We start from the raw sequence: 57,671 nt of genomic DNA, 5'->3' as shown, positions 1-57,671 counted from the left end.
TCATCATCACCAGGAGCAAGTCCATTTCCTTCTCGGTCTACAACACCTTTTTGTACAAGATCAGGAATACTTCCGTTTTGCGTAGCTACCTTTAATTCAGATAATGTAGTAGACCAAATTGGAACCTCATTTTTATCCAAATTCCACAAGAAATCAACACGGATATGATCACCAAAATCAGCATTTCCATTATCTCCTTTAGCATCGATTACACTGTAATCTGTCAGAAGTTTCACATCTCCTATTGCTAAGGTTCCTTTGTTTACTAATTGAAAACCACGCTCCATTTCATCACCTGGTTTAATATTGTCGACATTAATAACAACTTCAGGATTAACACTCAAATCTAAAGTACCCGCTGCAAACGTGTTTTGTGATACTTCCTTATCACTAAAATACGCATATGTCCCCCCGCCAATTAAAGATAAACCAAGCCCTGCAGTTACAACACCCATACCAAGTTTTTTCTTAATACTCATTTCACAAGTCCCCCTATTTTTAAAGTTCAAACTCCAAACCTTATTTCCATCCCACAAACAATAATAATTAAGCAACTACCTTGTCCCACAACGAAAGCGAACTAACTTTAAGCTAGTTACTTCATGTACCCAAACGACTATTACTTTTAAAATAACCGGTAATGTTACCGTAAATCATTACCGGTTATTTGTTAGCCAATCTCATTTAATTTTATATTCATTGTCTTATTGCTTTATTTACTCTAGAAGTTTGTCCACTTATTTTTTTGGCTCTAATCCAATGGAACGTAAGATTTTATCTAACGTCACTGGCCCTACATTTTCTTTCGGTTTCTGATTTTCTTTGGCATCTGGACCCTTTTTCAAGAAATTCTTCTCAATAAAACGAATATCTGTTTCATTTACAACACCATCTTGATTGACATCTCCATCTTTTACAGCCACTTTTCCTTTTTCATATGAAAGAGCTGCTATTCTAGCATCTTGAATATCTACCATTTTATCGCCGTTTACATCACCTGCAAGGCTGTCATCCATATCAGCTCTAAAGTTTTGTCCCACTAATTCTCCATCCTGCATTTTACCTATTTTTGTAGTTAATTTACTATTTAAATGACCTGGCATTTCTACGAAAATATTATATTCTGTATCACTTACTGGAACACTATGAATTTCAAATTGCCCATTATCATCAACCGTTCCTGTATATTTCTTTCCATCCTTACCAACTGCATACACTTTTGCTCCTAGTTTTGTGTAGTCATTCTTACCTAAATACCCCTCTTCAGTTAAGAAAGCTTCTGGTCCAATATATCCTGTAACCATTGCATGTTTCGAAATAATAGAAAAGGATTTATCTTTAAACACAGGAATCTCAACGCCTTCTGATGCACCTGTTTTTGTATAAGAGAATTTATCTACTCCAAATGCTGTTAAATTATTAAAATACTCGTCACTCGTCATCTCGAATGTAACATCTACAAATGGTGCGTCTCCATCTAGACCTTTAAATTCTGTTCCTTCTAAAGATGCACCAACTTTCACCTTGTTTTCCCAGTTTCCTTCTTCATTTATCACTGGATCTTCTAATTTAATATTTAATCCATGTTGTTTTGCATATTCTGCAAGTGCTGGATTTGGTTTAACATCTACAAATTTAAACAACTGTTTACTATAAGGAATCTCAAATGTACCTGACATAAGTTGTTTCACATTATTAAGATTTAAAGTTAATGTAATTTTTTCTCCTAGTTTAACTTTATCCTTGTCATAGCTTGGGACAGCGTATTCCGTTCCCTCTTTAACAAAGACATAATCTTTAAATCCATTTGCCATATTTGATGCAGTTGCAAGATCATATCCAAATAACCTTAAATTAAGCGGTTCATTGATTTCCTCTGGAAGTACACCAAATTTAAAATCACCATTGGCTTGAATTGTATTCAACCAACCTGACGGAAAAGCAGAGTTTTGGTAATATACAATTTCATTAGTTTTTTGGTCATACTGAAGGCCTTTTGCCTTTAATACATCTATCGTAGAATCATAAATGTTACCATGTACCCATAATGCACGCTGACCATCTTCTTCTTTGAACATAGATTCATTTACCTCATGAACGCCAGGTTTTACATCGGTAAATTTCATTTCAGGTTTGATATTATCAATAATTACGCTATCTCCTTTTGTATAAGGTTTCCCTTCTTTGTCATATCCAATGAAATCAAGTTGGTAATCTCCATCAGGCAACGTAACTCGCTTGTCTCCAATTGGATGATTTGGATCTCCTGTAAACGGGAATACATAGCCACCCATACCATCGAACATGATATATTCAATATTTGGTGTTAGACTGCTAGCATTAATTGTCCCCACAATTCCTAATGCCTTTCCTGTTTTTCGATCCTTCACCACTGCATCGATAGTTTCAAGTGGACTGTTCAATTTAAATGTCAGCGGTGAACTCGGCCTTTCCATAAATGGATGGAAGTTAGATGTATCTGTTGCCATTGCATCTCTCAGCAAATCTACAGATTCAATTCCTTTTTCTGTGAATTTAACTGCAAATGGCACTTGATATACTTCTTTTTCATTTTTTTTATTTGAAATATGAATATATCCCTCATATCTACCAAATTCAGCGTTTTCTGGAATGATAATTTCAGGGCTAATTTCCCCTGATGTACTAGGAGCTACTTTAATAGAATCTTGTACGTTCAGCTTCACACCATTCTTCGCTGCATCTTGCACACCTACACTTGTTGGTGAAAACTCTACTTCTAATTTAAACTCTTTCTCGTCTGTTTTATTGCTGTTCTTAATTAAGACTTTTCGACTATCTTTAATAGGTCCATTTCCCAATTGGTTTTTATACCCGAATGCAATAGACCCTGTTTTTTCTTCAATTTCTACTTCTTCATCATTTACAACGTTTGATGTTTTATCGATAACCTCGATAGCTGTATCTGCATGAACTGCACGATACGCATCAATTCGGCCTGATCCTACCTCAAATACAGAGCGTGCCTCTTTTAAGTCAACTGCAGTATTCATAAGCGCTTCTTTTACTTCAAACGGACTATAGTTTGGATGTTCTTGTAAAATGAGTGCCGCCACCCCCGCTGTATGAGGAGTTGCCATAGATGTACCTGACATACGTCCATACGCTACCGGATAATTTTCTCCATCCTTTGGATCATTAATATATTCAGGAACAGTTGAGAAAATAGAAACACCTGGCGCTACAATATCCGGCTTAATATCATCTGTTTTACTTGCAGGACCGCGAGAGCTGAAATCAGCTAAGTGATCTCCTTCTGTTTTTGTGTTACTCAGTTCTCCAAATGTTAAAGAGACATCTCCTTGGACAGCTTTTGCTTGCAATTTCTCACCATCTGCCTTTGTTAAGCGGAACGATGGAATAGATGAAGTACTTTCCCCAAGGTAACTTGTAATTTCACCATCTACATTGTTATATACAATTACCGCCTTTGCACCTGCTTCCTTAGCATTTTTAATTTTTTCATCGAATGTAATCTCACCGCGCTGGATGAGTGCTAACTTTCCTTGTACATCTTTCCCTTTAAAATCATCTATTTTCCCAAGACCTGTATATACAACAGATAATGATTGACCTTTCAAATCTTCAATCTTATCAGTAAAGCTTTTTCCAAGTAGCATCATTTTATCCACATGTAAATCAGCTGCATCGGCGGAAAATGTCGGGATAGTCATCGCAGCGTCACTTGCTCCAACTGTAATTGGAAGTGCTGCTGCACTAGGTGATCCAAGGGTACCTTCTTCTGGACCACTATTACCTGCCGCTACTACTGTAACAACACCAGCTAACATCGCATTGTTTACTGCAATAGAAGTAGGATATAAAGGATCATTAATAGACGCACCTAATGATAAATTGATAACGTCCATATCGTCTTTCACTGCTTTATCAATCGCAGCAAGAATACCGCTTGTTTGTCCACTTCCATATGGACCTAATACACGATATGAATATAAATCTACATCCGGAGCGACTCCCGTAACTGCATAATCCACACTATTCTTTTTGTCTGCAGCAATTGTCCCAGCTACATGAGTACCGTGGGATGTATAGTATGCACTTCCATCATAAATTTCAGGATATCCTCCAGAATTTTGCCAATCCTTATACGTTGTCTCCATTGGATCAGCATCATTATTAACAAAATCCCATCCTTTTATTGAGTTCGGATCTATTTTGCTTGCATCTTCACCTTGCTTTGCACGATACCCTTTATAAGCATCTTTTAAATCAGGGTGGTTATAATCAATACCTGTGTCCAGTACACCTACCTTAATTCCTTTTCCTGTTATTTTTTCATCATGTAGCTTGTCCACACCAATTTGTGGTACACTATCTGCCATTTTGGGTTCGGCAGCCGTCTTAGCTGTTTCTTTCGGTAAATCAATTTTGACCTCACTATCTTCCCATACGCGCTTAACAATACCAGTGCGAACTAAGTCTTCAATCATATTCGCAGGTAACGAAATCGCTACACCATTAAAAGCATTCTTATATTCTCTTGTTATTTTGGCAGATTTAAAATTCGTCCCTTTATCTTTATTCTTTTGAAGCTGCTCAAACTCTGATTTAAATTCTTTATGAGATGCTTCTACCTTTTGTTCCGCAGTTGAAAGGGCTATTTTTTTCCCCTTAGCTGCTTGTTTTAACATCTCGATTTTGCTAGGTGCTTGCTTAAACTCTACAATCACATTCACATTATCAGGACTTGCTGTATTGATGCCTGGTGAAATAACAAAACCTGGTTTTGTATTTAACGTTTTTAAGGCATTACGTTGTTCCTTTGTAAGACCTTTCAATATAGCATTTGCATCATCAATCCCAGTTAAAGTAGTTGTATTTACCTCTTCGGCCAATACGTTATATGGAATTCCTTGAGACATTAACATACCAACAGTTAGCGTTCCGATAAGTATTTTTCCGAATTTCCCCTTCTTCATAGCGCATCTCCTTATTATTAAAATTATTTTTTCTAAAATAAATCCTCTGATCTCCTATTTAGCATTGGCAATTCTATCAACCTTGAATCTATTTAAAACAATCGAGAATCTCCAACACTACTAATCTTCTTTCTATAAAAGCCCCCATAAATTGTTTCCAACTACAACGATTTACAACATGAATTATTAGTAGCGTTAAGCAATAATTCTATTTTTATTATTTCACATTTTGATTTTTCTGAATATTGAACAAAAGGAGTAATTTTTTTCTAATGATTCTATGCCCAAATAGTACAAAAGAACTACCTTGCCCTTTATTCTTTGTAATATAGAATAAAGAAACACGATAGTTCTTTTAAACATCTCTTATTTAATCCAACGGAACCAATTGATTTCGAACAGCATAAATCACCGCTTGCGATCGACTTTTTACATTTAGTTTTTTAAAAATTTTATTGATGTGAATTTTAACTGTTTTATCACTAATATATAGAGCTTCAGCAATTTCTTTATTACTAAGTCCTTTTACTAATTCAAAAAGAATTTCCTTTTCACGTTCCGTCAGTTCATTTTCATTTGATTCTAATTTCATTTTTTGCTGATGATATGTAATTAATTTTTTAGTCATACGCGGATGAATAACTGAATCGCCTCGATATAACATTCGAATTGCTGCTATTACCTGCTCCGATGATGAATCCTTCAATAAATAACCATCAGCACCAGCCTGAAGTGCATCCATTAAATACTCATCATGTTCATACATTGTAAACACAAGCACTCGGCAATTTGGATAATTTTTTTTTACTAACTCTGTGGCTTCAATCCCATTTTTCCCTGGAAGATTAATATCCATCAAAATACAATCTGGTCTGCATTCTTCTACTTTTCCCAATACTCCGTCCCCAGAGCTAGCTTCTCCAACCACTTTCATATCAGATTCATCCTCTAGTATGCTCCGAATTGCGTCTCGTAAAAAAGCATGATCATCCACTACTAATATTTTAATCATTTTACGCACCCCTTGTTTGTGAATCTGGAATTAATAGTGTAATTTCTGTCCCTTTCCCTACAGAACTATCAATCTGTAAAGTAGCCCCTAATTGTTCAGCTTGTTCATTCATATGTAATATACCATAATGTGGCTCATTCTTCGTTTTAACCATAGACTCAAATAGTGAAAAGCCGACTCCATTATCCTTAACCCTTAAAAGCACGTGCTCACTTTGATAGCTAAGTAAAACATCAGTCTTTTCTGCTTGTGCATGTTTTACAATGTTTTGCAAACTCTCTTGTAATGTATCAAAAATAACTCTTTCTTTTGAAAAGCTGAGTGCACGTGCATGACCTCTTTCATGATATGTAATATCTAGTTCATATTCTTGTTTTAAAGATTTTATTTTACTTGCTATCGCCTGCTTAAGCCCTAATTGTTGTGTCGGATATGGTTTTAAAGCATAAATAGAATAACGAACTTCTCCTAGGCTTCCTCTTAAATCTTTTATACTTTTCTCTACTATTTGCTGCATATCTATTGGTTTATCACGGTATTTTTTCTGCGCGGATTCTAGTTGGTATATCACCCCGGCCAATGTTTGTGCAATACCATCGTGAATTTCGCGTGCGATTCTATTTCTTTCTTCTAAAATCATTCTTTTTTCCTGTTCAGAAATCAATATTCTTGTTTTAACTACGTTAGCTAATTGGTTAGAAAACGTAGCTAACGACTGTACATCTTCCGGAAAAAAACCCGCAGTTCTACTTTTCCCTGCAACAAACATTCCGACTAGTTCATCATTTACAATAAGAGGAAAATATACAAGCGAGCGTATGACGCTATCAAATATTTCATCTCCAGGAGCCGTACCAGTTTTCCAATCATGAAACACAAGATTTTTAGAGATTCCCTCAAACGCCTTGGATATTTCTGAATGATCAGAAATATCCAGACGAACTTTCCCATCTTTCAATAGAAGATTCCAGTTCCCATCATCTTTTGTCCATATTACATATGCTTGTATGCCAAAAAAGCCTTTAAGTGCTTGTTTAATATGTTTTAGGTTCCCTCCGGTTAGTCCACGACTAATTTCTGTCGTAATAAGAAACAGCTCATATAATCGTTCCTTCTCCATCCTTATCCGTACAGAAAAAGAGCTAATAACTGAAATTGCTACAAGTGGAAAAAAGAAAAACAGTACTGTAATCTCGTTTATTTCCACACTATATGTACTAATTAATACATGCATCAGGGCCGCATAAGAGAAACCAAAAGTTTCGCAAAGAAATACCGTTACAGTTTTTTTATACCACTGATAGATTGAATATGGCTGCGGAAGAATTATCATTAACAAATCGTAAAAGCGGTTGTTGAAGAAGCCAAAAAACACGCAAAATAACAACAAAGATATTAAATTTTCATATAGAACTGACATATCTATCTTGTTAATTAATAAAGACATACATTTATTTGAAAACCATTCGGCCAAGATCAAACTAAGCGCATGCTGAGTACTATTAAATAACATTCTTTGTATCGGTGAACGACGATGCAGGTGAATAATTAGCGTTACGAGTACAATAGCAATAATAGTCATATGGATTCCAAACTGCCAACTCATAGCGTAAATTATCGGAAAGGTAAGCGAGCTAGTTCCTCTCCAAAATCGTACAGGAAAATACTCTGCAATCCCCATAAATATTAATAACAATATTAATATCGTTGGATAAGAAGGGATTTTAATATCAAGTAAAGATATGGTTATAGTAATCAAGCCAAGAAAAGAAATAAAATAAAGATAAGAACTAGCAATCTTTTCTCTCATAAAGATAGAATTTACATCCTTCAAAACAACCCCTTCTTTCTTTATAAAACTTCATTTTCTCTATTATCCAACAAAAAACCGGCACTGGCAAAATGGAAAAACCTCCACTAGCCAATCACCGGCTGTGTACTACACCTAAAAAGGCAAGACACAATATTAGTATAAATCGATTCTCATAAATTTCCTATTCATCAAACGATGTAATTATGCATACCGCTAGGCTTATCCTCTATAGTACAAAAGATATATATTAATATCGCTAATCTAATATACGCTTTCTTTCCATCCCCTATATCCTATTTTTTTTAGTATAAAAGATGACGTAACGTAACCTTCAAGCTACTTTTTTCAAATAATCCAAGCATAATTTTCTCACAAACAACAAAAATTAACAGAAACAATTTCAATGTAAAGGAGATGGAAATTATGGCCGAACAGAAAAATTCACAACAAGATAATAAAAAAAAGCATATGTTTCCATCACTTCCGGAAAATATTAATTACATTGAAAATAAGCTCTGTCATTCAGATGATATAAAAAAATTAGATGTCCCTTTCCAAAATGGAAAAGGAACAATTATATATATCGAATCTTTAGCAGACCCAAATTTAATTCATCAATTAGCTCTTGAACCATTATTAACTCGATCGGATCTGTCTTTAGATAAAGCTTTTGCCACATTAAATATGAAAAAAGAAACAAATTTAAATTATGGTGTGCAGCTTTTATTACAAGGTAAATCTTTATATTTTCATGAACACGTCGACAGTTTTTGTATTTTCGAAACAGCTCTATCTTTAAAGAGAGATATAACAGAACCTGATAATGAAGGGATTGTCCGTGGACCGCATACTGGTTTAGTAGAAGATTTAGCAACCAATTTAGCTTCTATTCGTAAACTCATAAAAAGTCCACATGTCGTCGTTAAATATTTCACACTCGGTGAAGAAATGCATACGAAAGTGGCAATTGCTTATATGCAAAACATAGCTAATGACGATCTAGTTACAGAAGTAAAAAGAAGGTTAGAAACGATTAAGACAGATGCACTTATGCCTCCAGGATATATACAAGAATTTATAGAGGATACGTCTTTCTCACCCTTTCCGCAACAATTAAATACAGAGCGTCCAGATAGAGTCGCAGCAAATTTAATGGAAGGACGAGTTGCTATTTTATCTGATGGAGATCCAACTGCACTTATCGTTCCTGTTACGTTATTTGCTTTCTATCAATCACCAGATGATTATAATAACCGCTGGATTGTCGGTTCTTTCATCCGAATGATTCGCTTAGTCAGTTTCTTGATTGCCTTTCTCTTGCCCGCTATATATATCGCAACAGTTGCTTTTCATCCTGATGTGTTGCCGCTCGAACTTGTTTATACGATTAAAGCTTCATTAGAAAAAGTGCCACTTCCTCCTATTTTTGAAGCTCTCTTAATGGAATTAATCTTTGAATTATTACGGGAAGCTGGTATTCGCTTGCCAAGCCGAGTTGGACAAACAATCGGTATTGTAGGTGGTTTAGTAATTGGTGATGCAATTGTAAAAGCCGGTCTCGTTTCTTATACAATGATTATCGTTGTAGCTTTAACTGCAATCTCATCTTTTCTTGTTCCATCAAATGATATGAGTTCCGCAGTTCGGATTCTTCGTTTTCCGTTAATGCTCCTTGCTGCCATATTCGGCTATGTAGGAATATCATTCGGTCTCATTATAACTTTCGTTCATTTATGCCAGTTACATTCATTTCATACCCCCTATCTTTCTCCTGTTGCTCCGATGCGGATAAAAGATATGAAAGACTCTTTTGTACGACTACCAATTTGGTCGTTTTGGGAACGACCACATGATTCAAAACCGAAAAAAATGCAACGACAACATGTAACGAGAGAGGATGAGAACGGTGACAAACACGCAAAGTAAAATTTCACTTGTTCAATTTACCTTTTTCGTTATTCAATGCCAAATCGGAGTTGGTATACTTTCTCTACCAAACCGTCTTCACCCAATAGCGAAAGGTGGCGGATGGATTTCTGCTCTCATCGCTGGTCTTGCAATTCAACTTATTATTTTACTTATGTGGCTTTTCTTAAAACGATTTCCTGATGCAGATATGTATGAAAGTGTTTGTATGCTATTTGGGAATAAGTTTGGAAAACTATTAGGTTTTGCTTATGTTTTTTATTTTACCCTTATCGGTATGACGGTTATGTTAAATGCTTGTAATGTCATTAAAGTTTGGATATTACAAGCAACTCCTTGGTATGCCACCCTCATGCTATTTACAATAGCTTGTTGTTACATAGCTTATAATACGTTCAAAGTCATCGTACGGTTTTACGTCATGGCTTCTATTCTCATTTTACCAATGGCTCTTTTAATTGCCCTAGGGCTTACACGAGCTGATTTTTCTTACATTTTTCCAATTACAGAAGCCGGATGGTGGAATATTATTCAAGCATCAAAAGAAACCATTACAGCTATGTATGGTTTTGAGATTATTCTTATCGCTTTCCCAAAAGTAAACGGGAGTTCTGTGGCAAAACTGAAAGCAATTTCTATCGCTAATGGATTTGTAACTCTTTTTTATACTTTTACTGTTTGGATTTGCTTTATCGTATTTAGTCCAAAACAAGTTGAACTTATTCCAGAGCCAGTTGCTTACTTATTGCGTTCTCTGCATATTGGGATTATAGACCGAACCGATTTACTATTCATCCCAATATGGATGATAACTGTTGTAGCTTCTATTGCTAGTTATTACTGTGCTGCTTCTATAGGAATTGGACATATCTTCAATCTGGCTAATCATAAAAAGGCTGTTCCAATCGTTGGTATTATTGCTTTTAGTGTAGCCCTATTTATAGATACACCTGAAGAATTAAAAGTAATTGCAACTTTTACTGATAAGTTCACGTATATTTTCATAGTTGTCCTCCCTCTTTTATTTCTACTTTATTCAGTAATAAGGAATAAGAAAGGAGAACAGTATGTTCCAAAAAAGAGTTAAATTACTTTTTATATTATGTACTAGTGCATTCCTTTCTGGCTGTTGGGATCAAGAACCATTAAGAGAAGCGAGATTAGCTTATAGCATTGGATATGATATTACGGAAGAAAATAAACTTCAGCAAACGCTTGAACTCGTAAAAAGTTCCAGCGGAGAGCAATCTTCATTCGAGAATGAAATACATTCAGCAAACGGGCATAACATAAGGGATACAAGCGATGCCCTAAAAAAAAATGTGACTGGGAATATTCGCTATTTTAAATATGGTGTTCAATTACTAGGAACCAAAATTCTAAAAAAAGGTATACTCCCCTATTTAGATGTCAGCTTTCGGGACCCAACAAACCCAACTGCTTTAGTAAAACTTATTGCAGTAGATGGTGAAACATCCGAGATACTAGAAAAAAAGAAGGTAGGAAATTTACTAATTGGAGATTTTCTAAAGAAAAAAGTGAAAAGCTTAGAAGATATGAGTGTATTTCCAAAAGAAACTTTAGAAACAGCTGCTACAAAAATGTTAGATCCCGGTAAAGACTTTACCCTCCCTTCTATAAAAATAAAAGGAAAAGAAGTAATTACAAACGGGTTAGCTTTATTTAACAATGATAAATTAACTGGGCATTTACCTTTGAAACAATCTGTTTTATTCGTATTATTAACCGGAAAAATGGGAACAAGTGCCCGTATAACCCAAAAACTTACTAGCGATGAATCAGAGAAGACATCTGATTATTTAACAATGGAAGTTAGTAATCGAAAGTTAAAGCGAGACTTAAAAATAACAACAGATAGAAAAGGAAATGTATATGCTCACATTAAGCTTCAACTAAAAGTTATAGCCCTTGAGGCTCCAAGAGATAATATTTACAAAATGGAAGAAAGAAAAAAATTAAATGAAAAATTATCTAAACAACTTACAAAAGAAGCAAAACAAATAACGAACAGGTTACAAAAAGCAAATTGTGATGCTTTCGGTATAGGTAGAAATCTTATCGCTTATCATCCAGAGTTATGGAAGAAAAAGAATTGGAATAAAGATTATGCAAAGGTAAAATTTAAACCGGAAGTAGAAGTAAAGATTTTATATAGTGGCGTCTTAAAATAAAAAGGTTGGACGCCCGCCGGCATCCAACCTTTTATTTCATATAACGATATACAATTGACTCATACGGTCTTAAGTTAAGATTGGTAATATCTTTACTTGAATCTTTGTAATTTGATAATAATACTTCTTGTTTCATACCATCTAATTGAACATGAACTGGTACAGAATACGTTATTTCTTCTCCATAGAAGTTATTTATAACAAGTAATACTTCATTATTTACAGTACGTGTATACGCCCAAATGCTAGGATGATTTCCATCTAAAATAGCATATTTCCCTTCTGTAATTACATCATACGTTTTTCTAAGTTCTATTAACTTTTTATAATGATAAAATACAGACTCTTTATCTTCTAATGCTTTTTCTACGTTTATTTCTGTAAAGTTTTCAGCCACTGAAATCCAAGGTGTACTTGTTGTAAAACCACTGTTCATCTCTTCATTCCACTGCATCGGAGTACGGGAATTATCACGAGATTTTTGTTTTAAAATCCCGATAATATCTTCTTTTGATAATCCTTCTTCCAGCTTTATATCATATATATTTAACGATTCCACATCGCGATATTGCTCGATGGACTCGAATTTAGGATTCGTCATACCGATTTCTTCGCCTTGATAAATGTAAGGTGTGCCCTGCAACATATGCATAGCTGTCGCTAGCATTTTCGCAGATTCATTTCGGTACTTCTCATCATCACCAAACCGTGAAACGATACGAGGCTGGTCATGATTACACCAGAATAACGCATTCCATCCTCCGCCCTTTTGCATTTCAATTTGCCAATTAGACATAATTTCTTTTAATTTAATGAAATCAAAATCAGCTTTCGTCCACTTATCACCATTCGGATAATCTACTTTTAAATGATGGAAACTAAACGTCATGCTTAGTTCATTGCGCTCAGGATTCGAATATTTAATACAATTATCAATTGTCGTAGATGACATTTCTCCAACTGTAATTACATCTTTCCCTTCAAAAACATTTTGGCTCATCTCTTGTAAATATTCATGGACGCGTGGACCATCTGTGTAATATTTACGCCCATCACTTGTAGCAGTGGTGCCTTCATCACTTAAAAATCTTTGATCTTTTGAAATTAAGTTAATAACATCAAGGCGGAATCCTTTTACACCTTTCTCCAACCAAAAGCGCATCATATCGTACACTTCTTCACGAAGCTTTTCATTTTCCCAGTTTAAATCAGCTTGCGTCTCATCAAATAGATGTAAAAAATATTGCCCTGTTTTCTCATCATATTTCCAAGCAGATCCTCCAAATTTAGACTGCCAATTATTCTTTTCATCACGCCAAATATAATAATTTCGATACGGACTATTCTTATCTTCTTTTGCTTCTTTAAACCACTTATGCTCCGTTGAACTATGATTTACAACGATATCAAGCATGATTTCAATGTCACGTACTTTCGCTTCTTTTAAAAGCTCTTCAAACTCTTCCATCGTCCCGTAAGATGGATCAATGCTGTAATAATCACTTACATCGTATCCATTGTCATTTTGTGGTGATCGGTATATCGGTGTTAACCAAATATAATCCACTCCAAGTTCCTTTAAATAATCTAATTTCTCTGTAACTCCCTTTATATCACCGGTTTCTTTATTATAGTAACTATTAAAGCTCTTCGGATAAATTTGATAGACTACACTTTTATGCCAATCTTTCATGCTTAATTTCCTCCTACTTCTGTTTTACTCGTTTCGCAAATAACCATGTTAATGTAAATGGAATTACTACTGCGATTATCATCCCTACAATAAACATTGGAATCGATTTCGGAATGATAGAAATAAATGCTGGCAATCCGCCAATTCCGATTGCTGGTGCTAATACACCATTTAATGTAATAAATATCGCTGCTATAGCAGACCCAATAATCGCTGCATAGAACGGGAATTTATTTCTTAAATTCACACCGAACATCGCTGGCTCTGTAATACCGAAGTACGCTGAGATTGCTGATGTTGATGCCATACTTTTATCATTTTGATTTTTAGAAATCCAGAACATCGCTAGTGCCGCACTACCTTGTGCAATGTTAGAAAGAGCAATCATCGGCCAAATAAATGTACCGCCGTGCTGTGCAATTAGCTGTAAATCAATTGCAATAAACATATGATGCATTCCTGTAATTACGAGCGGTGCATATAATGCTCCAAATAATACTGCTCCAAGTACTGGTACCGTTTCATATACGCCAACTAATCCAGCCGTTAATAAATCGCCAATATGACGTGTAACTGGACCGATAATTCCTAACGCTAACACACCCGTTACAACGATTGTTGTAATTGGTACAACTAATAATTGAATTGCGTTTGGCACATGTTTCTTTAAGAAGATTTCAACTTTACTTAATACGAATGCTGCTACTAAAATGGGTAAAATTTGACCTTGATACCCTACCTTTTCAATTTGGAATAGCCCTAAAATATCGAAGTACTCAATCTTTTGTCCCTCTAAACCAGTCGCTGCTTTTCCATAATCCCACGCGTTTAATAAGGCCGGATGCACAAGCATTAATCCCATAACAATCCCTAGTATTGGACTACCACCAAAGCGCTTCGTTGCTGACCAACCAACAAGTGCCGGTAAGAATACGAATGCTGTATTGGCCATCATATTAATTAAATCCCAAAGCCCACCTAAGTTCGGATATACTTCTAATAAATTTTTCCCATCAAAAAATAAGTCCTTTGCCCCTAACAGGTTATTAATCCCCATTAGTAAACCTGCCGTAATAATTGCTGGCAAAATCGGCATAAATACATCTGAAAATACTTTTACAAACTTTTGAACTGGATTTAATTTTTTATCCCCTGAACCTTTTACGTCAGCTACTGTCGATTCTTCCATACCTGCAAGCGTTATCAATTCAGCGTATACTCGATCGACATCACCTGGACCAATTACAATTTGAAATACCCCAGCGTTATGAAACGCTCCCTTTACCAATGAAACAGACTGTAATTTATCATTATCTATTTTATTTTCATCTTTTAAAGCGATACGTAGCCTCGTTACACAGTGCGCAGCTTGTTCAATATTGTCTTTCCCACCAATATACTGCAACACTTCTTTTGCTGTTTTACGATAGTCTTTCCCCATATTCCCGTCCCTCTTTTCTTTTTTTGATACCGTTTACACTTACATATTAACTCGTATATATAAGTTAGTCAACACTCATATATATAAGTTGGTGATTTTTTATAAATAAAGAGATGGAACGATTATTTCGCTCCATCTCTTTATTTTCTTCGCGCCACATCCGAAAAGTGAAAAATATCTAAACGGTGACGTGATTCCGTATATTCGAACTGACTCCCATCGTATAAATAAGTAAAGTTTTTTACAACGACAACATAGTCTGTTCCATTTAAATCCAAATACTTTCGGTCATCCTCTGTACATGGTTGCACTTCAATTACCCGCTGTGAATAGCTAATATGTAGCCCTAATTCTTTCTCAATATATTTATAAATCGATGCAGTTGCAATTTCTCTCGTTAATCCTGGAATATATTCCGATACAAAATGGTTTATATCTAAAATTACTTTTTCTCCATCAATATTTCGTACACGTTTAATATGATTTATTTCCGTTTTTTCTTTCACGTTTAATAACTTTGCTACATCTTGTGTCGCTTTCATTTTCTCTATTTCCACGACTTCTGTAATACAATGACGTCCTAGACGTTCATTTTCTTCTTGGAAACTTACAATACCACCAAAGTTAAATTCAATGTTTTTGCGCTTTAATACAAAAACACCTTTTCCATGTATTTTTTGAACATATCCACGCTCTTGCAATAAATCTACAGCTTTTCTTACAGTACCCCTACTTGCCTCATACTGCTTCATTAATTCCGTTTCTGATGGGATTTTACATCCTTCTTTTAATTGTTTATTATCAATAGACTTGCTGATTTCTGTATAAATTTGTTCATACTTACTCATCATCTACAATAGCCCCTTGTCACCTTCTAGTTCTATATGTATTATACCACGCTATACTCTTCTGCCAATCTCTCACTTATTTTCCAGTACAAGAAAACTATAGGTAAATTTTTAGTCTCTAAAACGTATTTTTATAAATTTTTCTTTTCTTTCAAAAAAACATGTAGTATACTAACTTCAAAATCAGAGGAGAAAGGGAGCAAAGAACTATGCTTACTTATACAACAATTGTAGTTACATTTGCACAAAAACATCATCATCATACTTAACCCTTGAAACCTAGCGGAAAAATTACGCGTAGGTACAAGGGTTATTCCCGTTGTACCTACGCTTTGGCAAAGAGCCATGTAGGTATTTTTTATCTACATGGCTCTTTTTTTATTGCCAAAAATGCTAGTAAAAAATGATGTTTAAGCAAAACTTACTACAAAGGAGTTAACAAAAATGGAAACGAAAAAATGGGGATTATGGATTTTAACAGCTTTTGTTATCGGGAATATGGTTGGCGGTGGCGTATTTATGCTCCCAGCAAATTTAGCACACGTATCAGGTCCAATGGGATCTACACTGGCATGGAGTATTACAGGACTTGGTGTATTTATGATTGCACTCGTATTTGGAAATTTAGCAATTCGTAAACCAGAATTAAAAGCAGGACCACAAAGTTACGCCCAAGCAATGTTTACTTCTCAAAAGACAGGTAAAGTTGCAGGATATAGTATGGCTTGGGGATACTGGGCTGCTAACTGGGCTGCTACAGCATCTGTTATTATTTCCTTTGCTGGATATTTATCAACATTTTTTCCAGTTTTACAAAGTAAGCAAATTCTCTTTTCAATAAATGGATTTTCACTAGAACTAGGAAAAGGGTTAACTTTTCTAGTATGTAGCCTTATGTTATGGGGAATTCAATATATTCTTTCTCAAAATATTGATCGAGCTGGAAATATGAATCTTCTTGCTACCATTGCAAAAATTATCGGATTTACAATGTTTATTGTGATTACATTATTCATTTTCAACGCCTCTAATTTCGGAGACGGTCAAACATTTATGAATGAAGCTGGACAACCTATTTCGTTGGGTGGACAAATAAATTCCGCTGCTATTGCAACACTTTGGGCGTTTATCGGTATTGAGTCAGCAGTTATGCTCTCTAACCGTGCAAAATCTCAGCACGATGTTAAGAAAGCTACGATTTTCGGATTAATCATCGCTCTTCTTATTTACATGGCAATTACTCTACTAACAATGGGCGCTCTTCCACAAGACGCTTTAAAAGAGTCTCAAAAACCATTAGTAGATGCATTAAATTTAGCAATTGGTACTAAAGGTGCTTATATAATGGCCTTACTTGCACTCGTATCTTTATTCGGCTCTACTGTAGGATGGATCGTTGTTAGCTCAGAAGTACCTTACCAGGCTGCTAAAAATGGACTTTTCCCTAAGTTTTTCAGTAAAACAAATAAAAAAGGTAGTCCTTCAAAATCATTATTTATTACAAATGTGATGACGCAAATTTTCTTATTCTCAACGATTTCTGGTACTGTTTCAGAAGCATATAATTTCGCTATTGTTGTAGCGACATTAGCATATTTAATCCCGTACCTTGTTTCTACCTTGTATCAGTTAAAATTAGTTATTACGGGGGAAACGTATGATATAATGCCGGGATCTCGAATAAAAGATGGAATCATTACTGCATTAGCATTTTTATATTCCATATGGGTTATTAAAACGGGAACTGCTGATTTAAAAACATTCTTCTTAGGCATTGGTTTGTTTGTATTAGGTCTTATTCTTTATCCAGTTTTAATGAAAGATTCACAAAAAAAACAATAAAAAAGAGAAGCTTTTCGCTTCTCTTTTTTTATTAAAAATCAGTTAATAACTTTTCTTTTAGTTCCCCTATATCTAACGGTTTCGCATAATAAAAACCTTGTACAAAGTCGCAACTCATTGATTTTAATAAACTTTCTTGTTCTACCGTTTCTACCCCTTCAGCAACCACTAATAAATTTAAACTATGGGCGATTTCAATAACCGATTTTACAATCGTTCGCTCTGGTTGTGCATGATCATAATGAAACTCACGAATAAAATTACGATCAATTTTCACAATATCAAGTGGTAGTTGTTTTAAATAATATAATGAGGAATACCCTGTTCCGAAATCGTCTAAAGCGATTAAAATTCCCATACTTCTTAATTCTTGTAATGTAGCGATAATATAATCAAAATGGCGAACAGCAATACTTTCCGTTATTTCTAAAATTAAACGATTCGGAGGAAAACCAGTTCTCCTTAAGATGCTACGTACAGACAAAATAAAACGCTTCTGCATTAATTGTTGTATGGATAAATTCACAGATAACCTTAATCCTTCTTGGTAATCCGGTAATGTTTTAAACAGGCGACACGATTTTTCTAATACCCAATCTCCTAATTTTATAATAAGTCCAGATTCTTCAGCTATTGGAATAAATTCGCTTGGTGAAATAGGCCCTTCTTCTGTCATACAGCGCACTAAAGCCTCAATGCCAGTATATTTCTTCGTTTTCAAATCAATGATAGGTTGTAATGCCACATCTAATTCTTCATCACGAATTGCCTTTTGCAAAGCAAACTCGATTTTCATTCTACGATTTATTTTTGCACGTAACTCATCTGTAAAGAAACACGCCGCATTTCTTCCCTGTTCTTTCGCACTATACATAGCTAAATCCGAATTTTTCAATAGTGTTTCCACGTCTTGTCCATCTTGTGGATATGAACAAAGTCCTAGACTAGCTGAAATGTATACTTCATGACCTTCAAGCATAAATGGTGCCTGAAAACATGACAATACCGATGTCGCTAACTGCCGCATCTCATCTTGTGTATGTTCTTTTGTTAACAGCACAAATTCGTCGCCACCTAGCCTAGCCAGAACATCTTTCTCTCCTAACACATAATGCAACCGTGAAGCAACTTCGCTTAAAAGTAAATCTCCTATCATATGACCTAACGTATCATTCACTAATTTAAAACGATCTAAATCAAAGTAAATCATGCCAAACTCTATTTTTTCTGCAATCATCTTATTTACAGTCGTAATTAACTGTAAACGGTTCGGTAAACTTGTTAACGCATCATGATAAGCAAGTTCCCTATAACGACTTTCGCTTAATCGTAATCTTTGTTCTGCTTCTTTCCTACTACTTATATCATTTCGAATTGCAATAAATTGATAAGGTTCTCCCTTTTCATTTAAAAATGGAACAATTGTTGTTTTAACCCAATAATACGTACCATCTTTTGCTTGATTTCGAATTTCCCCCGTCCAGACTTTTCCACTCAAAATACGCTTCCATAGGATTTGAAAAAATGCTTTCGGATGATATCCAGAATTTAAAATGCGGTGATCTTTTCCTATTAGCTCTTCTCTTTTATATTTTGAGATTTTACAAAATTTATCATTCACATATGTAATAAGACCATTTCGGTCTGTAATAGCAACAATTGAAGACTCATCTAATGCTAATTTTAAATCTTGCAATGAAGAGTCATATAATGCATGACCTCTTTGTTCTAGCATGCGCACCTCTCCTTGCTTCCTATCTGACTAAAACACAACTCGTTTCTCTTCATAGAAATAGAGATATTTCATTTTCTAACAATACGCCTTTACATAAAATGAAACTTTAATCAGTGGGGGGGGTTGTCCATCCCCCACTGATTATTAGCCTTCACCAATCGGGCTTTTATCTCCCACCTAACTTCCTCACATTCACCGAATTTTGAGGTGGGAGTCTTACTGCCCGTTAATGCGGGATAAATCACAATTTTTTTCTAAATAGGCCGATTAAAATAACATAATATTATTTATAAAAAAAAGCAATATGGTGCTGTTTTAATTATAGTAGAAGCTTCTCATCTCTCTACTTATCTAAGCTTATTATACAGTATTCTCTTACATTCTTTGAATTTGTAAAGTGACAATTTCATCACTATTAGCCTCTGCTCCCTACTAATACGACCTCACACCTAACCTCTTTTATTTCATTAAATGTTAAGATGTAAATCTAACTGCCGATACATAATGAAATAGAGATTAATATACAAAATGCAACGATTCACGAATAATAATATAAAGTGAAACTTTAATCAGTGGGGGTTTTGTTCATCCCAACTGATCACCAATCGGGCTTTTACGGGTAGCAGGGCTTCCACCTAACTTCTTTGTTCCAGCTGAATTTTGAGGTGGGGGTTTTACTGCCCACAAATAGCGGGATAAAGCCAAAATTTGCATTTAACATATTGAATCATAATAACAAAATATTAACATATTTTCACCTTGTTTTTGGAAATATTTTATAAATAAATTATTAAACTAAAAAAGAGGATATCCTCTTTTTTAGTTTAATACTGATATGGTATTTGCTGATAACCCGGGTATGGCATTGGATATGGTGCTGGGTATGTTACTGGGTACGGTGCTGGATAGTAGCCTCCACCTGCCGCACCCGTTAATGCGCCAGCTGTAAGCCCACCTAACATGCCTCCAGCAAAACTTCCTGGGAAAAATCCTCCGCCCCACGAGCCACCACCCCAGCCCCATCCACCACCGTGATGATGATGATGATGATGATCATAATGATTGTGTCCTCCATGGTGATTATGCCCTCCCCCACCATGATGATTACGATAATATCCTCCGTGATTTAGCATATAGTTCATTTCTCTTCCTCTCCTTTTCAATTTCCCTACTTTAATATGTGTTGTATGAATAGTAAGGATACTGTTAATAATCCGTATAGTATGGATAGCAATATCCGCCATAACCAAACGCAGGACTAAGTAAAGCCCCTTCCAGGAAAGAATCCTCCTCCTAAAAATGGAGAATGTACAAACCCACCAAATGGAAGATCGTACATTTTATTCATCCCCTTTTCTATATAAAAATGTAATAATATACTGTATGTAGGACAAATGCGGAAAGCATGGGGAAAATGTCTATATTTTGTAAAAAAAACAAAACACTTTATAATAAGAATGTCAGATTACACCTTTTATATAAGAAGTCTATATTTAAGAAAGATTTGAGGAATTTTATAGAAATGAAGAAACCTATCGTTCAATTATTATTAATATTTACAATCGTATCTATCGTTCTTTTCCTATTAAATACATCGGTTATTTCGTTATATACGTTTGTTGGTGCTCTATGGTCCATCACAATCGTAGGAATTTCATTCGTTATTTTTATCGAAAATAGATCACCCCAAAGTACCTTAGCGTGGTTTTTAGTATTAGCACTTCTTCCTGTTATAGGTGTACTTTTATACTCTATTTTCGGGCGTAGCCGTTGGAGAAGAAAAAAACATCTTCATCGTTCAGAAGAACAAAGAAAGTTATTCCGCGAAATATTAGAAGGAAGACGACTAGAATTATCACTCACAGTCCCATTACATGAACGTTCTATACATTTAACAGAAGTCCTACAAAAATTCGGAGGCGGGCCTGCCGCAGATAGAACGACAACAAAACTTTTAACAAACGGTGATCAAACCTTTTCAGAAATTTTGAACGCAATCGAGAATGCAAAACATCACATACATATTCAATACTATATTTATAAATCTGATGAGATTGGTACAAAAGTACGAGATGCTTTAATACAAAAAGCAAAAGATGGTGTTATTGTACGCTTCCTTTATGATGGACTCGGAAGTAATACGTTAAGACGACGATTTTTACAACCTATGAAAAAAGCTGGAATTGAAATTGTCGAATTTGACCCTATTTTTTCAGCTTGGTTACTCGAGACAGTTAATTATCGTAATCACCGTAAAATCGTCATTGTAGATGGAGAAATTGGTTTTACCGGAGGGCTCAACGTCGGTGATGAATATCTTGGTCGCTCAAAAAAATTCCCTGTTTGGCGTGATAGTCATTTAAAAATAGAAGGAAAAGCATTGTATAAATTACAAGCCATCTTTCTAGAAGATTGGCTTTATGCGTCTAGTGGATTGAATACTTATTCTTGGGATCAATTTATGAATAGACACTACTTCCCAGGAAAAGAAATTCCGGATGCAGAAGGTGCGGTGCAAATTGTAGCAAGTGGACCAAGCTCAGATGATAAAAGTATTCGTAATACATTACTAGCTGTTATGGGCTCAGCCAAAAAATCTATTTGGATCGCTACACCATACTTTATTCCGGATCAAGAAACTTTAACATTATTACGCTTAAGTGCAATATCTGGCATAGATGTACGCATTTTATATCCTGGTAAGAGTGATAGTATTATTAGCGATCAAGCATCTCAATCCTATTTCACTCCACTTTTAAAAGCTGGTGCTTCTATTTACAGTTATAAAGATGGATTTATGCACGCAAAGATTGTACTCGTTGACGATAAAATTGCAACAATCGGAACAGCAAATATGGATGTACGTAGCTTTGAATTGAATTATGAAATTATTAGCGTTCTATATGAATCAGAAACCGTTCATGATATTAAACGCGATTTTGAAGAAGACTTTAAACACTCCACTGAAATTAAATGGAACTCGTTCCAAAAAAGAAGTATCAAAAAACGAATATTAGAGTCCTTTATGCGACTCATTTCTCCTTTACTATAAGCAATCAATGTGATATTGATTGCTTTTTCTTTTATATTTCCCCCTTCTCCTTTTCTTTGCATACCATATTAAAACAAGTTATCATAAGATGTATTACTTTATGAAAATAATGTTAGGTGGGAAATACATGTTAGAACAATTTCATATACATTCTGATTTAAAACAGCAGCTTTCTACAATTCATGAAAAGAATAAACAAGAAGCTGGTGAAAATGCACATTTAATTGGCAAGAAAATATATAAAGCATCTGATAATAGCATTATTGAAGATGCCATTACAGCACTTTTACTTGGTAAAAACATTCTATTAAAAGGGCCAACTGGTAGTGGTAAAACAGTACTAGCGGAAACTCTTTCTTCTTTATTCCAAAAACCAATGCATAGCATTAACTGTTCTGTCGACTTAGATGTAGAAGGTATTTTAGGATACAACACATTACAAACAAAAGACGGCGCATCTGAAGTTACGTTCGTTAACGGTCCTCTTATGAAGGCAATGAAAAACGGTCATTTCCTTTATATTGATGAAATCAATATGGCAAAACCTGAAACGTTACCACTTCTTCATGGTGCGTTAGATTACCGTAAAATGATTACAAACCCATTTACACAAGAAGTTGTATACGGTGATGACGAATATCGCGTAATTGCTGCGATTAACGAAGGTTATGTTGGGACAAGTGAACTAAACGAAGCGTTAAAAAACCGTTTCGTTATTATTGAAGTTCCTTACATTCAAGGTGATACATTAAAAGAACTATTACTATCTGAATCAAAATTAAATGATGTTGCAACAATTGAAAAGTTCGTTGCATTCGCAAGCGATCTTATGCCTTTAGCTCGTGATGGGCGCGTAAGTGAAGAAGCAGCTAGTATTCGTGGCATTATCGATGCATGTGATTTAGGTGTATATATTCCTGTTATGCGTGCAATTGAACGTAGTATTATCGCAAAATTAAACGATGAAACAGAACAAATGACTGTCCGTGAATTAGCAGAAAGTTATTTCTTTGAGGGATAATTCATGAGACAAATTTTTAGTGACAAAAAAATTGATGCGTCGCTGTTTCTACAAATGGAAAACTTAATGTATGCTCTTCTAAAAGAAGACGATGCCTATCTTGAGTATGGCTATAAAGCATACTACGACGAAATTGAAAAAAAGGTTGTCATTAGTCACTTTTGGGATGATCGAAAAGAAGAGGATACAGTAATCGGATTAAAAAGCGAAGTGTTCTTAAAGGCACTTGGTAATAAACATTACTCGGACATGACTTTAATTCGTTCTTATGCGATTGAGTTACAAGAATCGCCGCTAAAAAAGTTTTTAACACAATTATTTGTTCTATTAGAAGATTTACGTGTTGAGGAAATCGTCAAAAATTTACGTCCTGGCACAAAACATATTTTTAAACGCCGAAAAGAAATGTATCGCAATTACTTTGGCTCACAAAATGAAATAAATCGTGTTCGTAACTATCACGGTGATCGTCTATTTTGTCTATGCTATCTTTCATTAACGAGTGATAAATATGAAATGTTTAATAATGAATATTTCGAGCAAATTGAATCAATTTTGCATGAAACATTCCAAGCTCGTAATACGGAAGATATTATGTATATTGTTGAGAAAATTCGCTATCGTTTAGAAGGACTTCTTGAAAGTGATATGCTTAATAATTATTTCGGACATGCACCGCTTTATTTATCTGTGATTGCAGATGAGAAAGACAGTCGCGCTGAAAAATTAGCAAATGATGATACGCAGCTCCTAGATGACGATGATAACAAAAACAAAATGGATGAAAGCTTCTCGACATGGCACCGTGAAAATAAAAACAATGAAAACGAGAACTTTTTACGCTTTGATTTAGAAAGCGGAACAAAAACAAATATGATGGGTGATACTGCTCGTGAATCAGAAGATGGTGACCAAGCACTTGGTTCTGTACAAGGTACTTCCCAAAAAAGTACACAATCTAACTTTGATGGTGCTGATACAGAGGAAGCAAGAGCGTCTCATGCTTCTAGCCAAAACGACGGTGCATACGGCAAGTATAATGTGGGAGCTTCTCATACATTTAAAGAAGCTCGCAAATCGAATCCTGATGAGAAAAAAGATTACCAAGCTATCAAATCAGTCGTTAATAAAGATGTAAAAGAATTAAAGAAAATTATCGAAAAAACAATTGAAAACAAAACGAATGCAAACAGTGATAAATATTACGGAAGGCTTCGTAAGAAATTCCTTCGTATTTATACTGAAAAGCAGCCGCGTATGTTTTATAAAAAAGGACAAGAATCACAAGAGCTCGACGTTGCATTCCAACTATTAGTGGACTGCTCTGGTTCTATGTATAACAAAATGGAAGAAACGAAGAAGAGTGTGGTCCTATTCCATGAAGCTTTAAAATCTTTAAAAATCCCGCACGCTATTAGTGGATTTTGGGAAGATGCTTCTAGTGCTAAACCTGAAGATAAACCGAACGTTATCCATGAAGTTGTTACGTATAAAAACTCAACGTTACCAAACGTCGGTCCAGAAATTATGCAACTTCGCGAAGAAGAAGATAACCGCGACGGGTATATTATTCGTATCGTTTCCGAAAAGCTTGCGAAAAGACCAGAAAAACATAAATTCTTACTTGTCTTTACAGACGGTGAACCTTCTGCACTAGACTATCAACAAGACGGAATTTTAGATACGCACGAAGCAGTCAAACTTGCTCGTAAAAGTGGTATGGAAGTAATCGGCATCTTTATCGAAGAAGGCGAAGCGAAAGAAGCGACTTATCAACTAATGAAAAACATTTATAACCATCACTTCTTAGTTGCAAATCATGCTGAAGATTTACGCCTGAAGATTAAACCATTGTTGAAGAAACTATTACTGAAGACGATTGAATAGAAAAACAGGAGCCCCGAGGCTCCTGTTTTTCTTCGTTAACTTACTTTGTTTCTGGTTGAAACTTGTATGGAATGGAAACTTCTAATAATAATTCGAACCCTCCATCGTAGTATGGGAATCGCTCATTCGCGATTTTTCTATCTACCCACTCGATTGCGGAAATTTCTCCTTCATCTTCTGCACGAAGTTCACCTTTTACTACATTTGCTCGGAATGTAAAAAATAATGCATGATGTCCTTTCTCTTCAAAAAACTTCTCATTTAATGCGACAAGTCCACTGAGTGCGGCAGTTAAACCTGTCTCTTCTTTCACTTCTCTTACTAGTGCTTCCTCTAGTATTTCACCTTTTTCAACAGCCCCGCCTGGCAATGACCAAACGTTTTGTTCTATATTATGTACCATTAATATTTTATCTTTTTCGCTATCGTGTATTAATGCATATACAACATCAACTCTTTGCATGTTGCTTTTCTCCCTTCCTAAAATAATTAAGAGCCAATTCCTAAGAATCGGCTCTTCCTATTAATTCATTACTAACTCAGATGCGAGCTTTTTTTTTAACTTAGCCAGCATATCAGTTGTCATTCTGTCTAAATCATATTCTGCTTTAAAGCCCCACTCTTTCATTGCTGCTGTTGCATCAATAGAGTTCGGCCAGCTATCAGCGATTGTTTGACGAGCTGGATCTACTGCGTAATCCATTGTAAAGTTCGGAATGTGTTTACGGATTGATGCTGCAATTTGCTCTGGTTCAAAGCTCATTGCTGTAATGTTAAACGCATTTCTATGAACTAGTTTATTTGGATCAGCTTCCATTAATGAGATGATTGCTTGTAAAGCATCTGGCATATACATCATGTCCATGTATGTTCCTTCTGCAATGTATGAGGTGTATGTACCTTTTTTAATCGCCTCATAATAAATTTCAACTGCATAGTCAGTTGTTCCGCCTCCTGGAGGAGCTACGTAAGAAATTAAGCCTGGGAAACGTACACCGCGCGTATCAACGCCAAACTTTTGATGATAATAATCACATAGTAATTCTCCTGCTACTTTGTTTACCCCATACATCGTAGTAGGACGCTGAATTGTATCTTGTGGTGTATTATCTTTTGGCGTTGATGGACCAAATGCACCGATAGAACTTGGCGTGAAAAACTTACAGTTTAATTCACGTGCTGCTTCTAATGCATTTACAAGTCCGCCCATATTTAAATTCCAAGCAAATAACGGATTTTTTTCTGCAGTTGCTGAAAGTAAAGCCGCTAAATGAATAATTGTATCTACTTCATTACGCTTTGCAATATCATGTAATTTTTGTCCATCCGTTACATCTAACGTTTCAAATGGACCAGACGTTACTACTTCACTGTCTGTTTCACGAATATCTGTTGCAATAACATTTGATGCGCCGTATACATCACGAAGTTTCATTACTAGTTCAGAACCAATTTGCCCTAAAGAACCGGTTACTAGAATTTTTTTCATTTTTCCCACTCCCCATTTGCAAGCTATTCAAAAGATGTCGTTACTTAAATGATACCCATTTCTTTCCCTACTTTTTCATACTTACGAATTGCTTCATCTAGCATTTCTTTCGTATGAGCTGCTGTAGGCATATTACGAACGCGTCCCATTCCTTTTGCTACGGTTGGGAATACGATAGATTTTGCGTAAACGCCTTCTTCATTTAGACGTTTACTAAATTCTTGTGTTAATACTTCATCACCAATAATACAAGGTGTAATTGGTGTTTCACTTTCTCCAATGTTAAAGCCAAGTTCTTTTAACCCTTGTTTTAAATAGCGACCATTTTCCCATAAACGATCGTGTAACTCTGTGCTTTCCATTAGAATTTCAATTGATCTCATACAAGCAGCTGCATCAGCTGGTGTTAAAGCTGTTGAGAATAAGAATGGACGTGAACGCACTTTTAACCAATCGATTAAGTTTTGTTTCCCAGCTACATATCCACCAATTACCCCAATTGCTTTTGATAATGTACCAATTTGAAAATCAACTTTATCAGAAAGGCCGAAATGTTTTACAGTACCTGCACCTTTGCCAAGTACACCTGAACCGTGTGCATCATCTACATATGTCATTAAATCCAGCTCTTCTGCAATTTCAACAATCTCTGGTAATTTTGCAATATCTCCATCCATTGAGAAAACACCGTCTGTAATAACCATTAATTTATTATAAAGACCTGATTCTTTTGCCTCGATTGCTTTTTTGCGTAAATCTTCCATATCAGAATGCTTATAAACGATGATTTTCGCTCTTGATAGACGACTACCATCAATAATAGATGCATGGTTTAATTCATCTGAAAGAATCGCATCATTTTTATCCATAACAGCTGAAATCGCTGCCATATTACAGTTAAATCCTGATTGATAAGCAATTGCTGCTTCTGTATGTTTAAACTTTGCAATTGTTTCTTCTAATTTAATATGCAAATCTAAAGTACCGTTAATTGTACGAACAGCTCCTGCTCCAACACCGTACTTATGAATTGCACCAATTGCTGCTTCTTGTAAGCGATTATCAGTCGCTAATCCAAGGTAGTTGTTTGAAGATAAGTTAATATATTCTTTTCCGCCAATTGTAATAATCGGTCCATTTGGACTTTCAAGCGGATCAATTACGTTATAAAGCCCCTTTGATTTTAAATCCTCTAAATTTTCTTCTAAAAAGTTTGCAAGTGTTTTACTAGACATCGTGAAGCCTCCCATCGTTCATGTAAGCGGATTATTATCTTAATAGTTCTAATAATCCCTCTACTAGCTTAACACGTTTTCAGAATTTATTATAGAAAAATAGTTTAAAGAAACCGCTTACAATTTTAAATTATAAATGATTCATTACAAGAAATCTATCATTTACTTTTCATATTTGATAGAATTAAAAAAATATTTAGGAGGCTTTTAAAATGGCATTTACTGAATCTGATGTATATAATAACGAATCGTTTTTAGAGCAATATATGCAGCGAAGATATCGAGAAAATAGTCCAAACGAATCCCTTGAAAAACCAGCATTCTTTCAGCTCATTGGCAATGTAACAGGAAAACAAATCCTCGATTTAGGTTGTGGTGATGCTAAATTCGGCGAAAAATTATTAGAACATGGATGCCACTCTTACACTGGTATTGAAGGCTCCGAGCTTATGTATGAAAAAGCTAAAAAACAACTAGAAAATAAAAATGGCACCGTTCATTTTTTAAACCTCAAAGACTACACATACCCTCCTTCTACTTTTGATTTAGTAACATCTAGACTCGCCTTACATTATATTGAACACCTTGATATCATTTTTCAAAATGTGTTTCAAACTTTAAAAACAAACGGAACCTTCACCTTTAGCGTTCAACATCCCGTTATTACCTCTTCATTTGAAAGCTTGCAAACGAGTGGTAAAAGAACTAGTTGGCTCGTCGATGATTATTTCGAAACAGGAAAACGAGTTGAGCCATGGATTGATCAAGAAGTTATTAAATATCACCGGACTACGGAAGAATATTTTACATTATTACAACAAGCCGGATTTACGATTACAAGCTTAAAAGAAGCTACACCAAATCGAAACTGTTTTCAAGATGAAGAAGAATATGAACGACGTTTACGTATTCCCCTTTTTCTATTATTTTCTTGCCGAAAATAAAGTGAAACTTTAATCAGTGGGGGATGTTCATCCCCCACTGATTATTAGCCCGCACCAATCGGGCTTTTACGGGCAGTTGATCCCCCAACCAGCTTCTTTGCTTTCGCTGGATTTTGAGATGGGGATCTTACTGCCCGTTAATGCGGGGTAAAAAAGACGATGAATCCTCATCGTCTTTTTTCGTTATCTCATCGCCTGAACAGCCTCTTTAAGTACACGTCTTCCTCTTCCATGCGGGATACAGAGCGGTGTCCCAAATAACGGATCAGCGCTTATTTGACACTCCATACGGAATACATCCCGAACTAACTTCTGGTCAATAACTTCTTCTGGTTTACCTTGCGCATATATTTGTTTATCTTGAATAGCTACAATGTTGTCTGCATAACGACATGCCAAATTTAAATCGTGCAATACCATAACAATCGTTCTTTGCTCTGTTTCATTTAATTCGAATAATAAATCTAACACTTCAATTTGGTGCGTCATATCTAAATATGTAGTCGGCTCATCAAGCAAAATAATATCTGTATCTTGTGCAAGGGTCATTGCAATCCAAGCACGTTGACGTTGTCCACCTGAAAGGGCATGAACATCACGCTCAGCAAATTCTGTCATACCCGTTGCAGCAAGCGCTTTTTGTACCATTTCCTCATCTTTTTCGGACCATTGCTTCAGCCATGTTTGATATGGATAACGTCCTTGCTTTACAAGTTGCAATACTGTAAGTCCTTCTGGAGCTTGTGGCCCTTGCGGTAAAATTGCCATTTGGCGAGCAATTTGCTTCGTTTGCATACTTTGAATTGCTTGATTATCTAACAAAATGTCACCGGTTGTTGGCTTTAATAATCTAGCTAGTGAACGTAATAAAGTTGATTTCCCACAACCGTTAGAACCGATGAAGATTGTAATTTCCCCTTTTGGAATTTCTAAATTCAGCTCATCAATAATAATCGTTTCACCATACGACAGCGTCAAGCGTTTCGTCTCCAATGCTTTTTGCATATTCATCTCCCTTTATGAATTCCGACTTTTATAAAGTAAATAAATAAAATAAGGTGCACCAATTGCTGATGTAAATACCCCTGCTGGAATTTCAAGTGGTGCGAAAACTGTACGCCCAATTAAATCTGCAGCGAGTACTAGAATTGCACCGATAATCGCCGCAACTGGGAGCAATGCACCGTAGAAAGAACCAACTAATCTTCGCGAAATATGAGGTGCCATTAAACCAACAAATCCAATTCCTCCTGCAAAGGCAACTGCCCCGCCAATTAAAGCTGTACTAAGTAACAACATAAATACACGCGACTTCGTTAAAGGAACACCAAGTCCCACTGCTATATCATCCCCTAGCTCTTGTGCATTTAAATGTCTCGCAGCGATAAATGATATTGTCGTTAAAATGAGAACCCACGGCGCAAGTACCATAACATTTTGCCACGAAGAGCCATAAACAGTACCTGTGATCCATACATTCGCTTGACTTGCTTGATAAATTGGTGCTAACAACATAAATAAAGTTGTTGCTGCTTTCGTTAATGCCCAAAATCCAACACCAATTAAAACAAGACTAATCGGTGATAATCCATCATTTTTCCAGGCAAATAAATATACAAAAAACGCTACAATTGTTGCCCCAGCAAAAGCTGCTAGCGGCATATAATGAATGCTTACTGTTAACGCATTGTTTTTATCACTAAATATAGCTAAAAAGAGTACAACTGCAACACTTGCCCCGCCCGTAATTCCGATGATATCAGGAGAAGCAAGTGGGTTTCGAACGAGCCCTTGTAAAATACAGCCCGCTACCGCAAGCGCAATTCCTACGAGGATAGCAATTAAAATACGCGGCATACGAAATTTATTTACAACCATATTTGACATCGCATCACCATTTCCGGTAATCGCTTGCCATACGTCATAAGGAGCAATTTTCATATCCCCCATACCTGCACTCGCAAAAAATAATCCTATTAAAACAACTAGTAAACTCAATAAGACGAGACAAGCTCGTTTATACATTAAAAACGAGAGCTCGCCTTTTCCAATACGAAACGGAATATACTTCTTCATTTGCTAAGCCCTCTCTTACGTGCAATATAAATAAAGAATGGGGCCCCGATAAATGCTGTCATAACCCCTACTGGTACTTCTTGTGGCATAATGACATATCTTGCTGCTATATCAGCCAAGATTAATAGTATTGCACCTAACAATCCGCTATAAGGTACTCTCCATCTGTGATCTACCCCAACAAGAGCTCTTGCGAAATGAGGAGTAACGATGCCAATAAATCCAATTGGACCAGCAACCGCAACTGAACCACCAGACAACAGTACAATAATAAGTAACACGAATGATTTCATTAAAATCGTTCGTTGCCCGAGCCCCTTTGCGACATCTTCCCCCATCATTAATGTATTTACTTTCCCTGCCATCATAAAAGATGCAATCCAGCCTATTAATAAATACGGGAATACTGATTGTAAAATCTCTAACTTTCTTCCTTGCACAGATCCGGCAAGCCAAAATAACACTTCTTCAAATGCTTTTTCATTTAATACAAGTAACCCTTGTGTTAATGATGAAAATAAAGCGCTTATCGCTACACCTGCTAATGTTAACTTAAGAGGCGTTGTCCCTTCTTTTCCTAAAGAACTAGAGGCAAATACAAGTACTGCTGCAACTGCCGCTCCTAAAAAGGCAATCCATGTGAAAGCTGATAATGATGTCACGGAAAAGAGTACAATTGCTACAACTATAAAGAACGCAGCGCCTGAATTTAATCCAATAAAATCTGGAGAAGCAAGCGGATTCTTTGTTAAAGTTTGCATTAAACAACCTGCAATGGCTAAACTAGCACCAACACTTGCTGCAATTAACGCCCTTGGTAGACGCACATTTTGAATAATAATATGCTCATTTGAACCATTAAAATGGAAAAAAGCATCTAAAGCTAATTTCCAGCTCGTATTTGTATATCCGAAAATAATGCTTCCCCAAATACAAATAACGACTGCAATGATTCCAACAAGTAATCCAATCCATTTTGCTTGATTTGTTTTTAATAACATGCAGCGTTTCCCCTTCAATGTATAATGATACGTTGTAAGTGTATTTCAACTTAATTCTCATTGTCAACGATAATGAGAACTATTTTCAGTAATATATATTGACAATCCAAAGATAAAGGCTTAACATCATGCTTGCTATTGAAAAATATTCTCAACATGTAGGGGGTACATAATGAATTTCATGCAAAAGAAATCGTTTACAGTATTTGTATTTTTACTAGCTTTTTCACTTCTTTTAAGTGCTTGTGGAAAATCAAATAACAAAGAAGAATCAACAAAAGAAGATAATAAAAAAGAAATGATTACGGTTGAGCACGCAATGGGTAAAACAGAAGTTCCTGCCAATCCAAAACGTGTAGTTATTTTAACTAATGAAGGAACTGAAGCTTTACTCGAATTAGGTGTAAAACCAATTGGGGCTGTAAAGTCTTGGACTGGTGATCCGTGGTATCCACATATTAAGGATAAAATGAAAGATGTAAAAGTTGTTGGCGATGAAGGACAAGTTAACGTTGAAACTATCGCTTCTTTAAAACCAGACTTAATTATCGGTAACAAAATGCGCCACGAAAAAGTGTATGAGCAATTAAAAGCTATTGCACCTACTGTTTTCTCGGAAACATTACGTGGTGAATGGAAAGATAACTTCAAATTTTATGCAAAAGCTTTAAATAAGGAAAAAGAAGGTCAAAAAGTTTTAGCTGATTACGGAAAACGTATGGAAGATTTAAAAGGAAAACTTGGTGATACAGTAAATCAAGAAATTTCTATGGTACGCTTTATGCCTGGTGATGTTCGTATTTATCATGGCGATACATTCTCTGGTGTTATTTTAAAAGAACTTGGATTTAAACGTCCTGGAGATCAAAACAAAGATGATTTCGCAGAACGTAACGTATCTAAAGAGCGTATTTCGGCAATGGATGGCGATGTATTATTCTACTTCACATTCGATAAAGGCAATGAGAAAAAAGGTTCTGAACTAGAAAAAGAATATATAAACGATCCTCTCTTTAAAAACTTAAATGCAGTAAAGAGCGGAAAAGCATACAAAGTTGACGACGTTATTTGGAATACAGCTGGTGGTGTAATGGCCGCTAACTTACTACTAGATGATATTGAAAAACGCTTTGTTAAATAATTTTATTGTAACCAGCTCCCTCTTTTATGGAGCTGTTTTTTTCATTTCACTGAAGTGTCACATTATTTCATTTTGTATTTTTATTACCGATATGTTATATTGTAAAAGTAAATATAGTTTATTTTCCCTATATCAGAATAAATATTTTAATCTAAATTTTCTGATTTATCACTATTTTACTTTATTTTAGAATTCAATTACTACATTTGAAAACGCTTATTATCTTGTTTTCAGGGAAAAATACAATAACGGTTGAAGAAAAATAGATTTTTTCAGAAATTTTCTTGCTATTTCCATATAATTCTATTGACTTCTAAATATTTTGTGAATTAAAATAATTACATAAATATCCGTTATACAGGATTAGGGGGAAACAAACATGGATGCAGCTTTAAAATTAGACAAAGCTGGAGAGCAACAATCACCAAAAAAACATCCACCAGGATTATATTTGTTGTTCTTTACAGAAGCATGGGAAAGATTTAGTTATTACGGAATGCGTGGCTTATTAGTTCTTTATTTAACAACGAGCTTAGTAAGTGGCGGTTTAGGATTTGATAAAGCAGTTGCAGTTCAAATTTACGGTATTTTCACAATGCTTGTATATTTCACACCGATTATTGGTGGCTGGTTAACTGACCATTTCATTACGAAACGACATGCCATTACCATCGGCGGTATCATTATGGCGATTGGTAACTTCGTACTATTTTCAATGAACACGAAAACTGGACTATTTTTAGGATTAGGATTATTAGTTATCGGTAACGGATTCTTCAAACCAAATATCTCGACTTTACTAGGTCAATTATATAGCGACAACGATTCTCGTCGTGATAGTGCCTTCACTATCTTCTACATGGGAATTAACTTAGGAGCTCTTATCGCTCCATTCATTTGTGGTTACTTCACAGATTATAGATACGGTTTCTTAACAGCTTGTATCGGTATGATTATTGGACAGATTGCCTTTAATTTCTTAGCACCTCGTTACTTAGGGTCTATCGGAACAACTGTTGTCGGTAAAAAATCTAAAGAACAAAATGCAAAACCTATTGAGAAAAAGCCTTTAACAACACAAGAGAAAAAGCGTACAACTGCAATTTTAATTTTAACTTGTTTCGTTGTATTCTTCTGGGCAGGATTTGAACAAGCTGGTAGTTCTTTAACACTTTACACAGATAAGTTCGTGGATCGTACAATTGGTGGATTTACAATTCCAACACCTTGGTTCCAATCTGTAAACCCACTATTCATTATCTTACTAGCATTACCAGTTTCTGCATTATGGATTAAACTTTCAAAAACAAAAAATGGTGATTTAAAAATCCCTACAAAAATGGCTTTTGGTATGATTTTACTAGGAATCGGGTACTTAGTTTTAACTTTAGCTGTTCTAAAAACTGGTAGCGATGAAGGTAACATTACAATGAAAGCAAACTTACTATTCATTGTATTCACTTACATGTTCCACACAATCGGTGAATTATTCTTATCACCAATCGGATTATCTATGGTAAGTGCAATCGCACCTCTTAAATTAGCATCTTTATTAATGGGTGTATGGTTAGCTGGTACTGGCTTTGCAAACTTATTAGCAGGACAATTAGCTGCTTTCACTCAGTCTTTAGGATATTTAGAAGTATTCGCAAGCATCGGTGTTATCGTAATCGTGCTAGGATTAGTACTTCTTATGTTCTCTAAGAAAATTGCACATATGATGGAATAGTAAATAAAAAAGACGCTTCTACAATTAGAAGCGTCTTTTCTATTACATCTCTTCTAAAGCCGTGACATCCACGTGAACGCTCTCTCCTGGGTTGGATACGTCATACACTTGAGCACTACCCTTCTGCTCATCACAGCTCTCAATCCATACGGGGACTCCCTCGTATGTAACATCAATTCTACTTGAAGAAGATAATATCTGTTTCACACGTTTTACATCCATTATATTATTCCTCCTTTGGCTTACAACACTCCTTTCTATCTTTTCATATCCCTTCAGAATATATTCCGTCAATTTAGCACTTCAACCGATAGTTTGTTTCTTTCTAACACGCTAATATATACGCTCTCAAATCTTCCTATTATTAGATCCTTTCCAAATAAAAAAAGACGTATATTTCACACGTCTTCTTTCCATAATATTCAAAAATTAAGAAAATAATGTTTTTACTACTTCACTTACTTTATCGTTATGAATTTGATAGTACACTTCTAACCCGCGTCTCTCAAAGCGTACTACTTTATTTTGTTTTAATTTCGTTAAATGCTGCGAAACAGTTGATTGCGGAATTTCTAATACCTCTTGTAATTGTGTTACATTACATGTTCCACGCTGCATCAGTTCCATTACTAAACGTAGACGAAGTGGATGAGCTAATGCTCTTAACATCTGTACGTCTTCTTCTGAAATACGACAGTCAAATTGGTTTTGGTTCATAAAATTCCCCTCATTTTCATTTTTTATTTTCTCTTTATTTATTTATATATCTGTTCTTATATTTCCTGTTACGACATAACTTTATCAACCTATAATGCTGAGAAAATTTTCCGACTTTTATCAGCACACAGTTCAAGAAAAAATCCCACCTGATTTTGAATATTATACTATATGATACAATAAAAAAGCAAAACAAAGGGCTAGCAATACTTTGCTTACAAACGTTGTTTTATCAGGCTTTTTGTTATATTTTCACCTTACTGAAATGTACAGTAATGATATTGTAAAATATCGTCCATAATTGATAACCTATCGTAAAGTAATTTGACCATATTTAACCACTTTGTTACGATAAAAAGGAAATTTAAGTAAGGAGGATGATGTAATATTAAAAAATGGTTTATTTTTGCGTTAATTAGCATTGCGGTTGGCTGGACCATTATCAATCACTTCCTATACAAAAAAGAAGATATAGCTTCAAAATCAAACACCCCCATTGGAACTGAAGTTGGCAATGTTGCCCGCAATTTCCTTCTAGAAACAACCACTGGTCAAGAAGTTCGTCTTACAGACTATAAAGGAAAAAAAGTAATATTGAATTTTTGGGCAAGCTGGTGTGGTCCATGCAAAATAGAAATGCCTGATATGGAAAAGTTTTATCACGATACTAAAGATATGGGGATTGAAATTGTTGCTGTAAATGCGACAGCTACTGAAAAAGACCCGAATAATGTAAAACAATTTCTTGAAGAAAACAAATATACCTTCCCCGTCCTATTAGATCAGAAAGGCCAGGCAAGTGCCACATATCAAATCATCAGCATTCCAACATCTTTTGTCATCGATACAAACGGTGTCATTCAATATAAGCATGTAGGACCAATGACATATGAAAAAATGAAAGAATATGTAAATAATTTATAGAAGCGTAATCAAATCAATTTGATTACGCTTTTTGTCTACTTTATGAACAAAATGTTACTTTTAATACTATTATGGAATAATTATACTTTTTCACGTTGACAATAGTGTTGAAGGAGAATATACTAAGCATGTAAGTTGATTGTGAATAGTTTCACAAATAATGTGAATTTCTTCACATATAATAGATAGGAGTTGTCATTATTATGAGTACTTGGACACAAATTTATGACCCATTAAACAATATTTGGTTATCTGCACTAATCGCAGCACTCCCAATTTTTTGCTTCATTATTTGTTTAGTGGGATTCAAAATGAAAGGTTACATGGCTGGGCTTTATAGTGTGATCGTCGCTATTATTCTTGCTATATTTGTTTATAAAATGCCCGCAACTGTAGCTGTAGCATCTGCCGGATTCGGTGTTTTATCTGGATTTTATCCAATTTGTACTATCGTTATCGCAGCTATCTTCCTTTACAAATTAACTGTTAAAACAGAACAATTCAATGTCATTCGTGATAGCATTTCAAGTATTACAAATGATCAGCGTTTACAAGTATTATTAATCGCTTATTCTTTCGGTGCTTTCTTAGAAGGCGCAGCTGGTTTCGGTGTTCCAGTTGCTATTACAGCTGCATTACTTGTAGGTATGGGCTTTAATCCATTAAAAGCAGCAGGTATTTGCTTAGTAGCTAATATCGCTGGTGGTGCTATGGGTGCTATGGGTATTCCAGTTACAGTACCTGCACAATTAACTGGGCTAGATGCATTAACTGTCGGTCGTCAAGCTGTTTACATTTTGCCATTCATTAGCATTATTTTACCGTTCTTACTTGTTTCAATGGTAGATGGATTTAAAGGTATTAAAGAAACTTGGCAAGGTATTCTTGTAAGTGGTGTTTCTTTCGCAATTACTCAGTTCCTTGTGACTTACTTCTTAGGCGCTGAACTTACTAATATTTTCGCAGCAGTCGTAAGTATGGTCGCTCTGGCATTATTCTTACGTGTTTGGCAACCAAAATCTTCTGCTAAAGAAGAAAAACAAGAAGAAAAAAAATCTCATACATTCAATCAAATTTTATATGCTTGGTCCCCATTCGTATTCTTAACTGCATTCGTAACAATCTTTAATTTAAAACCAATTAAAGCTTTATTTGCTCCGGATGGTCCATTGGCAAACTTAGTATTTAACATTCAATTCCCTGGTCTTCATAATATGGTTATGAAAACTGCACCAATTACAAAGGCTGATACACCTTTCGCAGCGATTTTCAAACTAGATGTATTCTCTTCTACAACTACTGCGATTGTATTAGCAATCATCGTTTCACTTATCGTCTACCGTGTAAACGGCAAAATGATTAAAGAATTAATGATCGAAACAATAAAAGAACTAAAAGTTCCAGTATATACAATTTGTAGCGTTATCGCTTTAGCTTACGTAGAAAACTACTCTGGTATGTCATCTACACTTGGACTTGCATTCTCTTCTACAGGAAATGCATTCCCAGTTCTTTCTCCAATCTTAGGATGGATTGGCGTATTCATTACAGGTTCAGTCGTATCAAGTGGTTCATTATTCGCACCACTTCAAGCAGTAACTGCCGATCAGTTAAACATCGTACCATCTACTCTCGTTTCATTAAACGTAGTTGGTGGTACAATCGCAAAAATGGTTTCACCACAATCTGTAGCAGTTGCTTGTGCAGCAGTTGGACTAGTTGGTCAAGAATCTGCTCTATTTAAAATAGTAATGAAATATAGTTTAATCTTCTTAGCTATTATTAGCTTACTTCAACTTAACTCTGTATTTAATATCTTCTAAAAAAAAGCACCGATCCAAATGGATCGGTGCTTTTTACATTACATTTTTTTAGTCTTTAATAAAGAAGCACCAGCAATTTCAGGATGCGTCATTTCGTATGGATCCAAAATAATATCAAGCTCTTCTGCTGTAAGTACACCATGTTCTAAACATAGCTCCCTAACAGATTTTCCTGTCGCAATTGCTTCACGTGCAATGCGAGAAGCTGCTTCATAACCAATATGAGGATTCACTGCTGTAATAACTCCAACACTTTTTTCAACATATTGCTTAAGCAACTCTTCATTCGCTGTAATTCCCTTTATACAGTATTCACGGAATACACGGAAACCGTTATTCATAATACTGATGGATTGAATTAAATTAAATACTAATACCGGCTCCATTACATTTAACTCTAATTGTCCAGCTTCTGACGCTAAGCAAATTGTATGGTCATTTCCAATTACTTGGAAAGCAACTTGGTTAATTACTTCTGCCATAACTGGATTTACTTTCCCCGGCATAATAGATGAACCTGGTTGACGAGCTGGTAATTGAATTTCCGCCAACCCAACACGTGGACCAGACGCCATAATACGAAGGTCATTTGCAATTTTAGACATATTCATCATACATACTTTTAGTGCTGCAGATACTTCTGTATATGCATCTGTGTTTTGCGTCGCATCAACTAAGTGCTCTGCACCAACAAGAGGGAAACCACTAAAAATTCGTAAATGCTTCACAACTTGTTCTATATAAGTAGGGTTTGCATTTAATCCCGTACCGACAGCTGTCGCACCCATATTAACTTCGTATAAATGTTGACGAGACTGTTTAATTCTTTTTATATCACGCTCTAGCACTCTGCTATATGCTTCAAATTCTTGCCCAAGGCGAATTGGAACTGCATCTTGCAAATGCGTACGCCCCATTTTAATAACGTGATCAAACTCTTTTGCTTTATCATGAAAAGCAGAGTGAAGTTCTTCCATTGTAACAAGAAGTTCTTCCAGCATCATAAGAGTTGCTATATGAATCCCAGTTGGGAACGCATCATTTGTTGATTGGGCCATGTTCACATGAGTGTTTGGGCTAATTTTCGCATATTCACCTTTTTCGTATCCCATACGTTCCAAGGCTCTATTTGCAATTACTTCATTAGTATTCATATTAATTGAAGTACCTGCTCCACCTTGAATCGGGTCTACGATAAATTGATCATGGAACTTTCCATCAACAATCTCTTGTGCCGCTTCTGCAATTTCTTGTCCGATATCTTTAGCTAAGTAACCTGTATCTATATTCGCAAGCGCTGCCGCTTTTTTTACAATTGCCATTGCCGTAATGAGTGACGGATGAATGCGGTATCCTGTAATAGGAAAGTTTTCTACGGCACGTAATGTTTGTACACCATAATAAGCTACACTCGGTACTTCCTTTTCACCTAAAAAATCTTTTTCTATACGTATATCCTTCGTTGCTATCATTTTTCATCACCTATACTTTTCATTCTAAATCCTTATCTAAAGAATTCGCCCTATAAAATACGAGTATCATTAAATGAATTCTTCAGTATCCACTTTCACTATATAGCACCTTTTTTGAAAGCGCAAACATTTATTTTTCTATATATACTTTTTATTAAAGTTTATATAATAGAAAATCCATTCATTCTTCTACTTTCTTTATTTCAACTCGCTTAATTTGATGCATATCCTTTTCAAGAACTTTAAAAGAAAAGCCGTGTTTTTCAATAATATCTCCTTCAGCAACGATTTGCTTTTGTACCATAATCCAGCCACCAATTGTATCTACATCATCAGCGATTAAGTGTATGCCAAATAAATCATTTACTTCACTAATAAGCACTTTTCCCTCTACGATTTTATACCCTTCACTTATATGCTCTATAGGCGGGTGTTCATCTTCATCGTATTCATCTCGGATTTCTCCAACAATTTCTTCTAAAATATCTTCTAGTGTAACGATCCCCGCTGTACCACCATATTCATCATATAATACGGCTAATGGAATTCGTTTTCTTTGCATTTGTAATAGCAAATCATGAATAGGGATATTTTCTAACACTTCAATAACTGGTCTTGTATATGGCGTAATCGAGCACCCCTCGTCTCGATTACCATCCATATAACGAATAAATAAATCCTTTACATTAACCATCCCAATAATTTCATCTTTATCTTCACCAAATACGGGATATCTCGTGTACTTTTCTTGTGCGATTATTTTAATATGTGTTTCAAATGGTTCGTCCTCATATAAACCTACAACTTCCGTACGAGGTACCATAATTTCCTTTGCGACTCTATTATCGAATTCAAAAATATTATTTACATATTTAAATTCCCTTTGATTAATCTCTCCACTCTCATAACTCTCAGATAAGATTAATCGTAATTCTTCCTCCGAATGAGCTACTTCATGTTCAGAAGCCGGATGTAATCCGAATAACCCTGTTACAAGCCTTGCAGAACCATTTAAAGCCCAAATAAACGGATACATTACTCGGTAAAAGTAAATAATTGGATTCGATAATAATAAGCTAACTTGCTCTGCCCTTTGTATAGCGAGCGTCTTCGGAGCAAGTTCACCAATGACAACATGTAAAAACGTAATAACTGCAAAGGCAATAATAAATGAAACTGTACTTGCAATTGCAGGAGATAGGTGTAGTTTTAAAAACAACGGCTCGAGTATATGTTTTATAGTGGGCTCTCCTAACCACCCAAGCCCTAAAGCAGTAATTGTAATACCTAACTGACATGCTGATAAATACTCATCTAAATTCGAAGTTACTTTTTTAGCTGCCAATGCTCCTCGTCGTTTTTCACTAACGAGTTGATCAATACGACTGCTACGCACCTTAATAATTGCAAACTCAACAGCCACAAAAAATGCTGTTAACGCAATAAGGATGGCTACCATCAGTAATTTTAAAATATCCACATATGTCCTTTAGCTTTCTTAGCTAAAGTTACACCTCCTTTAAAAAAGAAGTTTCACTTTAGTTTCTTCATTTATTTGAAAGCAACCCTATATAAAATTCACCAATTTCAAGCCTCATACAATTCTAAAGGCAAGCCATCAGGATCTTGGAAAAAGACAAATTTTTTATCCGTAATTTCATCCATACGTATCGCTTCAGTCTCCACACCGCATTGTTTTAAATGGTTTACAGCTTCTTCTATATTTGTAACAGCAAATGCTAAATGTCTAAGTCCAGCTGCTTCTGGAAAACTTGGGCGCTCAGGTGGACTAGGAAATGAAAATAATTCAATTTGATACTCTTCCCCTACACATAAATCTAACTTATAAGAATCTCGTTCTTTTCTATATACTTCATTTATCGCTTTAAAACCTAATATCCGAGTATAAAAATCCTTTGACAGTTCATAATTCGAACAAATAATTGCAACGTGGTGCACTCTACATATATTCATGCTCTCTCTATTCCTTTCTTTACCAAAGATGCATATTCTCCCTTGAAATGAAAAACATATATAGCAGAATATCTCTTTTAGGGGGCTTACTATGAAATTTATTACTTTTTTCGCGGGACTTATCGTTGTTTTCTTCCTTGCTTATATTGCTAGCAACAATAAGAAACATATTAAATTTAAACCAATTTTTATCATGCTTATTATACAATTAATTTTAACCTATTTATTATTAAATACAGAAATTGGTCTCATACTTATTACGGTAATTTCTAGCTTGTTTACGAGGCTACTTGAGTATGCTGCCAGTGGTATAAACTTTGTATTTGGCGGTCTTGCAAATAAAGGGGAAATGCCATTTTTCCTTAACGTATTATTACCGATTGTCTTTATCTCCGTCTTAATTGGTATATTACAACATTTCAAAATACTACCATTCTTTATTCGTTGGATTGGTTTCTTTCTTAGCAAAATAAACGGTCTTGGGAAATTAGAATCTTACAACGCCATCGCTTCCGCTATTGTCGGCCAATCAGAAGTTTTTATTACGGTTAAAAAACAATTAGCCCAAATTCCAAAACATCGACTATATACACTTTGCGCCTCTGCTATGTCAACAGTATCTATGTCCATTGTCGGTGCCTATATGACAATGATTGAACCAAAATATGTAGTAACCGCACTCGTTCTCAATTTATTTAGTGGTTTTATTATCGTACTCATTATTAACCCTTACGACGTTAACGATGATGAAGACATTTTGGTAATAAAAGGGGAAAAACAAAGTTTCTTTGAAATGCTTGGAGAATACATTCTTGATGGTTTTCGTGTAGCAATTGTCGTCGGTGCTATGCTCATTGGATTCGTCGCATTAATGAGTTGCATTAATGACCTATTCCTCATTATATTCGGCATTACTTTCCAACAATTAATAGGCTATGTATTCGCCCCTATTGCATTTCTTATCGGCGTACCAAGTTCTGAAATTGTCACAGCGGGTAGCATTATGGCAACAAAGCTTGTAACAAATGAATTTGTAGCAATGATGGATCTTAGTAAAATTTCCAGCACTCTCTCTATCCGTACAGTTGGTATTATTTCTGTCTTCCTCGTTTCTTTTGCCAACTTTTCTTCCATTGGAATTATTTCCGGTGCGGTAAAAGGGTTAAACGAAGAACAAGGAAATGTTGTTGCCCGCTTCGGCCTAAAATTACTATACGGCGCTACTCTTGTTAGTATTTTATCTGCGATTATTGTAAGTATTATGCTTTAATTAGGTAAAATTTTATCATTTTCTTATCCCTGTCTTTTGTATACAATAACGAATAGATGTCTTATAAAGTGAAACTTTAATCAGAGGGGGCTATCCCCCACTGATTATTAGCCCTCACCAATCGGGCATTTACGGGCAGTTATCTCCCACCTAACTTCCTTGCATTCGCTGGACTTTGAGGTGGGAGTTTTACTGCCCGTTAATGCGGGATAAATAATCAATACATCTATTTTTTATACATGTACAATACCTTTTATTTAGCGTAAAATATTTTTTATGTGTTTTAATACGCTTCTAAATGTATACACTTTGATTGTTTTAAAGGAGAAAAAATGATGAAATCCGACATTAACAACGAAACTCGAGCCAAAAAAGGACGCTCAAAGAAAAAGCGCCTACTTTGGTTCATTCTTATTCCCTTACTTATTGTAGCAATGGGAGCAGGAGGCTATTCCTTCCATATATACAGTAAAGCAAAATCCGTCTTAAGCAACGCTTATTCTGAACTCGGCCGAGGAGATAAATCCAGCAAACGTGAAAAAGCTGTTAAACCTATGACTGATAATATTTCTGTCCTGATCATGGGTGTTGATGAAAGTGATATCAGGGAAAAAGGTTACGGAAAAGCGACTCGTACAGATGCATTACTACTTGCAACAATTAATAAAAATGATAAATCTGTTAAACTAGTCAGCATTCCACGTGATTCACGCGTCTTCATTAAATCACGTGATAAATATGATAAAATTACACATGCACATGTATTTGGTGGTGTAGACAGCACAATTGATACAGTAGAAAAATTTTTAGATGTACCAGTTGATTACTATGTAAAATTTAATTTCAAATCCTTTATCAAGATTGTTGATTCTCTAGGTGGTATAACTGTCGACGTTCCAGTTGAGTTCACAGAACAAAATAGTAGCGACGAAGCAGATGCAATTCACCTAAAAAAAGGGCGTCAACATTTAAATGGAGAAGAAGCACTTGCACTAGCTAGAACGCGTCATATTGATAGTGATTATATGCGTGGTCAACGACAACAACTTGTTTTAGAGGCTATTGCTGAAAAAGCCCTATCTCTCAATTCCATTAATAAAATCGGAAGCCTATTAGATGCTGTCGATACAGACTTAAAAACAAATTTAACTTTTGATGATATGATGACTATTGCAAAAAATTCAATGGATTCAAATTTAAAAATGGATAAATTGCAAGTGGAAGGTACTGATAAATATATAGGTGGTATTTATTATTACGTTCCAAACGAAAAGAGTGTTAATGATATATCGACAACACTTCAAGAACATCTCGGTGTTACGAATAAAAATGAGCATAAAAAATTATAATAAAAAGGCTGCTAGATTTTTCTAAGCAGCCTTTTTATTATAATTTTCAACATATTTCTCATGCATATTGTGACAAAAAGAGACAATTATTACAGCAGTGTAACATTTTTTATGAAAACATTACACACGTAGTGAAAATAATAGTATACTAGGACGTACATAATGTTATTTTCATCATTTTTATACAAAAAATGTAATACATATATTTATAAAAATTTTTCTGGGGGGAAATAAATGAAGCTAAGCAAAATACTGATTGGTTCCGCTATTGCTGGTGGCATATTACTTTGTGTTGGTGGTATTGGTGGATATCAATATGTATCCAAATTAAATAATCAACTAAATACAACTGCACTACCAAACACTACATTTGAAGGTATTTCTCTTGATGGAAAAAATAAAGCAGATATTCAAGCCCTTGTTAATCAAAAGATGAATGAATTAAATCAAAAATCTCTTAACTACGTATTCCAAAATGATAAGCAAAATTACACGTGGAAAGATTTAGGAGTAGATTATAAAGAGAAGGATATTGTCGACAATATCTTTAAAGAACAAGAAGGGAACGTAATGAATCGTTACAACATGCGTAAGCAAGCTGAAAACGGTGAAGTAAAACGTGACTATAAATTAACACCACAATTAAATACAACAACTTATGAAACCTTTATAAAGGATAAATATAATGAAACATTAAAAAATCCTGTCAACGCCGAATTAAGTGTTGAAGGCTCTACAGTAAATATTACCCAAAGTCAAAATGGAGAAAAAATTGATAAAGGAAAATTAACCGATTTAACAAGCGCAGCTATTACTTCTGGCGCACCCGATGTTGTATTACCAGTTACACTAATAAAACCTGAACGTTCTACAGAAGATATACAACAAATGGGGATTAAAGAAGTGATTGCTGAATATTCCACCCCAATGGCTGGCCGTAATGGAAATCAATCCTATAACGTAAATAAGTCAGCTAATACGTTAAGTGGAGTTATTGTAGCACCTGATGAAACGTTTAGTTTTAATGGCCGTGTTGGCGTAACTGATGCTGCACATGGTTATAAATCCGCAGCAGTATATTCACAAGGTAAAGTTATACAAAGTGCAGGCGGAGGCGTTTGCCAAGTAAGTAGTACTTTATACAGCGCAGCTTTAAGGGCAGATTTAGGAATTGTTTCTCGAAGCAATCATTCTATGCCCGTAAATTATTTACCACTTGGGCAGGATGCAGCAGTGGCAGATTATGGTCCGGATTTAAAATTTAAAAACAATACAGGTAAGCATATTTACATTCAAGCATTTTCAAATGGCGGTAGTATTACTACACGTATTTTCGGTACAAATACTGGTAAAAATGTTGAAGTTTCTTCTCAAGTAATTAGTAATACTGGTGATAAAATAACAGCGGTTACGTATAAAAAAGTAACACAAAACGGTGAAGTACTCTCAAATGGACAAATTTCAAAAAGCGTATATAAAAGTGCCCCAAAACAATGAGATAATATCAAACGGACAAATTTCAAAAAGCGTATACAAAAAGGCGTGATCTACTCACGCCTTTTTCTTTTGCAATAATAGTAAAAAAATTTCCAGATGATCTTTCGTTTCTTCTAAAGACCACACACGATTGCCTTGCTTCGCAGCTAATACGCACGCTTCTTCCCACGCGTTCTTTTTCTTCATATTTACTAATTCATCGCGTAATTTCAAAACAATCTCTTCGTCCTCTTGCTCTATAAACTCTTCCATCACGCTTACTATTTCATCCTCATGAATACTTAACGTACAGTACGATTTAAGAAAGTATTGTAATGTTGGATACATATATACTCCCCCCTTTATTTATCTGATGGATAAGAAGTAATAATCTTAAACCCTAGATTTCCTGATTTATCTCTCGCTAAAACAGTAACAGTCTTTACTAGTTTGTCTTTTACATTCATATTTTTCTTTATTACTGTTTTTCCAACTGGGAATGAATGAGTTGTATTCAATACAAGACGAGCCTCTTTAGAGTTTTTCAACCAATCCTGAATTTCTTTATCATGTTGTTTTAAACTATCTTTCACAGCCTTTGTCGCTGTTGCCTTATCATAGTATGTACTTGCCGCTGAAACTTTATCTGTCTTCAAACGATTCTTCAAATCCTCTTCTGATTTGCCTACATGCCTTTCAATCGTATGACCATTTTTAGGTGGCCCTTCCATTTCATCTAAAATATTATCACTAATTTTTTCTACTGATGTAGAATGATCCTCTTTTGGTTTTTCTGTTTTTTGTTCTTTTCCTGCACATCCACTTAAAATCAGCATTAGTGCCAATAAACTACTCAAGAAAAGACTACTTAATCGTTTCATCGTATCACCTCTTCCATGATTATTATCGTAACTCCACTAAAAGTCAATTTCACAAAGAAAAAATATATACAGTTTTAAAATCCTCATTCATTTTGCTATATTTTCCACCCCCCTTTCATCAAATCACTGTTTTTCTCCCTTTTTAAAATATACCCCCATGTTTTTATAATTATTTCCCAGATGAAAACACCAATTGAAATACTCCACAAACCCTTTAAATACAGGATTTAAGGAGTGCTTTTTAAACAAACTAAATATACCCCTACTTTTATATACCCAATACCTATATAAGGTATACAAATCCCTTCCTATCAACAGTTTCCTACATTATGTAAATTTGCACTTGCCTACACAATAGAAATATGGTGTAATGCAAAAAAAGATAAAGGATTTTAAACAATGGCTGAAACAATTCAAAACTTCTTAACAGACTATTATTCAATCGCAATTCCACTTAGTATCTTAATTAACATCATCATCAGTCTTTTAGGTTTTATCCCTAGTATTTTTTTGACCGCTATTAATATACAACTCTTCGGTGTAACAAACGGAACCATTATTTCGATCGCAGGTGAGGCATTAGGGGCTATTATCTCGTTTTATATTTATCGTATAGGCCTTCAGAAATTCACTCACAACAAAGTAAATAAGTATCCAAAGGTAGAACGCCTACTTTATGTAGAAGGTAGAGAGGCCTTTCTACTCGTTCTATCGTTTCGATTCATACCTTTCATCCCATCAAGTATCGTTACTTTATTTGCAGCTCTAGGCAAAATGTCATTACTCTCTTTCAGTATTGCCAGCACAATAGGGAAAATACCGGCTTTATTGATTGAAGTATATTCTGCATATCATGTCATTAACGGAACAAATGAAGCGAAATGGATTATTACAATCGCAGGTTGTGTTGGATTATTTTATTTGTGGAAAAAATGGAGAAAAAAATAAAGAAGGAGCCTATGCTCCTTCTTTATTTTTGAGGTATTTTATTAATAACTATCCCTTAAAGCCTTAGTTTACACCAACAGCACTAAATGATTGCTTAACTGCTGCTACTTCTGCAGAGCTAGCACCATATAAATCAGCTGCAGCTTGTACTGCACCAGCACGTGCTTGACTAAATGTAGTAGATTGCGTGAAATACTGTGTATTTGCACGGTAGTAAATCGCACCTAATTTATCTTTACCGATACCAGTTACAGTTACACCAGAATGCGTACCACCATTTGCTAATAAATAAGCTTGTTTGTTAATAATACCACTGTTTGTATGAACGCCACCGTTATCACTTGAACCAGTGTAACGCTTAGAATAATGATCTGGATCACCATACTTCGCAGGATCACTCATAGAACGAAGTGCATCTCCCGCTTGTCCAGGTGTATAAATATCTTCACCAATCTCCCAATCTGGGTTACGGTTATCATAGAATTCTACTAAAGTACCAAAAATATCAGAAATTGCTTCATTTAACGCTCCTGATTCATTTTGATAAATTAAATCCGAGCTATTTTCCGTAACAGCATGTGTTAATTCATGGCCAATTACATCAATGCCACCAGATAATGAAGTGAATGTTACACCATCACCATCTCCGTATACCATTTGTGAGCCGTTCCAGAATGCATTATTATACTTACTTCCGTAATGAACTGTTGATTTTAATGGTGCTCCTGCATCATTAATAGAGTTTCTGTTAAATGTAGCTTTATAGTAATCATATGTTTTACCTGCATAGTAATGAGCATCTACTGCCGCTGCATCATAGGCTGCATTGAAAACATTATCTGCATCTGCCCATAATGTTCCTGGTAATGTTGAGCGGTTTTTCGCATCATATGTGAAAATTGTTGCTCCGCGCGTATTATCTTGTAAATAGTAAGACGATCCAGATAACGTTGTATTAAGCGATTTCGTATCTCCTAATACACCTTTACCAGTTCCAACTTTATTCGTCCCTGTTACAGGCTTTACAACCGCTTTCGCTTCCTGTTTAGGAGCATCTTGCTTAACTGGTGACTTATCATCATTCGTTACATGATCAAGTTTATTATATTTATTTAACACTTTACCGCTTTCCGCTTCAATGAAATAGTAATAGTTTCCTGGATTTGGCTCTAAGAAGTTTAAATTCACAACGTATGCATATGTCGTTTCTTCACCATTTTGATATACATATAAATCCGCTTTTGGATCCACTTCGTATTTAGGTGTTACTCCTAAATCTTGTTGCGCAATTTCAATTGCTTTTGCGCCTTCAATCTTATTTTTGTTTTTTAACTTTTCCTTCTTGTCTAAATCAGGCGCAACTGTTCCAGACAATACTTTTAAAGAACCATCTTTACTTACGTGAGCTACTTGAGTAGACCCCCATACAGGTACTCCCTCGTAAACTTGTTGCATACGTACTACTGTTGAATCAGTTACAGCATCTTTTTTCACTTGTTTCACTTTGAAAGAATCTTGTGCACTCTTTTCCCCTAGCTTATAATCACCTTTTGCTGCGTTTAAGTAATCAAACACCACAGATTCCGCTTTCTTACCAGTCGCTCCAGTTAGATCACCAGAAATAAACTCAGGTGACTGTACCGTCTCATTGTACTTCTTAGTAGAGAGTACATTTTTAGAATCCGCAAATGCAGAGCCTGTCCCTCCGAACGTAGTAACTGCCATTCCTGCCGCTAACACTAACGCTAAACTCTTCTTTTTCATCTAACATTCCCCCTAATAAAAAATTTTTGAAAAAGAGTAGTTTCATATTATCATTATGTTTCCACTATTAATATACTAAAAATTCAATTAATTTCTTTCTCAAGTGTTGTAGAATTTTGAGGAACAAATATTGAAAAAAACCCTTTCCGTTGGGAAAGGGTTTTTTTTATAAATTAATTTGTTCAACTGTTTTAGCTTCTTGCCCTAGAGTATCCGGCTTCCAAGCATACTGAATATCCAATACTACAGCTGCAATTGCCATAACCACAAATGTTCCTGCAATTAACTTTTTCATACTATCCCTCCTCTTTACTCTTCTAATAAAGTAATCGCTAATTTATAATAGCGATTACTTTCTTTAAAATCTGAGCATTCTTCTAAGTATTCAGCTAGTTCTAAGTATACTTTCTTTAAATCTTTTATATTTTCCTCTGTTTTAAAGAAAGGAACTACTTCTGTTTCTAGAAATTTTTTATAGAGGTCTCTTTCTTCAAAATATTTATATCTTAAATTTAACAATAAATATAACATCCCTTTGTATCTATCATCTTTCCTTGCAGCAAGGATACCTTTTTCAATCCATTCAGCCGCTTCCTCAAGTTCTCCTAATTGAATACACTGTAATGAGAGCTCATACATGGCATCAATATAATTCATATCCTCTTCTTTTTTATTCTTTAAGCATTCTATATAATACTCTTTCGCCTTGGCATAATTTTTTTGTCGGTAGTACAGATAACCAATATTATTTAAAGCAATAGAAAGAATATTATCTTTATCAGCAAAAGAAGTTGCTTCTCTTATGATATGATTATAGATTTCCATAGCTTCATTATATTGTTTTTTTCTAGTATAACTAAATGCAATTAAAAACTTACAATTAATTATATTTCTAAATTTATATTCACTTTTAAAACCTTCTAATGCCACATTAGCAAAATATAATGTCATATGGTCTATTTCCATCTGACTATATGTCAATGCCAAATTATAATATATTCCTGTTTCATAATATCCTAACTCTTTCGCCATCGATTCCGTCTTTAACAGATATTCTAATGCCTGCGTATATTTGTACTGCACAGAATATAATAATGCCTTATTATACGTATATAACATCTTCTGAAAAGGCGAGTATTTCTTATACACTTTCTTCAATCCGTCCAATTCTTCTTCAACAGCAGGGAGATCCCGCTTCATCATTAAATAACGTGTATACAGCAGTTTATAATAATTTATAATTTCAAAATCCAACACATGCTTCATTTCACCTTGCAACTCTTCGTATATGCGCTCTACTTGTTGCTTGTCCAAATGAACTAATGCATTCAACCACTCGTCCAACTTCACTTTCACATCTTCTTCTACATCTCTCAAATCCGTCACAGCAATTTCTAGTCTTGTGCAGAGCAATTGTAGAATTTCTTCTGATGCTTCAATCTTTCCATTTTCGATCTTACTTAAGTATGAGACAGAACAAATGCCCTGACATAATTCTTCTTGTGTCATTTTTTGCTGTAGCCGTTTATAAAAAACTTGCTTGCCTATTTTTTCTAATGTTTGTTGCATTGTCCTCCTCCATTCTCATTACCCCCACTACTCTAATAATACATAAAATCTAGAGAAATATAAATTGATAAATGTAAATTTTCTAAAAAATATGCATTATTTCATTTTTTTCTCTCTTGACTTCAATCCCCTATTACTTCTTTGCTACGAAAGGGGAAAAATTGGTATACTATAACCAAATTACGGAGGTGTTTTCGCAATGAATCATTATAAAGACGATAGTTACGCCTTACATACAGATTTATATCAAATCAACATGGCTTATACATATTGGAAAGATGGTATTCATACTCGCCGTTCTGTTTTTGATCTATACTTTCGAAAGCTTCCATTCGAAAACGGCTATGCTGTTTTTGCTGGTCTTGAAAAAATTGTAGAGTACATAGAAAATTTCAGCTTTACCGAAAGTGACATCGCTTATTTAGCAGAGCTGCAATTTGAAGAAGACTTCCTTCATTATTTACAAAACATGAAATTTACTGGCACGATTCGTAGTATGCAAGAAGGCGAAGTTGTTTTTAATAACGAACCATTATTACGTGTTGATGCACCGCTTGGCGAGGCACAAATAATTGAAACCGCCCTCTTAAATATTGTAAATTACCAAACATTAATTGCTACAAAAGCTGCACGTATGAAGCACGCTGCAAATAATGATGAGCTTTTAGAGTTCGGTACAAGACGCGCTCATGAGTTTGATGCTGCCCTTTGGGGAACACGAGCTGCCTTTATTGGTGGTTTTTCATCTACAAGTAACGTTCGCGCAGGGAAACGATTTGGCATCCCTGTAGCTGGCACACATGCCCATTCTTTCGTTCAAGCATATCGCGATGAATATGTTGCATTTAAAAAATATGCTGAAACACATAAAAAATGTGTATTTCTTGTCGATACATACGACACATTAAAATCTGGTGTTCCAAATGCGATTCGTGTTGCAAAAGAGTTCGGGGATCGTATCGATTTTTATGGCATTCGCCTTGATAGTGGTGATATGGCATATTTATCAAAGGAGGCCAGAAAACAACTTGATGCAGCTGGATTTACAAACACAAAAATTATCGCTTCTAGCGATTTAGATGAATATACGATTATGCACTTGAAATCTCAAGGGGCAAAAATTGATGTATGGGGTGTTGGTACAAAGCTGATTACATCCTTTGAGCAGCCAGCATTAGGGGCTGTTTATAAACTAGTCGCTATTGAAGATACTGACGGAAAATTAAATGATACGATTAAGATTTCATCTAATCCTGAAAAAATTACAACCCCAGGACTTAAACGAGTTTATCGTATTATTAACCGTGTTAACGATCATGCAGAGGGCGATTATATTGCTTTAGAGTCAGAAGAACCCGGAAAAGAAGAGCGTTTAAAAATGTTTCATCCAGTTCATACATATATAAGTAAATTCGTAACAAGCTTTGAAGCACGCGAACTGCATCAAGATATTTTCATTAACGGTAAGAGAGCGTATGAATTACCTAATATATTAGATATTCAAAAGTATAATGAACGCAGCCTCTCACTATTTTGGGAAGAGTATATGCGAACTTTAAACCCAGAAGAGTACCCTGTCGATTTAAGCCAAGAATGTTGGGATCATAAAATGAATTATATTCAAACTGTTCGAGAACAGGTTGAAAAAAACATACAAAAATAAAGTGAAGCTTTAATCAGTGGGGTTTTGTCCCTCCCCCACTTCTCCATTTTTCAATACTATATGGATATTTGTAAAAAATATATTAAAATAATAAGAAGAATATTATATTTTGTAAATTTATATATTAAATTATTTAAAAACAAAATAATATTTGATATTATTTTCTTGAGTCCATTTCAACAAAATAACCAATAAAAAAGAGGACGCAATTGCGTCCTCTTTTTTATAAATCTTTTACTCGTAGTACACGCATTGCATTTAATACTGCAAGTAACGTCACACCAACATCTGAGAAGACTGCTTCCCACATTGTTGCAATACCAAAGGCGCCGAGTAATAACACTAACCCTTTTACCCCTAATGCAAATATAATATTTTGCCATACGATGCTACGTGTACGTTTTGCAATTTTTACTGCTGTCACAATTTTTGAAGGCTCATCAGTCATAATAACGATGTCAGCAGCTTCAATTGCTGCATCTGACCCTAAGCCGCCCATCGCAATACCAACGTCTGCCCTTGCTAGTACTGGCGTATCATTAATACCATCACCGATGAATGCAATCTTTTCTTTACCGCGTTTTGCTGCATCAATTTTTTCGATTTCTTCTACTTTTTGGTGTGGTAATAATTCGGCATGAACTTCATCTAAACCTAATTCTTTACCAACAGCTTCCCCGACTGATTTTGCATCACCAGTTAACATGACTGTCTTCTTAATACCTAGTTCTTTTAACTTTTGAATTGCTTGTTTTGAATCCTCTTTTACCTCATCAGAGATAACAATATAACCTGCATATTTACCATCTACAGCAACATGAACTAGTGTACCTACTGTATTTGGTTGCTTAAATGTAATGTTTTCTTTGCTCATTAATTTAGCATTACCTGCGAAAATTTCTTTTCCTTGTACTTTTACAACCGTACCATGACCAGAAATTTCACTATAGTCTTCAATAGCATTTTCATCGATTGATTTTCCATATGCATTTCGAATAGATTGTGCAATTGGATGATTTGAATATACTTCTGCAAATGCTGCATATTCTAATAGCTCTTCAGCTGTGATACCTTCACTAGGCTCCATCTTCGTAACTTTAAAGACACCTTTTGTTAATGTTCCTGTTTTATCAAAAACGATATATTTCACATCATTCAATGCTTCTAAATAGTTACTTCCTTTTACTAAAATACCACTTTTAGATGCCCCACCAATACCGCCAAAGAATCCAAGAGGAATCGATACAACGAGCGCACATGGACAAGAGATTACTAAGAACACTAAAGCTCTATAAATCCAATCGGAGAATGTAGCACCCTCTAAAATAAGTGGTGGAATAAATGCCATTATTGCTGCTGTTATAACTACAACAGGAGTATAATAACGTGCAAACTTTGTAATAAAGTTTTCTGTTGGCGCTTTTTTGCTACTTGCATTTTGTACTAAGTCTAAAATTTTCGATACCGTGGATTCACCGAACTCTTTTGTAACTTCGACAATTAATACACCATTTTGGTTTACAAAACCACTTAATACGTCATTACCAACTTCTACTTCCCTCGGTACAGACTCACCTGTTAACGCTGAAGTATCCATCATTGATGTTCCCTCAACTACTTTCCCGTCTAACGGTACTTTTTCACCTGGTTTTACGATAATATACTCACCAATTTGCACATCTTCTGGTGATACTTGTTTCGTTTCGTTTCCAACTTTCACATTCGCATAGTCAGGACGAATATCCATTAATGACGTAATTGATTTTCGAGAACGATTTACTGCAATACTTTGGAACAGTTCCCCTACTTGGTAAAATAGCATAACTGCTACCGCTTCTGGATATTGTTGAATCGCGAAAGCTCCTAAAGTTGCAATTGCCATTAAAAAGTTTTCATCGAACACTTGGCCGCGAGTTATGTTTCTTACCGCTCTCCAAACGATATCTCCACCTATTAATAAATAAGCAAGGACGAATAATGGAATTGTTATCATTTGCGGTAATCCGGCTAACGCAGCAATTCCTGTAAAAATTCCACCGACTACTAATCGTCCTATCATCTTTTTCACATTTCCATCACCATGATCATGGTCGTGTCCTTTTTCCTCTTCACGAACAACTTTTACATCAGGCTCTAACTTTTGAACAACATTTTTTATATTTTGTACAGTCGATTCAAGTTCTCGTTTATTTGCAACTTCTACTCGTAATTTCTTCGATACGAAATCAACAGTCGCTTCTGAAATTGTTGGCATTTCCTTTACCTTATTTTCAATCTTCATTGCACAATTTGCACAGTCTAAGCCTTCTAATACAAATACTTCTTTTACTGATTTTGTTTTTTGCTCTTCTTGCACTTTAATATGTGGCTCTAATTTTGTAACAAGTTGCTTCGCTTCCGTAACAACTTGATTTTCTTTATTTTGCGTTGTTTCTAAAAGCATCGTTTTTGTTGCAAAGTTTACGGAACAAGATGTTACCCCTTCTATATTCCCAACACCTTTTTCAATTTTCATTGCACAATTTGCACAATCTAAACCTTCTAGCATAAGTTTCTTTTTCACTAATGCTTCTGCCATCGTTCTCCCTCCTCGCTTTTTTATTCTTCCTCGTTTACGTGTTCAAACGCTTGCTCGAAGATATGAATTACGTGTTGATCAGCTAATGAGTAATAAACTACCTTTCCTTCTTTACGGTTCTTTACAAGCTTCGCTTGCTTTAATACACGAAGCTGATGTGAGATTGAAGATTGCGTCATTCCTAATAAATAAGCTAAATCACAAACACACATTTCAGCTTCAAATAATGCATGTAATATTCTCGTACGTGTACGGTCACCTAATACTTTAAATAATTCTGCTACTTTACTTAAACTTTCATCAGTCGGAATTGTTTGTTTTACTTGATCCACGATTTCCTCGTGAATTACCGTTTGAGAACATGCTTCCTGTTGCGTTTCTACTTTATTTTCAGCCATCACAGCTCACCTCTTTATTTGAACATATGAACAACTATTCATATGTCTTATACCTTTATTATATGAGCGTTCATTCATATGTGTCAATGAATTCTCATACATTTTTTAAAACATTTCGTTCACATTTCAAAATAAACATATAAATATTCTCCGCATCTATCATGCCCTTCATACAAAAAGGATGCACGAAAACTACCGTGCATCCCTTCTTATTTATTAACTTTTACTGCATCCACAATTAACGAAGCAAATCCTAATTTACCATCTTGATTTCTATGATCAAAACGTTTCGATCGATAAATAAATCCACCGTTCTCTTCCCAATCACTATAATGAAACTGGCCATTCTCATCACAGTATTCTAAAAGCTTTACTTGAAAACCTACTGCTTCAAACATAGATATAATCGTTTTGTAGTTATGTACAATTTTATGACTTGCAGCTGGATGATCTAACGGGCCAGGTCCTCCCACTTGCACACCAAGCTGATATTCTTCATTGGGGAAAAATGCATCCGGCACTGCACAACGAATATAACCATCATCTTGTAAAAACTCAAAGCATATTTTAGCTGCTTCTATACCTTCTTCATACGATAAATGCTCCCATACATGTTCAGCTAAAATTACCGATAAAGAATTAGGCTGAAATTTATTAAGCCACGTTTCTCTTTTTAATAAATTTAATTCATCCTCATTTGTATGTAACCAACCTGGGTTATTATTATATCCCTCTGCTCCAACGACAACTTTCGTCTCCATCTTTCCACCCCTTCTTATATTCCGACATAAAAATTTGACAACATAACATTGGTCTCCTTTATTTCCCCAAAAGAAAAAGCCTTGCGCGCTCCCTAGACGCACAAGGCTTACTAACTTTATATCCCTTTAATTAGCTTTTTCTAAACTATCTTGCGAACTTCCATCGTCTTTTAAATGACTATGTTTTTTCGAATAAACAAAGTATACAACCACTCCGATTGCTAACCAAACACCGAAGTATATCCATGTTTTTAACGGTAGATTTACCATTAAGAATAGACAGCTTGCAACTGAAATAATCGGTAAGATTGGTACAAGTGGTACCATAAATCCACGTTGTAATTTCGGGTGCGTTTTACGAAGAATGATGACAGTTACACCAACCATCGCAAATGTTAATAACGCTCCAATATTCGCTAAATTCGACAATTCTTTTAAATCGATAAATCCGGCAATTAAAGCACTACCAATTCCTGTTAACCAAACTGAAAATGTTGGTGCTTCTGTCTTCTTGTTAATTTTCGCAAAAGATTTTGGCAATAAACCGTCACGGCTCATAGCGAAGAATACACGTGTCGTAGCGTAGATGTATGCGAAAATTACAGCCATAATACCAATTACAGCTCCAATAGCGATTACACCAGCCACTTTATCTTGTCCTACAACTTCTAATACATAGGCCATCGCTTCAGGTACATCTAATTCCTTATAAGAAACCATACCTGTCATAACGAGACAAACTACAACATAAATGATTGTACAAATGACTAATGAAGCAATAATACCAATCGGCAAATCACGTTGTGGATTTTTCACTTCTTCAGCAGAAGTTGCTAATGCATCAAATCCTAAGAAAGCGAAGAATACTGCTGCTCCTCCGGCAAAGACTCCACTTAAGCCGTACGGTGCAAATGGTATCCAGTTTTCTGGTTTCACGTAGAATACACCAACTGCAATGAATAAAACAACAATACCAATTTTAATTAATACCATTATGTTATTCACACGCTTACTTTCTTTTGTACCTCGTGATAATAACCAAGTTATC

At 35.2% G+C, this 57,671-nt stretch carries 46 protein-coding genes (2 of these 46 only partly in view); 17 read left to right on the top strand and 29 right to left on the bottom strand.

Going from position 1 to position 57,671, the window contains the following annotated elements:
- The 4 genes from MKY90_RS03270 to MKY90_RS03255 all read right to left on the bottom strand — a co-directional run.
- Positions 1 to 479, bottom strand: the 5' portion of a protein-coding gene (locus tag MKY90_RS03270) for a TasA family protein (RefSeq protein WP_341090325.1). The gene continues 121 nt to the left of window position 1, outside the view; only the first 479 of its 600 coding nucleotides appear in the window; its start codon is at positions 477 to 479; the stop codon falls past the left edge of the window.
- A 258-nt stretch (positions 480 to 737) separates the two neighbouring features.
- Positions 738 to 4,979, bottom strand: a complete 4,242-nt coding sequence (locus tag MKY90_RS03265; protein WP_002125200.1) for a S8 family serine peptidase — start codon at positions 4,977 to 4,979, stop codon at positions 738 to 740.
- Positions 4,980 to 5,349: 370 nt separating this feature from the next.
- Positions 5,350 to 5,991, bottom strand: a complete 642-nt coding sequence (locus tag MKY90_RS03260; protein WP_002035350.1) for a response regulator — start codon at positions 5,989 to 5,991, stop codon at positions 5,350 to 5,352.
- A 1-nt stretch (position 5,992) separates the two neighbouring features.
- Complete coding sequence (locus MKY90_RS03255) at positions 5,993 to 7,825, bottom strand: GAF domain-containing sensor histidine kinase (protein WP_002125196.1); 1,833 nt, start codon at positions 7,823 to 7,825, stop codon at positions 5,993 to 5,995.
- A 402-nt stretch (positions 7,826 to 8,227) separates the two neighbouring features.
- Here MKY90_RS03255 and gerKA point away from each other — a divergent pair, with 402 nt between their 5' ends.
- From gerKA to gerKC, 3 genes are read left to right on the top strand one after another with little or no spacing between them, the layout of a single operon-like run.
- Positions 8,228 to 9,730, top strand: a complete 1,503-nt coding sequence (gerKA, locus tag MKY90_RS03250; RefSeq protein WP_002125193.1) for a spore germination protein GerKA — start codon at positions 8,228 to 8,230, stop codon at positions 9,728 to 9,730.
- The gene (locus tag MKY90_RS03245; RefSeq protein WP_000185782.1) at positions 9,711 to 10,817 is read left to right on the top strand and encodes a GerAB/ArcD/ProY family transporter; all 1,107 of its coding nucleotides are present in this window, start codon (positions 9,711 to 9,713) and stop codon (positions 10,815 to 10,817) included. The genes gerKA and MKY90_RS03245 overlap by 20 nt, the downstream gene beginning before the upstream one ends.
- Entirely contained in the window at positions 10,798 to 11,922 is a 1,125-nt protein-coding gene (gene gerKC, locus MKY90_RS03240) for a spore germination protein GerKC (protein ID WP_002125191.1), read from the top strand. The genes MKY90_RS03245 and gerKC overlap by 20 nt, the downstream gene beginning before the upstream one ends.
- Positions 11,923 to 11,953: 31 nt before the next feature.
- Here the strand turns inward: gerKC and treC are convergent, their stop codons facing one another.
- From treC to treR, 3 genes are all read right to left on the bottom strand, one after another.
- Positions 11,954 to 13,615, bottom strand: coding sequence for an alpha,alpha-phosphotrehalase (gene treC, locus MKY90_RS03235; RefSeq protein WP_078213700.1), 1,662 nt, complete (start codon positions 13,613 to 13,615; stop codon positions 11,954 to 11,956).
- A 13-nt stretch (positions 13,616 to 13,628) separates the two neighbouring features.
- Positions 13,629 to 15,056 carry a PTS system trehalose-specific EIIBC component gene (gene treP, locus MKY90_RS03230; protein WP_002010521.1) on the bottom strand — a complete coding sequence of 476 codons (1,428 nt, stop codon included), beginning with the start codon at positions 15,054 to 15,056 and terminating at the stop codon, positions 13,629 to 13,631.
- 140 nt (positions 15,057 to 15,196) lie between these two features.
- On the bottom strand, positions 15,197 to 15,907 hold the full coding sequence (gene treR / locus MKY90_RS03225; RefSeq protein ID WP_002125187.1) for a trehalose operon repressor: 711 nt from the start codon (positions 15,905 to 15,907) through the stop codon (positions 15,197 to 15,199).
- Between the two features lie 441 nt (positions 15,908 to 16,348).
- Between treR and MKY90_RS03220 the strand changes: the two genes are divergently transcribed.
- Positions 16,349 to 17,746, top strand: coding sequence for an amino acid permease (locus tag MKY90_RS03220; RefSeq protein WP_002125185.1), 1,398 nt, complete (start codon positions 16,349 to 16,351; stop codon positions 17,744 to 17,746).
- Between the two features lie 31 nt (positions 17,747 to 17,777).
- Here MKY90_RS03220 and MKY90_RS03215 read toward each other — a convergent pair whose 3' ends face one another.
- Both MKY90_RS03215 and MKY90_RS03210 read right to left on the bottom strand, forming a co-directional pair.
- Entirely contained in the window at positions 17,778 to 19,481 is a 1,704-nt protein-coding gene (locus MKY90_RS03215; protein ID WP_002125184.1) for a putative bifunctional diguanylate cyclase/phosphodiesterase, read from the bottom strand.
- A gap of 824 nt (positions 19,482 to 20,305) precedes the next feature.
- Complete coding sequence (locus MKY90_RS03210; protein ID WP_215590691.1) at positions 20,306 to 20,623, bottom strand: hypothetical protein; 318 nt, start codon at positions 20,621 to 20,623, stop codon at positions 20,306 to 20,308.
- Positions 20,624 to 21,003: 380 nt separating this feature from the next.
- Between MKY90_RS03210 and MKY90_RS03205 the strand changes: the two genes are divergently transcribed.
- The 3 genes from MKY90_RS03205 to MKY90_RS03195 all read left to right on the top strand — a co-directional run bounded on the left by MKY90_RS03205 (position 21,004) and on the right by MKY90_RS03195 (position 25,441).
- Positions 21,004 to 22,533: a cardiolipin synthase gene (locus MKY90_RS03205; protein ID WP_002186930.1), complete on the top strand. Its 1,530-nt coding sequence runs from the start codon at positions 21,004 to 21,006 to the stop codon at positions 22,531 to 22,533.
- A gap of 127 nt (positions 22,534 to 22,660) precedes the next feature.
- Positions 22,661 to 23,554: an ATP-binding protein gene (locus MKY90_RS03200; RefSeq protein WP_000892986.1), complete on the top strand. Its 894-nt coding sequence runs from the start codon at positions 22,661 to 22,663 to the stop codon at positions 23,552 to 23,554.
- 3 nt (positions 23,555 to 23,557) lie between these two features.
- Positions 23,558 to 25,441, top strand: coding sequence for a vWA domain-containing protein (locus MKY90_RS03195; protein ID WP_002029726.1), 1,884 nt, complete (start codon positions 23,558 to 23,560; stop codon positions 25,439 to 25,441).
- 40 nt (positions 25,442 to 25,481) lie between these two features.
- Here MKY90_RS03195 and MKY90_RS03190 read toward each other — a convergent pair whose 3' ends face one another.
- Genes MKY90_RS03190 through MKY90_RS03180 form a run of 3 tightly spaced genes read right to left on the bottom strand, consistent with a single transcriptional unit; the run spans position 25,482 to position 28,165 of the window.
- Entirely contained in the window at positions 25,482 to 25,904 is a 423-nt protein-coding gene (locus tag MKY90_RS03190; protein ID WP_016126543.1) for an NUDIX hydrolase, read from the bottom strand.
- A gap of 60 nt (positions 25,905 to 25,964) precedes the next feature.
- Positions 25,965 to 26,930, bottom strand: coding sequence for an L-threonine 3-dehydrogenase (locus MKY90_RS03185; RefSeq protein ID WP_002125175.1), 966 nt, complete (start codon positions 26,928 to 26,930; stop codon positions 25,965 to 25,967).
- Between the two features lie 44 nt (positions 26,931 to 26,974).
- Positions 26,975 to 28,165 (bottom strand): glycine C-acetyltransferase, encoded by a 1,191-nt coding sequence (locus MKY90_RS03180; protein WP_000095918.1) that lies wholly within the window; start codon positions 28,163 to 28,165, stop codon positions 26,975 to 26,977.
- A gap of 212 nt (positions 28,166 to 28,377) precedes the next feature.
- Here MKY90_RS03180 and MKY90_RS03175 point away from each other — a divergent pair, with 212 nt between their 5' ends.
- Complete coding sequence (locus tag MKY90_RS03175) at positions 28,378 to 29,109, top strand: class I SAM-dependent DNA methyltransferase (protein ID WP_016121447.1); 732 nt, start codon at positions 28,378 to 28,380, stop codon at positions 29,107 to 29,109.
- Positions 29,110 to 29,292: 183 nt separating this feature from the next.
- Here MKY90_RS03175 and MKY90_RS03170 read toward each other — a convergent pair whose 3' ends face one another.
- From MKY90_RS03170 to MKY90_RS03160, 3 genes are read right to left on the bottom strand one after another with little or no spacing between them, the layout of a single operon-like run.
- Entirely contained in the window at positions 29,293 to 30,114 is an 822-nt protein-coding gene (locus MKY90_RS03170) for an ABC transporter ATP-binding protein (protein ID WP_002167083.1), read from the bottom strand.
- Positions 30,115 to 30,126: 12 nt separating this feature from the next.
- Entirely contained in the window at positions 30,127 to 31,185 is a 1,059-nt protein-coding gene (locus MKY90_RS03165; protein WP_002140347.1) for a FecCD family ABC transporter permease, read from the bottom strand.
- Positions 31,182 to 32,186, bottom strand: coding sequence for a FecCD family ABC transporter permease (locus MKY90_RS03160; protein WP_002029732.1), 1,005 nt, complete (start codon positions 32,184 to 32,186; stop codon positions 31,182 to 31,184). Before MKY90_RS03160 ends, MKY90_RS03165 begins: the two co-directional genes overlap by 4 nt.
- Positions 32,187 to 32,358: 172 nt before the next feature.
- On the opposite strand from MKY90_RS03160, the gene MKY90_RS03155 reads away from it, so the two are divergent.
- Both MKY90_RS03155 and MKY90_RS03150 read left to right on the top strand, forming a co-directional pair.
- A complete protein-coding gene (locus tag MKY90_RS03155) occupies positions 32,359 to 33,327 on the top strand; it encodes an ABC transporter substrate-binding protein (RefSeq protein WP_063218724.1) in 969 nt (322 codons plus the stop codon).
- Positions 33,328 to 33,706: 379 nt separating this feature from the next.
- On the top strand, positions 33,707 to 35,056 hold the full coding sequence (locus tag MKY90_RS03150; protein WP_061674012.1) for a peptide MFS transporter: 1,350 nt from the start codon (positions 33,707 to 33,709) through the stop codon (positions 35,054 to 35,056).
- 42 nt (positions 35,057 to 35,098) lie between these two features.
- Here the strand turns inward: MKY90_RS03150 and MKY90_RS03145 are convergent, their stop codons facing one another.
- Together MKY90_RS03145 and MKY90_RS03140 are read right to left on the bottom strand one after the other, a co-directional pair.
- On the bottom strand, positions 35,099 to 35,278 hold the full coding sequence (locus MKY90_RS03145; RefSeq protein WP_002010492.1) for an acid-soluble spore protein H: 180 nt from the start codon (positions 35,276 to 35,278) through the stop codon (positions 35,099 to 35,101).
- Positions 35,279 to 35,485: 207 nt separating this feature from the next.
- Positions 35,486 to 35,773 (bottom strand): ArsR/SmtB family transcription factor, encoded by a 288-nt coding sequence (locus MKY90_RS03140; RefSeq protein WP_001075217.1) that lies wholly within the window; start codon positions 35,771 to 35,773, stop codon positions 35,486 to 35,488.
- A gap of 387 nt (positions 35,774 to 36,160) precedes the next feature.
- Here MKY90_RS03140 and MKY90_RS03135 point away from each other — a divergent pair, with 387 nt between their 5' ends.
- Together MKY90_RS03135 and MKY90_RS03130 are read left to right on the top strand one after the other, a co-directional pair.
- The gene (locus MKY90_RS03135) at positions 36,161 to 36,697 is read left to right on the top strand and encodes a redoxin domain-containing protein (RefSeq protein ID WP_321537331.1); all 537 of its coding nucleotides are present in this window, start codon (positions 36,161 to 36,163) and stop codon (positions 36,695 to 36,697) included.
- Between the two features lie 203 nt (positions 36,698 to 36,900).
- Positions 36,901 to 38,520 (top strand): lactate permease LctP family transporter, encoded by a 1,620-nt coding sequence (locus MKY90_RS03130; RefSeq protein ID WP_063218725.1) that lies wholly within the window; start codon positions 36,901 to 36,903, stop codon positions 38,518 to 38,520.
- Between the two features lie 38 nt (positions 38,521 to 38,558).
- Here the strand turns inward: MKY90_RS03130 and aspA are convergent, their stop codons facing one another.
- From aspA to gloA2, 3 genes are all read right to left on the bottom strand, one after another.
- A complete protein-coding gene (gene aspA / locus MKY90_RS03125) occupies positions 38,559 to 39,992 on the bottom strand; it encodes an aspartate ammonia-lyase (protein WP_063218726.1) in 1,434 nt (477 codons plus the stop codon).
- 181 nt (positions 39,993 to 40,173) lie between these two features.
- Positions 40,174 to 41,472 (bottom strand): hemolysin family protein, encoded by a 1,299-nt coding sequence (locus tag MKY90_RS03120; protein WP_098167720.1) that lies wholly within the window; start codon positions 41,470 to 41,472, stop codon positions 40,174 to 40,176.
- A 107-nt stretch (positions 41,473 to 41,579) separates the two neighbouring features.
- Entirely contained in the window at positions 41,580 to 41,966 is a 387-nt protein-coding gene (gloA2, locus tag MKY90_RS03115) for an SMU1112c/YaeR family gloxylase I-like metalloprotein (protein WP_001017670.1), read from the bottom strand.
- A gap of 91 nt (positions 41,967 to 42,057) precedes the next feature.
- On the opposite strand from gloA2, the gene MKY90_RS03110 reads away from it, so the two are divergent.
- The 3 genes from MKY90_RS03110 to MKY90_RS03100 all read left to right on the top strand — a co-directional run bounded on the left by MKY90_RS03110 (position 42,058) and on the right by MKY90_RS03100 (position 46,082).
- Positions 42,058 to 43,236: a NupC/NupG family nucleoside CNT transporter gene (locus tag MKY90_RS03110; RefSeq protein WP_002186927.1), complete on the top strand. Its 1,179-nt coding sequence runs from the start codon at positions 42,058 to 42,060 to the stop codon at positions 43,234 to 43,236.
- Between the two features lie 332 nt (positions 43,237 to 43,568).
- A complete protein-coding gene (locus tag MKY90_RS03105) occupies positions 43,569 to 44,585 on the top strand; it encodes an LCP family glycopolymer transferase (RefSeq protein ID WP_002029713.1) in 1,017 nt (338 codons plus the stop codon).
- 234 nt (positions 44,586 to 44,819) lie between these two features.
- A complete protein-coding gene (locus MKY90_RS03100) occupies positions 44,820 to 46,082 on the top strand; it encodes a VanW family protein (protein WP_016126541.1) in 1,263 nt (420 codons plus the stop codon).
- 54 nt (positions 46,083 to 46,136) lie between these two features.
- On the opposite strand, the gene MKY90_RS03095 is transcribed toward MKY90_RS03100, so the two are convergent.
- Positions 46,137 to 46,409, bottom strand: coding sequence for a hypothetical protein (locus MKY90_RS03095; protein WP_002091014.1), 273 nt, complete (start codon positions 46,407 to 46,409; stop codon positions 46,137 to 46,139).
- Between the two features lie 14 nt (positions 46,410 to 46,423).
- The gene (locus MKY90_RS03090; RefSeq protein ID WP_098167721.1) at positions 46,424 to 46,942 is read right to left on the bottom strand and encodes an RNase A-like domain-containing lipoprotein; all 519 of its coding nucleotides are present in this window, start codon (positions 46,940 to 46,942) and stop codon (positions 46,424 to 46,426) included.
- Positions 46,943 to 47,341: 399 nt separating this feature from the next.
- On the opposite strand from MKY90_RS03090, the gene MKY90_RS03085 reads away from it, so the two are divergent.
- A complete protein-coding gene (locus MKY90_RS03085) occupies positions 47,342 to 47,890 on the top strand; it encodes a TVP38/TMEM64 family protein (protein WP_002029716.1) in 549 nt (182 codons plus the stop codon).
- A 63-nt stretch (positions 47,891 to 47,953) separates the two neighbouring features.
- On the opposite strand, the gene MKY90_RS03080 is transcribed toward MKY90_RS03085, so the two are convergent.
- The 3 genes from MKY90_RS03080 to MKY90_RS03070 form a co-directional block, all read right to left on the bottom strand.
- Entirely contained in the window at positions 47,954 to 49,654 is a 1,701-nt protein-coding gene (locus MKY90_RS03080) for a M4 family metallopeptidase (protein WP_002091020.1), read from the bottom strand.
- Positions 49,655 to 49,820: 166 nt separating this feature from the next.
- Entirely contained in the window at positions 49,821 to 49,949 is a 129-nt protein-coding gene (locus MKY90_RS03075; protein ID WP_000733136.1) for an NprX family peptide pheromone, read from the bottom strand.
- Positions 49,950 to 49,963: 14 nt separating this feature from the next.
- Positions 49,964 to 51,223 (bottom strand): tetratricopeptide repeat protein, encoded by a 1,260-nt coding sequence (locus MKY90_RS03070; protein WP_098167722.1) that lies wholly within the window; start codon positions 51,221 to 51,223, stop codon positions 49,964 to 49,966.
- Between the two features lie 199 nt (positions 51,224 to 51,422).
- Here MKY90_RS03070 and MKY90_RS03065 point away from each other — a divergent pair, with 199 nt between their 5' ends.
- Entirely contained in the window at positions 51,423 to 52,886 is a 1,464-nt protein-coding gene (locus MKY90_RS03065) for a nicotinate phosphoribosyltransferase (protein WP_002169184.1), read from the top strand.
- Positions 52,887 to 53,109: 223 nt separating this feature from the next.
- Here the strand turns inward: MKY90_RS03065 and MKY90_RS03060 are convergent, their stop codons facing one another.
- The 4 genes from MKY90_RS03060 to MKY90_RS03045 form a co-directional block, all read right to left on the bottom strand.
- Positions 53,110 to 55,464 carry a heavy metal translocating P-type ATPase gene (locus MKY90_RS03060; RefSeq protein WP_063218734.1) on the bottom strand — a complete coding sequence of 785 codons (2,355 nt, stop codon included), beginning with the start codon at positions 55,462 to 55,464 and terminating at the stop codon, positions 53,110 to 53,112.
- Between the two features lie 20 nt (positions 55,465 to 55,484).
- On the bottom strand, positions 55,485 to 55,862 hold the full coding sequence (locus MKY90_RS03055; protein WP_002010461.1) for an ArsR/SmtB family transcription factor: 378 nt from the start codon (positions 55,860 to 55,862) through the stop codon (positions 55,485 to 55,487).
- 209 nt (positions 55,863 to 56,071) lie between these two features.
- The gene (locus tag MKY90_RS03050; protein ID WP_078185217.1) at positions 56,072 to 56,623 is read right to left on the bottom strand and encodes a class I SAM-dependent methyltransferase; all 552 of its coding nucleotides are present in this window, start codon (positions 56,621 to 56,623) and stop codon (positions 56,072 to 56,074) included.
- 126 nt (positions 56,624 to 56,749) lie between these two features.
- Positions 56,750 to 57,671, bottom strand: partial view of an amino acid permease gene (locus MKY90_RS03045; RefSeq protein WP_098167724.1) — the 3' portion only. The gene runs 494 nt beyond the window's last position; 922 of the gene's 1,416 nt are visible here — the last part of the coding sequence; its start codon lies off the right edge, out of view — the gene reads right to left on this strand; the stop codon is at positions 56,750 to 56,752.

The sequence above is a fragment of the Bacillus sp. FSL P2-0099 genome (assembly GCF_038007445.1).
In the GTDB taxonomy this organism is placed as follows: Bacteria; Bacillota; Bacilli; order Bacillales; family Bacillaceae_G; genus Bacillus_A; species Bacillus_A mycoides.
Note: the sequence above shows the minus strand (reverse complement) of the source record. Positions and strands in the feature narration are given on the sequence as shown.

Excerpts from the sequence above, each read along its gene's own strand:
- MKY90_RS03265 (WP_002125200.1), bottom strand. The coding sequence starts at position 4,979 with ATGAAGAAGGGGAAATTCGGAAAAATACTTATCGGAACGCTAACTGTT.
- MKY90_RS03260 (WP_002035350.1), bottom strand. The coding sequence starts at position 5,991 with ATGATTAAAATATTAGTAGTGGATGATCATGCTTTTTTACGAGACGCA.
- gerKA (WP_002125193.1), top strand. The coding sequence starts at position 8,228 with ATGGCCGAACAGAAAAATTCACAACAAGATAATAAAAAAAAGCATATG.
- gerKC (WP_002125191.1), top strand. The coding sequence starts at position 10,798 with ATGTTCCAAAAAAGAGTTAAATTACTTTTTATATTATGTACTAGTGCA.
- treC (WP_078213700.1), bottom strand. The coding sequence starts at position 13,615 with ATGAAAGATTGGCATAAAAGTGTAGTCTATCAAATTTATCCGAAGAGC.
- treP (WP_002010521.1), bottom strand. The coding sequence starts at position 15,056 with ATGGGGAAAGACTATCGTAAAACAGCAAAAGAAGTGTTGCAGTATATT.
- treR (WP_002125187.1), bottom strand. The coding sequence starts at position 15,907 with ATGATGAGTAAGTATGAACAAATTTATACAGAAATCAGCAAGTCTATT.
- MKY90_RS03220 (WP_002125185.1), top strand. The coding sequence starts at position 16,349 with ATGGAAACGAAAAAATGGGGATTATGGATTTTAACAGCTTTTGTTATC.
- MKY90_RS03215 (WP_002125184.1), bottom strand. The coding sequence starts at position 19,481 with ATGCTAGAACAAAGAGGTCATGCATTATATGACTCTTCATTGCAAGAT.
- MKY90_RS03210 (WP_215590691.1), bottom strand. The coding sequence starts at position 20,623 with ATGAACTATATGCTAAATCACGGAGGATATTATCGTAATCATCATGGT.
- MKY90_RS03205 (WP_002186930.1), top strand. The coding sequence starts at position 21,004 with ATGAAGAAACCTATCGTTCAATTATTATTAATATTTACAATCGTATCT.
- MKY90_RS03200 (WP_000892986.1), top strand. The coding sequence starts at position 22,661 with ATGTTAGAACAATTTCATATACATTCTGATTTAAAACAGCAGCTTTCT.
- MKY90_RS03195 (WP_002029726.1), top strand. The coding sequence starts at position 23,558 with ATGAGACAAATTTTTAGTGACAAAAAAATTGATGCGTCGCTGTTTCTA.
- MKY90_RS03190 (WP_016126543.1), bottom strand. The coding sequence starts at position 25,904 with ATGCAAAGAGTTGATGTTGTATATGCATTAATACACGATAGCGAAAAA.
- MKY90_RS03185 (WP_002125175.1), bottom strand. The coding sequence starts at position 26,930 with ATGAAAAAAATTCTAGTAACCGGTTCTTTAGGGCAAATTGGTTCTGAA.
- MKY90_RS03180 (WP_000095918.1), bottom strand. The coding sequence starts at position 28,165 with ATGTCTAGTAAAACACTTGCAAACTTTTTAGAAGAAAATTTAGAGGAT.
- MKY90_RS03175 (WP_016121447.1), top strand. The coding sequence starts at position 28,378 with ATGGCATTTACTGAATCTGATGTATATAATAACGAATCGTTTTTAGAG.
- MKY90_RS03170 (WP_002167083.1), bottom strand. The coding sequence starts at position 30,114 with ATGCAAAAAGCATTGGAGACGAAACGCTTGACGCTGTCGTATGGTGAA.
- MKY90_RS03165 (WP_002140347.1), bottom strand. The coding sequence starts at position 31,185 with ATGAAGAAGTATATTCCGTTTCGTATTGGAAAAGGCGAGCTCTCGTTT.
- MKY90_RS03160 (WP_002029732.1), bottom strand. The coding sequence starts at position 32,186 with ATGTTATTAAAAACAAATCAAGCAAAATGGATTGGATTACTTGTTGGA.
- MKY90_RS03155 (WP_063218724.1), top strand. The coding sequence starts at position 32,359 with ATGAATTTCATGCAAAAGAAATCGTTTACAGTATTTGTATTTTTACTA.
- MKY90_RS03150 (WP_061674012.1), top strand. The coding sequence starts at position 33,707 with ATGGATGCAGCTTTAAAATTAGACAAAGCTGGAGAGCAACAATCACCA.
- MKY90_RS03145 (WP_002010492.1), bottom strand. The coding sequence starts at position 35,278 with ATGGATGTAAAACGTGTGAAACAGATATTATCTTCTTCAAGTAGAATT.
- MKY90_RS03140 (WP_001075217.1), bottom strand. The coding sequence starts at position 35,773 with ATGAACCAAAACCAATTTGACTGTCGTATTTCAGAAGAAGACGTACAG.
- MKY90_RS03130 (WP_063218725.1), top strand. The coding sequence starts at position 36,901 with ATGAGTACTTGGACACAAATTTATGACCCATTAAACAATATTTGGTTA.
- aspA (WP_063218726.1), bottom strand. The coding sequence starts at position 39,992 with ATGATAGCAACGAAGGATATACGTATAGAAAAAGATTTTTTAGGTGAA.
- gloA2 (WP_001017670.1), bottom strand. The coding sequence starts at position 41,966 with ATGAATATATGTAGAGTGCACCACGTTGCAATTATTTGTTCGAATTAT.
- MKY90_RS03110 (WP_002186927.1), top strand. The coding sequence starts at position 42,058 with ATGAAATTTATTACTTTTTTCGCGGGACTTATCGTTGTTTTCTTCCTT.
- MKY90_RS03105 (WP_002029713.1), top strand. The coding sequence starts at position 43,569 with ATGATGAAATCCGACATTAACAACGAAACTCGAGCCAAAAAAGGACGC.
- MKY90_RS03100 (WP_016126541.1), top strand. The coding sequence starts at position 44,820 with ATGAAGCTAAGCAAAATACTGATTGGTTCCGCTATTGCTGGTGGCATA.
- MKY90_RS03095 (WP_002091014.1), bottom strand. The coding sequence starts at position 46,409 with ATGTATCCAACATTACAATACTTTCTTAAATCGTACTGTACGTTAAGT.
- MKY90_RS03090 (WP_098167721.1), bottom strand. The coding sequence starts at position 46,942 with ATGAAACGATTAAGTAGTCTTTTCTTGAGTAGTTTATTGGCACTAATG.
- MKY90_RS03085 (WP_002029716.1), top strand. The coding sequence starts at position 47,342 with ATGGCTGAAACAATTCAAAACTTCTTAACAGACTATTATTCAATCGCA.
- MKY90_RS03080 (WP_002091020.1), bottom strand. The coding sequence starts at position 49,654 with ATGAAAAAGAAGAGTTTAGCGTTAGTGTTAGCGGCAGGAATGGCAGTT.
- MKY90_RS03075 (WP_000733136.1), bottom strand. The coding sequence starts at position 49,949 with ATGAAAAAGTTAATTGCAGGAACATTTGTGGTTATGGCAATTGCAGCT.
- MKY90_RS03070 (WP_098167722.1), bottom strand. The coding sequence starts at position 51,223 with ATGCAACAAACATTAGAAAAAATAGGCAAGCAAGTTTTTTATAAACGG.
- MKY90_RS03065 (WP_002169184.1), top strand. The coding sequence starts at position 51,423 with ATGAATCATTATAAAGACGATAGTTACGCCTTACATACAGATTTATAT.
- MKY90_RS03060 (WP_063218734.1), bottom strand. The coding sequence starts at position 55,464 with ATGGCAGAAGCATTAGTGAAAAAGAAACTTATGCTAGAAGGTTTAGAT.
- MKY90_RS03055 (WP_002010461.1), bottom strand. The coding sequence starts at position 55,862 with ATGGCTGAAAATAAAGTAGAAACGCAACAGGAAGCATGTTCTCAAACG.
- MKY90_RS03050 (WP_078185217.1), bottom strand. The coding sequence starts at position 56,623 with ATGGAGACGAAAGTTGTCGTTGGAGCAGAGGGATATAATAATAACCCA.